General features: G+C 64.0%; 54 protein-coding genes (2 of these 54 cut by a window edge). 38 read left to right on the top strand and 16 right to left on the bottom strand.

What is annotated here, in order from left to right; all coding sequences use genetic code 11:
* The 9 genes from I4X03_RS10950 to I4X03_RS10910 all read left to right on the top strand — a co-directional run.
* Positions 1 to 163: the 3' portion of an ABC transporter ATP-binding protein gene (locus tag I4X03_RS10950; protein ID WP_223468259.1), read on the top strand. Its footprint begins 635 nt before the window's first position; 163 of the gene's 798 nt are visible here — the last part of the coding sequence; the start codon falls outside the window, past its left edge; the stop codon is at positions 161 to 163.
* Positions 164 to 323: 160 nt separating this feature from the next.
* A complete protein-coding gene (locus tag I4X03_RS10945; protein ID WP_223468258.1) occupies positions 324 to 1127 on the top strand; it encodes a cytochrome C assembly family protein in 804 nt (267 codons plus the stop codon).
* Positions 1124 to 1366, top strand: coding sequence for a PP0621 family protein (locus I4X03_RS10940; RefSeq protein ID WP_223468257.1), 243 nt, complete (start codon positions 1124 to 1126; stop codon positions 1364 to 1366). Before I4X03_RS10945 ends, I4X03_RS10940 begins: the two co-directional genes overlap by 4 nt.
* A gap of 6 nt (positions 1367 to 1372) precedes the next feature.
* Positions 1373 to 3055, top strand: coding sequence for a sensor histidine kinase (locus I4X03_RS10935; RefSeq protein WP_223468256.1), 1683 nt, complete (start codon positions 1373 to 1375; stop codon positions 3053 to 3055).
* A gap of 28 nt (positions 3056 to 3083) precedes the next feature.
* On the top strand, positions 3084 to 4511 hold the full coding sequence (locus I4X03_RS10930; RefSeq protein WP_223468255.1) for a sigma-54-dependent transcriptional regulator: 1428 nt from the start codon (positions 3084 to 3086) through the stop codon (positions 4509 to 4511).
* Between the two features lie 533 nt (positions 4512 to 5044).
* Positions 5045 to 7984, top strand: coding sequence for a ribonucleoside-diphosphate reductase subunit alpha (locus I4X03_RS10925; protein WP_223468254.1), 2940 nt, complete (start codon positions 5045 to 5047; stop codon positions 7982 to 7984).
* Between the two features lie 162 nt (positions 7985 to 8146).
* Positions 8147 to 9253 (top strand): ribonucleotide-diphosphate reductase subunit beta, encoded by a 1107-nt coding sequence (locus I4X03_RS10920; RefSeq protein ID WP_370660506.1) that lies wholly within the window; start codon positions 8147 to 8149, stop codon positions 9251 to 9253.
* Positions 9254 to 9437: 184 nt separating this feature from the next.
* Positions 9438 to 10424: a tetratricopeptide repeat protein gene (locus I4X03_RS10915; RefSeq protein WP_223468253.1), complete on the top strand. Its 987-nt coding sequence runs from the start codon at positions 9438 to 9440 to the stop codon at positions 10422 to 10424.
* A 220-nt stretch (positions 10425 to 10644) separates the two neighbouring features.
* Positions 10645 to 10806 carry a hypothetical protein gene (locus I4X03_RS10910; RefSeq protein ID WP_223468252.1) on the top strand — a complete coding sequence of 54 codons (162 nt, stop codon included), beginning with the start codon at positions 10645 to 10647 and terminating at the stop codon, positions 10804 to 10806.
* Positions 10807 to 11727: 921 nt separating this feature from the next.
* Here I4X03_RS10910 and I4X03_RS10905 read toward each other — a convergent pair.
* Both I4X03_RS10905 and I4X03_RS10900 read right to left on the bottom strand, forming a co-directional pair.
* Positions 11728 to 12591: a hypothetical protein gene (locus tag I4X03_RS10905; RefSeq protein WP_223468251.1), complete on the bottom strand. Its 864-nt coding sequence runs from the start codon at positions 12589 to 12591 to the stop codon at positions 11728 to 11730.
* Positions 12552 to 12722, bottom strand: coding sequence for a hypothetical protein (locus tag I4X03_RS10900; protein ID WP_223468250.1), 171 nt, complete (start codon positions 12720 to 12722; stop codon positions 12552 to 12554). The genes I4X03_RS10905 and I4X03_RS10900 overlap by 40 nt, the downstream gene beginning before the upstream one ends.
* Before the next feature lie 160 nt (positions 12723 to 12882).
* Here I4X03_RS10900 and I4X03_RS10895 point away from each other — a divergent pair, with 160 nt between their 5' ends.
* Positions 12883 to 13413, top strand: coding sequence for a YggT family protein (locus I4X03_RS10895; RefSeq protein WP_370660505.1), 531 nt, complete (start codon positions 12883 to 12885; stop codon positions 13411 to 13413).
* Positions 13410 to 13718: a DUF167 domain-containing protein gene (locus tag I4X03_RS10890; RefSeq protein WP_223468249.1), complete on the top strand. Its 309-nt coding sequence runs from the start codon at positions 13410 to 13412 to the stop codon at positions 13716 to 13718. Before I4X03_RS10895 ends, I4X03_RS10890 begins: the two co-directional genes overlap by 4 nt.
* A 44-nt stretch (positions 13719 to 13762) precedes the next feature.
* On the opposite strand, the gene I4X03_RS10885 is transcribed toward I4X03_RS10890, so the two are convergent.
* The 8 genes from I4X03_RS10885 to I4X03_RS10850 form a co-directional block, all read right to left on the bottom strand.
* Complete coding sequence (locus I4X03_RS10885) at positions 13763 to 14704, bottom strand: carbohydrate kinase family protein (protein WP_223468248.1); 942 nt, start codon at positions 14702 to 14704, stop codon at positions 13763 to 13765.
* Positions 14705 to 14713: 9 nt separating this feature from the next.
* Positions 14714 to 16135 (bottom strand): DUF3426 domain-containing protein, encoded by a 1422-nt coding sequence (locus I4X03_RS10880; RefSeq protein ID WP_223468247.1) that lies wholly within the window; start codon positions 16133 to 16135, stop codon positions 14714 to 14716.
* Positions 16136 to 16139: 4 nt separating this feature from the next.
* Positions 16140 to 17090 (bottom strand): 50S ribosomal protein L11 methyltransferase, encoded by a 951-nt coding sequence (prmA, locus tag I4X03_RS10875; RefSeq protein WP_223468246.1) that lies wholly within the window; start codon positions 17088 to 17090, stop codon positions 16140 to 16142.
* The gene (gene accC, locus I4X03_RS10870; RefSeq protein ID WP_223468245.1) at positions 17087 to 18487 is read right to left on the bottom strand and encodes an acetyl-CoA carboxylase biotin carboxylase subunit; all 1401 of its coding nucleotides are present in this window, start codon (positions 18485 to 18487) and stop codon (positions 17087 to 17089) included. Before accC ends, prmA begins: the two co-directional genes overlap by 4 nt.
* Positions 18488 to 18578: 91 nt before the next feature.
* Positions 18579 to 19043, bottom strand: coding sequence for an acetyl-CoA carboxylase biotin carboxyl carrier protein (accB, locus tag I4X03_RS10865; protein WP_223468244.1), 465 nt, complete (start codon positions 19041 to 19043; stop codon positions 18579 to 18581).
* A gap of 88 nt (positions 19044 to 19131) precedes the next feature.
* The gene (gene aroQ / locus I4X03_RS10860) at positions 19132 to 19569 is read right to left on the bottom strand and encodes a type II 3-dehydroquinate dehydratase (RefSeq protein ID WP_223468243.1); all 438 of its coding nucleotides are present in this window, start codon (positions 19567 to 19569) and stop codon (positions 19132 to 19134) included.
* 99 nt (positions 19570 to 19668) lie between these two features.
* The gene (locus I4X03_RS10855) at positions 19669 to 20229 is read right to left on the bottom strand and encodes a redoxin family protein (RefSeq protein ID WP_223468572.1); all 561 of its coding nucleotides are present in this window, start codon (positions 20227 to 20229) and stop codon (positions 19669 to 19671) included.
* 3 nt (positions 20230 to 20232) lie between these two features.
* A complete protein-coding gene (locus I4X03_RS10850; protein WP_223468242.1) occupies positions 20233 to 20862 on the bottom strand; it encodes a hypothetical protein in 630 nt (209 codons plus the stop codon).
* Between the two features lie 82 nt (positions 20863 to 20944).
* Here I4X03_RS10850 and mpl point away from each other — a divergent pair, with 82 nt between their 5' ends.
* The 8 genes from mpl to corA all read left to right on the top strand — a co-directional run bounded on the left by mpl (position 20945) and on the right by corA (position 29193).
* Entirely contained in the window at positions 20945 to 22309 is a 1365-nt protein-coding gene (mpl, locus tag I4X03_RS10845) for a UDP-N-acetylmuramate:L-alanyl-gamma-D-glutamyl-meso-diaminopimelate ligase (RefSeq protein WP_223468241.1), read from the top strand.
* A complete protein-coding gene (locus I4X03_RS10840) occupies positions 22306 to 22899 on the top strand; it encodes a YqiA/YcfP family alpha/beta fold hydrolase (RefSeq protein ID WP_223468240.1) in 594 nt (197 codons plus the stop codon). The genes mpl and I4X03_RS10840 overlap by 4 nt, the downstream gene beginning before the upstream one ends.
* Positions 22896 to 23468 carry a chorismate--pyruvate lyase family protein gene (locus I4X03_RS10835; protein WP_223468239.1) on the top strand — a complete coding sequence of 191 codons (573 nt, stop codon included), beginning with the start codon at positions 22896 to 22898 and terminating at the stop codon, positions 23466 to 23468. Before I4X03_RS10840 ends, I4X03_RS10835 begins: the two co-directional genes overlap by 4 nt.
* Before the next feature lie 8 nt (positions 23469 to 23476).
* Positions 23477 to 25522: a ribonuclease catalytic domain-containing protein gene (locus I4X03_RS10830; RefSeq protein ID WP_223468238.1), complete on the top strand. Its 2046-nt coding sequence runs from the start codon at positions 23477 to 23479 to the stop codon at positions 25520 to 25522.
* Positions 25523 to 25682: 160 nt separating this feature from the next.
* A complete protein-coding gene (locus tag I4X03_RS10825) occupies positions 25683 to 26564 on the top strand; it encodes an energy transducer TonB (protein WP_223468237.1) in 882 nt (293 codons plus the stop codon).
* Positions 26561 to 27370 (top strand): shikimate dehydrogenase, encoded by an 810-nt coding sequence (aroE, locus tag I4X03_RS10820; RefSeq protein WP_223468236.1) that lies wholly within the window; start codon positions 26561 to 26563, stop codon positions 27368 to 27370. Before I4X03_RS10825 ends, aroE begins: the two co-directional genes overlap by 4 nt.
* A 13-nt stretch (positions 27371 to 27383) precedes the next feature.
* A complete protein-coding gene (mtgA, locus tag I4X03_RS10815) occupies positions 27384 to 28109 on the top strand; it encodes a monofunctional biosynthetic peptidoglycan transglycosylase (RefSeq protein ID WP_223468235.1) in 726 nt (241 codons plus the stop codon).
* A gap of 115 nt (positions 28110 to 28224) precedes the next feature.
* Positions 28225 to 29193, top strand: coding sequence for a magnesium/cobalt transporter CorA (gene corA / locus I4X03_RS10810; RefSeq protein WP_223468234.1), 969 nt, complete (start codon positions 28225 to 28227; stop codon positions 29191 to 29193).
* A gap of 44 nt (positions 29194 to 29237) precedes the next feature.
* On the opposite strand, the gene I4X03_RS10805 is transcribed toward corA, so the two are convergent.
* The 4 genes from I4X03_RS10805 to thiD form a co-directional block, all read right to left on the bottom strand.
* Complete coding sequence (locus I4X03_RS10805) at positions 29238 to 30860, bottom strand: hybrid sensor histidine kinase/response regulator (RefSeq protein ID WP_223468233.1); 1623 nt, start codon at positions 30858 to 30860, stop codon at positions 29238 to 29240.
* Positions 30860 to 31666, bottom strand: a complete 807-nt coding sequence (locus I4X03_RS10800; RefSeq protein ID WP_223468232.1) for an alpha/beta fold hydrolase — start codon at positions 31664 to 31666, stop codon at positions 30860 to 30862. Before I4X03_RS10800 ends, I4X03_RS10805 begins: the two co-directional genes overlap by 1 nt.
* 94 nt (positions 31667 to 31760) lie before the next feature.
* The gene (gene hemL / locus I4X03_RS10795) at positions 31761 to 33053 is read right to left on the bottom strand and encodes a glutamate-1-semialdehyde 2,1-aminomutase (protein WP_223468231.1); all 1293 of its coding nucleotides are present in this window, start codon (positions 33051 to 33053) and stop codon (positions 31761 to 31763) included.
* 3 nt (positions 33054 to 33056) lie between these two features.
* Positions 33057 to 33857, bottom strand: coding sequence for a bifunctional hydroxymethylpyrimidine kinase/phosphomethylpyrimidine kinase (gene thiD, locus I4X03_RS10790; RefSeq protein WP_223468230.1), 801 nt, complete (start codon positions 33855 to 33857; stop codon positions 33057 to 33059).
* 86 nt (positions 33858 to 33943) lie between these two features.
* Here thiD and I4X03_RS10785 point away from each other — a divergent pair, with 86 nt between their 5' ends.
* From I4X03_RS10785 to I4X03_RS10760, 6 genes are all read left to right on the top strand, one after another.
* Positions 33944 to 34144, top strand: a complete 201-nt coding sequence (locus I4X03_RS10785) for a rubredoxin (RefSeq protein ID WP_223468229.1) — start codon at positions 33944 to 33946, stop codon at positions 34142 to 34144.
* A gap of 113 nt (positions 34145 to 34257) precedes the next feature.
* The gene (locus I4X03_RS10780) at positions 34258 to 34662 is read left to right on the top strand and encodes a response regulator (protein WP_223468228.1); all 405 of its coding nucleotides are present in this window, start codon (positions 34258 to 34260) and stop codon (positions 34660 to 34662) included.
* Positions 34663 to 34687: 25 nt separating this feature from the next.
* The gene (locus I4X03_RS10775) at positions 34688 to 35056 is read left to right on the top strand and encodes a response regulator (protein WP_229428157.1); all 369 of its coding nucleotides are present in this window, start codon (positions 34688 to 34690) and stop codon (positions 35054 to 35056) included.
* A 4-nt stretch (positions 35057 to 35060) separates the two neighbouring features.
* Entirely contained in the window at positions 35061 to 35651 is a 591-nt protein-coding gene (locus I4X03_RS10770) for a chemotaxis protein CheW (RefSeq protein WP_223468227.1), read from the top strand.
* Positions 35652 to 35718: 67 nt separating this feature from the next.
* Positions 35719 to 38013 (top strand): methyl-accepting chemotaxis protein, encoded by a 2295-nt coding sequence (locus tag I4X03_RS10765; RefSeq protein WP_223468226.1) that lies wholly within the window; start codon positions 35719 to 35721, stop codon positions 38011 to 38013.
* Between the two features lie 27 nt (positions 38014 to 38040).
* On the top strand, positions 38041 to 43485 hold the full coding sequence (locus tag I4X03_RS10760; protein WP_223468225.1) for a hybrid sensor histidine kinase/response regulator: 5445 nt from the start codon (positions 38041 to 38043) through the stop codon (positions 43483 to 43485).
* On the opposite strand, the gene I4X03_RS10755 is transcribed toward I4X03_RS10760, so the two are convergent.
* Positions 43482 to 44939, bottom strand: coding sequence for a cryptochrome/photolyase family protein (locus I4X03_RS10755; protein ID WP_223468224.1), 1458 nt, complete (start codon positions 44937 to 44939; stop codon positions 43482 to 43484). The genes I4X03_RS10760 and I4X03_RS10755 overlap by 4 nt on opposite strands.
* 161 nt (positions 44940 to 45100) lie before the next feature.
* Between I4X03_RS10755 and I4X03_RS10750 the strand changes: the two genes are divergently transcribed.
* The 6 genes from I4X03_RS10750 (at position 45101) to I4X03_RS10725 (ending at position 49769) form a co-directional block, all read left to right on the top strand.
* Entirely contained in the window at positions 45101 to 45757 is a 657-nt protein-coding gene (locus tag I4X03_RS10750) for a YqgE/AlgH family protein (protein WP_223468570.1), read from the top strand.
* Complete coding sequence (gene ruvX, locus I4X03_RS10745) at positions 45757 to 46155, top strand: Holliday junction resolvase RuvX (protein WP_223468223.1); 399 nt, start codon at positions 45757 to 45759, stop codon at positions 46153 to 46155. The genes I4X03_RS10750 and ruvX overlap by 1 nt, the downstream gene beginning before the upstream one ends.
* Positions 46136 to 46657 (top strand): bifunctional pyr operon transcriptional regulator/uracil phosphoribosyltransferase PyrR, encoded by a 522-nt coding sequence (gene pyrR, locus I4X03_RS10740; protein WP_223468222.1) that lies wholly within the window; start codon positions 46136 to 46138, stop codon positions 46655 to 46657. Before ruvX ends, pyrR begins: the two co-directional genes overlap by 20 nt.
* Positions 46650 to 47615: an aspartate carbamoyltransferase catalytic subunit gene (locus I4X03_RS10735; RefSeq protein ID WP_223468221.1), complete on the top strand. Its 966-nt coding sequence runs from the start codon at positions 46650 to 46652 to the stop codon at positions 47613 to 47615. Before pyrR ends, I4X03_RS10735 begins: the two co-directional genes overlap by 8 nt.
* Complete coding sequence (locus I4X03_RS10730; protein ID WP_223468220.1) at positions 47612 to 48925, top strand: dihydroorotase; 1314 nt, start codon at positions 47612 to 47614, stop codon at positions 48923 to 48925. Before I4X03_RS10735 ends, I4X03_RS10730 begins: the two co-directional genes overlap by 4 nt.
* Positions 48926 to 49028: 103 nt before the next feature.
* Positions 49029 to 49769, top strand: a complete 741-nt coding sequence (locus I4X03_RS10725; RefSeq protein ID WP_223468219.1) for a lysophospholipid acyltransferase family protein — start codon at positions 49029 to 49031, stop codon at positions 49767 to 49769.
* On the opposite strand, the gene I4X03_RS10720 is transcribed toward I4X03_RS10725, so the two are convergent.
* Positions 49770 to 50618 (bottom strand): symmetrical bis(5'-nucleosyl)-tetraphosphatase, encoded by an 849-nt coding sequence (locus tag I4X03_RS10720; protein ID WP_223468218.1) that lies wholly within the window; start codon positions 50616 to 50618, stop codon positions 49770 to 49772.
* A gap of 112 nt (positions 50619 to 50730) precedes the next feature.
* Here I4X03_RS10720 and rfbB point away from each other — a divergent pair, with 112 nt between their 5' ends.
* From rfbB to I4X03_RS10685, 7 genes are all read left to right on the top strand, one after another.
* Positions 50731 to 51798 carry a dTDP-glucose 4,6-dehydratase gene (rfbB, locus tag I4X03_RS10715; RefSeq protein WP_223468217.1) on the top strand — a complete coding sequence of 356 codons (1068 nt, stop codon included), beginning with the start codon at positions 50731 to 50733 and terminating at the stop codon, positions 51796 to 51798.
* The gene (rfbA, locus tag I4X03_RS10710) at positions 51795 to 52682 is read left to right on the top strand and encodes a glucose-1-phosphate thymidylyltransferase RfbA (protein ID WP_223468216.1); all 888 of its coding nucleotides are present in this window, start codon (positions 51795 to 51797) and stop codon (positions 52680 to 52682) included. The genes rfbB and rfbA overlap by 4 nt, the downstream gene beginning before the upstream one ends.
* Positions 52679 to 53224 (top strand): dTDP-4-dehydrorhamnose 3,5-epimerase, encoded by a 546-nt coding sequence (gene rfbC, locus I4X03_RS10705; protein ID WP_223468215.1) that lies wholly within the window; start codon positions 52679 to 52681, stop codon positions 53222 to 53224. Before rfbA ends, rfbC begins: the two co-directional genes overlap by 4 nt.
* Entirely contained in the window at positions 53221 to 54075 is an 855-nt protein-coding gene (gene rfbD / locus I4X03_RS10700) for a dTDP-4-dehydrorhamnose reductase (protein ID WP_223468214.1), read from the top strand. Before rfbC ends, rfbD begins: the two co-directional genes overlap by 4 nt.
* Positions 54076 to 54321: 246 nt before the next feature.
* Positions 54322 to 55419, top strand: a complete 1098-nt coding sequence (locus I4X03_RS10695) for a glycosyltransferase family 4 protein (RefSeq protein ID WP_223468213.1) — start codon at positions 54322 to 54324, stop codon at positions 55417 to 55419.
* A 79-nt stretch (positions 55420 to 55498) separates the two neighbouring features.
* Positions 55499 to 55810 carry an H-NS histone family protein gene (locus I4X03_RS10690; protein WP_223468212.1) on the top strand — a complete coding sequence of 104 codons (312 nt, stop codon included), beginning with the start codon at positions 55499 to 55501 and terminating at the stop codon, positions 55808 to 55810.
* Between the two features lie 188 nt (positions 55811 to 55998).
* A protein-coding gene (locus I4X03_RS10685; RefSeq protein WP_223468211.1) for a phosphomannomutase/phosphoglucomutase crosses the window boundary here: on the top strand, positions 55999 to 57019 show its 5' portion. It continues 362 nt past the right edge of the window; 1021 of the gene's 1383 nt are visible here — the first part of the coding sequence; the start codon lies at positions 55999 to 56001; the stop codon falls past the right edge of the window.

The following is a 57019-nucleotide window of genomic DNA, read 5'->3' as shown; positions in this document are numbered from 1 at the left end:
CCGTCCCGGCACGGTCAAGCGCGACCTGACGGTGACGCTGGCGCGCCCGCGCGACCCCGCCGCGCCCGAATTCAACGCCCTCAAGCGCGAGCTCGGCCAGTTGGTGATGGAGGAGCAGCAACGCCACCACAGCGACGAGCTGCGCATGGCCGCCGTCGATTAACGCCTCCCAACGTTCCAAAATCGGGGACAGACCACCATTTTGGAATCTTCCAAAATGGTGGTCTGTCCCCGATTTTGGAATATTGGAGGTAATAAATATTTGCTGGTGATTCCGGGGCGGCGGCCGGCTCTCCGGGCCGCGATAGTGTAAACTTGGCTGAATGCAGACCTACCTCCTTTTTGCCGCCGCGCTGCTTTATGCCGTGTGCGCCGTGCTCCCGACCCGGCTGGGCACGATCATTTCCGGCGTCACCGCCGGCGCATGGCTGTTGCATGGGGCCGCTTTGTGGCAGGGCATGATGGGACCGGGCAGCTTGCGCGTCGGCTTCGCTGCCATGATTTCGGCCGCGATGTGGATCTCGGTGATGGTCTACTGGCTCGAGAACCGCAACTTCGCGCTCGATGGCCTTCGCCGCCTGGTAATGCCGTCCGCCGCGCTTGCGGCCATGCTGCCGGCGGTGTTTCCGGGCAGCGTGTTCCAGCTCGATCACGCCGCGCCGGCGTTCGGCTGGCATATCGCCGTCGCCATCCTGGCCTATAGCACCCTGACCATCGCCGCCTTCCATGCCGTGCTGATGGCGCTGCAAGAGTCGCGCCTGCATGCGCGCCCGGCCGGCAGCGGCTGGTTCGCCAGCGCGCTCGACCAGCTGCCAGCCTTGCTGACCATGGAGAAGCTGCTGTTCCGCCTGATCGGCATCGGCTTCGTGCTGCTGACCCTGACCGTGTTGTCGGGCATCCTGTTCTCCGAGCAGTTGTTCGGCATCGCGCTGAAGTGGGATCACAAGAGCGTGTTCGCGCTGCTGTCGTGGGTGCTGTTCGCGGCCCTGCTGGCGGGGCGCCGCTGGCGCGGCTGGCGTGGCAAGACCGCGCTGCGGTTCACGCTGGCCGGTTTCGCGACCCTGGTGCTGGCATACGTCGGCAGCCGGTTTGTTCTTGAAGTTGTCTTGCACCGAGGGATGGCATGACCCGTATCTTGTTTTGGATCGCATTGATCGTCCTGGTCGTGGTGGCCGTTCGCGCCAAGATTCGCGCGCTGACCCCGAAAGACACCGGCGCCGCCAATCGCCCCGCGCGCGAACCGGCGCAGGTCGAGTCGATGGCGCGCTGCGCGCATTGCGGCGTGTATTTCCCGGCTTCTGAAGCAGTGCATGCGGACGGGCTCGATTACTGCAGCCCCGCCCACGTCCGCTTGCCAAAGCAGTAGCCGCCGATGGGACGCTGGTATGCGCTGTCGGCCGAGTCGCGCTCGACCTTTTGGCGCTCCCTCCAGACGCTGAACATCACGCGCGTCGTCATCGCGCTGGTCCTCCTCGTCTACCTGACCTTCAATGGCCGCGCCGTCAACGGCAGCGGCCAGTTCCTGTACGCCGAAACCTGTTCGGCCTACCTGGTGCTGGCGATGGGCTTTGTCGCGCTGACCCATTACTGGCGCCACCGCTTCCTGCTGCAGCTGTCCAGCCAGATCGCGATCGACATCGCTGTCATCTCGCTGCTGTACCTGACCGGCGGCGGCGCCCGCAGCGGCCTGGTGATCCTGTACCTGTTCCCGCTGGCCGGCGCGGCCATCCTCGCGCCGCTGGTGCTGGCGCTGTTCTCGGCCGCGCTGGTCACCCTGTTCCTGCTGGGCGAGACGACCTGGCAGCTGATGGTCCAGCAGAGCGGGGCCAGCGTGATGCAGGCCGGCTTGTACGGCGCGGCTTTCTTTGCGATTGTCCTGTCGGTCAACAGCCTTGCTGCGAAGCTGATCCGCCAGGAGGAGCTGGCGGCCGAACGCGGCATCGACCTGAAGACGCAGCAGGCGATCAACCAGATTGTCATCGCCGACGTCGCCGACGGCGTGCTGGTGGTGGCGCGCGATGGCCATGTCCTTGCCAGCAATCCGGCGGCGCGCAATATGCTCGGGCTGGCCGAGGGCGAGGTTGATTTCGCACTGGGCGATATTCCCGCGCTGGCGCCTGTGGCCTTTGCCTTCGTTGGCTGGCAGGAGCTGGCCGCAGACCAGCAAGGCGCGGGCCAGGAGGCCGCCTTCGTCACGATCAAGCCGTATCACGAGGCGCCGGCATCGGGCAGCACGCTGACCTTGTCCGGCCGGCGCGAGCTGTCGGCCCATCTCAAACTGCGCTTCGCGCGCGTCGACACGCCCGACGGCGCGGCCGAGCGCTGCGTGATCTTCCTGCATGACGTGACCGCCATCGAAAACCAGGCGCAGCAACTCAAGCTGGCGTCGATGGGACGCCTGACCGCGAGCATCGCCCATGAGGTGCGCAATCCGCTGTCGGCGATCGGCCACGCTACCGCGCTGCTGGCCGAAGACCTGCAGGCGCCGGTCCATGCGCGCCTGCTGAAGATCGTCGGCGACAACGTGGCCCGCGTCGACCGCATGGTCGAGGACATCCTGAAGCTGTCGCGCAAGGTGCAGCCCAACGGCGAGCCGTTGTACCTGGCCGCTTTCCTGGCCGAGCTGAAGGCCGAGTTCCAGGAAACCCATGGGTTGGCCGATGATATAGTCTGGGTCGGCCACAGCGGCAGCGGGCCGGTACGCTTCGACGCGCTTCACCTGCGCGAGGTGGTGATCAATCTGCTGACCAACGCAATCCGCTACGCCAGCAGCCTGCCGGCCAGTATCCGTCTGTGGGTGGTGGAGGCGGGCGGCCAGATGGAGCTGCATGTGCAGGACGACGGCCCGGCCATTACGCCGGAAGTACGGTCGCACCTGTTCGAGCCGTTTTACACGACGTCGAGCAAAGGCACCGGCCTCGGCCTGTACCTGGCGCGCGAGCTGTGCCTGAATAACGAGGCGAAGCTCGATTACGAGTACCGCTTCGACGCCAATGCCGCCGGCCTCCAGAAGGCCAGCGGCAGGTTTGTCATTACGTTCGCGCCGCGCGCCTGATGCGGCCACGTACCAGAAAGGCAGTGCAATGAGTTCACCCCGTATCCTGGTCATCGACGACGAAGCCGACCTGCGCGAGCTGCTGGAGATAACGCTGCTCAAGATGGGACTGGACGTGGACAGCGCCGAGACGCTCGGCCAGGCACGCGCCTTCCTCGCTAAAAGCGACTACGCGCTGGTGCTGACCGACATGCGCCTGCCCGACGGCCTGGGCATCGACCTGGTGCGCGAAGTGACCACACTATATAAAGGCACGCCGATCGCCGTCATCACCGCCTACGGCAGCGCCGAAAACGCGGTGGTCGCGCTGAAGGCGGGCGCGTTCGATTACGTCACCAAGCCGGTGGCGCTCGACCAGCTGCGCATCATGGTGCAGTCGGCGCTGCGCCTGTCGACGGCGCCGGCCGGCGAGCCGCAGCTTGACGCGGCCACGCCTTCGCGCCTGATCGGCAATTCGTCGGCGATGCAGGGCCTGCGCGCCCAGATCGGACGGCTGGCCCGCTCGATGGCGCCGATTTCGATCACCGGCGAGTCGGGCAGCGGCAAGGAGCTGGCCGCGCGCGAGATCCACGCGCAAAGCTCGCGCGCTGCCAAGCCTTTCATCGCCGTCAACTGCGGGGCGATTCCCGAGGCGCTGATGGAGGCGGAGTTCTTCGGCTATCGCAAGGGTTCCTTTACCGGCGCCGGCGAAGACCGCGACGGCTTTTTCCAGGCGGCCAACGGCGGCACCCTGATGCTCGACGAAGTGGCCGACCTGCCGCTGGCGATGCAGGTCAAGCTGCTGCGCGCGATCCAGGAGCGGCGGGTGCGCAAGATCGGCGCGACCGCCGAGGAGCCGGTCGACGTGCGCCTGATCAGCGCCACCCACCAGGACCTGGCCAAGTGCGTCGAAACCGGCAAATTCAGGCAGGATCTGTTCTACCGCCTGAATGTGATCGAGCTGTCGCTGCCGCCGCTGCGCGAACGGCTCGACGACCTTGGCTTGCTGGCCAACACGGTGCTCGACCGGCTGGCCGGGCCGGGACAGGCGAAACTGGGGCCGCAGGTGCTCGACACGCTGGCCGCCTATTCCTTCCCCGGCAACGTGCGCGAGCTGGAAAACGTGCTCGAGCGCGCGCTGGCGTTCGCCAACGACGGCGTGATCGAGGTGGGCGACCTGTCGCTCAAGAGCGCGCGGCTGGCCGAGCCGGCATCCATCCCTGCTTCCGCGCCGGTGGCCGATGCCCCGGCGCCGGCTGCCCCCGTGGCGAGCCCGGCAAGCGCCCCGGTCCAGGCGCCGGATGCACTGCCGAGCAATTTGCCCGAGTACCTTGAGCAGGTGGAGCGCGACATCATCCTGCGCGCGCTGGCGCAGACCCAGTTCAATCGCACCCAGGCTGCCCAATTGCTGGGCATCAGCTTCCGCCAGCTGCGCTATCAGATGCAGAAGCTGGATATTCACGCGCCGGAAGACTAGTCAGCGCCCCGTCGTTCCCGCGCAGGCGGGAACCCATACCAAGTCCAAAGCTTGCGCGCAAGTTCCCGCCTGCGCGCGAACGACGCCATCGGGAGCACAGAAAACCGTCCGATCCGGCGGTTTTTTTTCGTCCGGAATCTATAAATGTTAGTGCTCACTCACCGCGTGCCTCAATGCGGACGGGGCCTGTGAAATGTCAAGCGCGTGGACCGAAAAAAATGCCAAATAAATTAGTTTTTCAATGTCCTAAAGCTATTGCAACGAGAGGGGTACGGCACTACAATTAGTGTCAATCGAAGGCAATGCACTAGATGTAGTGGTACTCCAGACACTTCACCCGTTTATTTCAAAGTGCTCATAAGGCCTTGATCTTGCGTCATAAAAACCGTTTTTGACTGTGTTTCCCCTCCTCGGCGGCACTGCTCGGAAGGGTATTTTTTTGCTTTTTTGATTTGTTCGTGAACCGGCGTCGCCCGGTTTGACTCATAACAATCGGCGGCAGCATTACTGCACGTCGTTCCTGGAGAGACTCAATGCAAACTTCCCTAGATATTTCGATCACCAACCACGTCACACCAGGGGCGACCGGTAACGCAGCGCAGTCCGGCGCACAAGCCATCGTCGCCAACGGCGATTACCGCATCATCCGCCGTAACGGTTCCGTGGTCGCGTTCGAACCATCTAAAATCCAGGTCGCCATGACCAAAGCCTTCCTCGCCGTGAACGGCGGGCAGGGCGCAGCTTCGGCGCGTGTGCGCGAGCTGGTCGAGCAGCTGACCGACAACGTCGTCGCGGCCCTGGTGCGCCGCCAGCCATCCGGCGGCACCTTCCACATCGAAGACGTGCAAGACCAGGTCGAATTGTCGCTGATGCGCTCGGGCGAGCACGATGTCGCGCGCGCCTATGTCCTGTACCGCGCCAAGCAGATGGAAGAGCGCAAGGCGCTCAAGCAGTCGCAAGGCGGCGCCAGCGATATCGCGGCACCGCAGATCCACGTGACCGAGAACGGCGAACGCCGCCTGCTCGACATGAACCAGGTCGTCAGCCTGATCAACGCGGCCTGCATCGGCCTGGAAAAGCACGTTGACGCCGACGCCATCCTGGCCGAGACGGTCAAGAACCTGTACGACGGCGTGCCGGTCGAAGAGCTGCACAAGTCGGCCATCCTGGCGGCGCGCGCGCTGATGGAAAAAGACCCGGCCTACTCGCAGGTCACCGCCCGCATCCTGCTGCACACGATCCGCAAGGAAGTCTTCGGCAAGGAAGTCGCGCAGGCCAACGCCGCCGCCGCCTATGTCGAGTACTTCCCGCAGTACATCGCCAAGGGCATCACCAACGAGCTGCTCGACCCGGAACTGGCAAACTACGACCTGGCCAAGCTGGCCAAGGCGCTGGTCGCCGACCGCGACCTGCAGTTCGGCTACATCGGCCTGCAAACCCTGTACGACCGCTACTTCCTGCACGTACGCGACACCCGCATCGAGATGCCGCAGGCGTTCTACATGCGCGTCGCGATGGGCCTGTCGCTGCGCGAAGAAAACCGCGAAGCGCGCGCCATCGAGTTCTACAACCTGCTGTCGTCGTTCGACTTCATGAGCTCGACCCCGACCCTGTTCAACTCGGGCACCCTGCGTTCGCAGCTGTCGTCGTGCTACCTGACCACCGTCTCGGACGACCTGGAAGGCATCTACGACGCCATCAAGGAAAACGCGCTGCTGGCGAAATTCGCCGGCGGCCTCGGTAACGACTGGACCCCGGTGCGTGCGCTCGGCGCCCACATCAAGGGCACCAACGGCAAATCGCAAGGCGTGGTGCCGTTCCTGAAAGTGGTCAACGACACCGCCGTCGCGGTCAACCAGGGCGGCAAGCGCAAGGGCGCGGTCTGCGCCTACCTGGAAACCTGGCACATGGACATCGAGGAATTCCTCGACCTGCGCAAGAACACCGGCGATGATCGCCGCCGCACCCACGACATGAACACCGCGAACTGGATTCCGGACATGTTCATGAAGCGCGTGATGGAGAAGGGCACCTGGACGCTGTTCTCGCCATCCGAGACGCCCGACTTGCATGACAAGGTCGGCAAGGCCTTCGAAGAAGCCTACGTCGGCTACGAAAACAAGGCAGCCGCCGGCGAAATGCGCGTCTTCAAGAAGATCGAAGCGCTCGACCTGTGGCGCAAGATGCTGTCGATGCTGTTCGAAACCGGCCACCCATGGATCACGTTCAAGGACCCATGCAACATCCGTTCGCCGCAGCAGCACGTCGGCGTGGTCCACAGCTCGAACCTGTGCACCGAGATCACCCTGAACACCGGCCCGGACGAAATCGCCGTCTGCAACCTCGGTTCGGTCAACCTGCCGGCCCACATGAAGGATGGCAAGCTCGACAAGATCAAGCTGCAGAAGACGGTGCGCACCGCGATGCGCATGCTCGACAACGTCATCGATATTAACTACTACGCCGTCGAAAAAGCGCGTAACGCCAACATGCGCCACCGTCCGGTCGGCATGGGTATCATGGGCTTCCAGGACTGCCTGCACATGATGCGCGTACCGTATTCGTCGATGGCCGCGGTGGAATTCGCCGACAACTCGATGGAAGCCGTTTGCTACTACGCCTACCTGGCGTCGACCGAGCTGGCTGAAGAACGCGGCCGCTACGCGTCGTACGAAGGTTCGCTGTGGGACCGCGGCATCCTCCCGCAAGACTCGGTCAAGCTGCTGGCGCAAGAGCGCGGCGGCTACCTCGAAGTCGACGCGTCCGAGTCGATGGACTGGACCGTGGTGCGCGAGCGCATCAAGCAGTTCGGCATGCGTAACTCGAACTGCGTGGCGATTGCGCCGACCGCGACGATCTCGAACATCATCGGCGTGTCGGCCTGTATCGAGCCGACCTTCCAGAACCTGTACGTGAAGTCGAACCTGTCGGGCGAGTTCACCGAGATCAACGCCTACCTGGTACGCGACCTGAAGGCGCGCAACCTGTGGGACGAAGTGATGATTTCGGACCTGAAGTACTTCGACGGCTCGCTGGCCAAGATCGACCGCATCCCGCAAGACCTGCGCGACATCTACGCCACCGCGTTCGAAGTATCGCCAAGCTGGCTGGTGGAAGCCGCATCGCGCCGCCAGAAGTGGATCGACCAGGCCCAGTCGCTGAACATCTACATGGCTGGCGCATCGGGCAAGAAGCTCGACGAGACCTACAAGCTGGCATGGCTGCGCGGCTTGAAGACCACCTACTACCTGCGCACCATCGCGGCGACGCACATGGAGAAGTCGACCTCGCGTACCGGCGCGCTGAACGCAGTCAACGTCGACGGCGGCATGTCGGCCAGCGCGATGGCGGCGGCTGCTCCGGCTCCGGCAGCGGCGGCGGCAGCCACCCAGGCGGCAGCGGAAGAAGACGGCGCGGCATGCTACCTGCGTCCAGGCGACGACGGTTTCGAGGAATGCGAAGCCTGCCAGTAACATGAGTTAAAGCAACCCGTCGTTCCCGCGCAAGCGGGAACCCGCACAGCGCCAGAAATAGCGCCATGCATGGATTCCCGCCTTCGCGGGAATGACGGTTCTTAGGATACCAATATGTTGAAGCGGTCGCACTGCGGCAGCTCCTAGCAAAGGAAATACACTATGTTGTCATGGGATGAAGAAACAACGCCAGCAGCCCGTCCGGTACCAATGGGCGCCGCCGAGCCGGAAGCAGATGCTGCGCTGGTAGCCAAGCGCGTCAGCGCGGACGACAAGCGCATCATCAACGGCAAGACCGACGTCAACCAGCTGGTGCCGTTCAAGTACAAGTGGGCGTGGGACAAGTACCTGGCCGGCTGCGCCAACCACTGGATGCCGCAGGAAGTGAACATGCAGCGCGACATCGAGCTGTGGAAGAACCCGAACGGCCTGACCGACGACGAGCGTCGCCTGGTCAAGCGCAACCTCGGCTTCTTCGTCACCGCCGACTCGCTGGCCGCTAACAACATCGTGCTGGGCACCTACCGCCACATCACGGCGCCGGAATGCCGCCAGTACCTGCTGCGCCAGGCGTTCGAAGAGGCGATCCACACCCACGCCTACCAGTACATCGTGGAGTCGCTGGGCCTGGACGAAGCCGAGATCTTCAACGCCTACAACGAAGTCAAGTCGATCCGCGACAAGGATGAATTCCTGATTCCATTCATCAACACGCTGACCGACCCGGCGTTCACCACCGGCACCACCGAAAACGACCAGAAGCTGCTCAAGTCGCTGATCGTGTTCGCTTGCCTGATGGAAGGCCTGTTCTTCTACGTCGGCTTCACCCAGATCCTGGCGCTTGGCCGCCAGAACAAGATGATGGGCGCGGCGGAGCAGTACCAGTACATCCTGCGCGACGAGTCGATGCATTGCAATTTCGGTATCGACTTGATCAACACGATCAAGATGGAAAACCCGCAGCTGTGGACGGCTGAGTTCCGTGAAGAAATCAAGCAGCTGTTCCTGCAGGCGGTCGACCTGGAATACGCGTACGCCGAAGACACCATGCCACGCGGCGTGCTGGGCTTGAACGCGACGATGTTCAAGGGTTACCTGCGCTTCATCGCAAACCGCCGCGCGACCCAGATCGGTCTCGAGACGCTGTTCGCCCAGGAAGAAAATCCATTCCCATGGATGAGCGAAATGATCGACCTGAAGAAAGAGCGCAACTTCTTCGAGACTCGCGTCACCGAATACCAGACCGGCGGCGCGCTGAACTGGGAATAAGTTGTTCTATATATAGAGGGGGCGTTTCAGCCTCAATCGACAGCCCGCGCAAGCGGGCTTTTTTTCGTCCCGAGAAAATAGTGCCATGTGCATATGTTGCATCTTTTGCAAAGATATCGGACACTTCCTTCGGCGCTGCAAATACACGCCGCCGACTTTGACCACTACAGGACTCTGACAAAAAATGAAAAACACATCGACCTTGGGCCTGGGCGCACTCGCGCTCGGCATGCTGATGGCTGGCCAGGCTGTCGCGGCGGACGAATACCATGCGCTGCTGAAGGACCGGAAGTTCGCGGAAGTCGAAAAGGCCACCACGGCGAAGCTGGCAAAAGATCCTGCCGACGCCAGCGCGATGATCGCGCGCACCAAGGCGATTCTTGGCGCCCGCGACGGCCGCTTCGACGAAGCGGCGGCGCAGGCAGAAAAGTGCGTTGCCAGGCATCCCGAGAATGGCGCCTGCCATACCGCGCTCGGAAAAGCGCTGGGCACGAAAGCGGTGGCTGGAGGTATCACGTCGGCCATCGGCTATGCCGGATCGATTCGCGACGCGTTTAAAAAAGCGGTCGAACTCAACCCGCGCGATTACGAAGCCCGCTTCGCTTTGCTCGACTATTACATGATGGCGCCGTTTATCGTCGGCGGGGGCGATGCCAAAGCCAAGGCGCTGGCGCGTGAGACCGTCAGCCTGAATGCCGAAGCGGCAAAGCTGATGAACGTCAGCCTCGACTTAAAGGAAGAAAACATCGCCAAGGCGGAGGCCGGCGCGCTGGCCCTCAAGCCGGGTGACGACGATGCAATCGCGCAGCGTCATGAAGAGCAGTTGATGGCAGTGGGCGTCACCCACTTGAGCGAGAAGAAGTACAGCGACGCGACCCGGGTCCTCGGCGAAGCACAGAAGCGCTACCCGGATAGCCCGACGATCGCATACTCGATCGCGCGCGTTCATCAGGAGCAGGGCAAACATCGCGAAGCGCTCGCCATCCTGGACCAGGTCGTGATCAAGACGCCGCTGCCGCATGTCCACTATCGGATGGCGAAGTCGCTGCAAGCGCTGGGCGACAAGCCGAAGGCTGCTGCGGCTTTCGAGAAAGCGCTGTCGTTCAAAACCGGGCTCGCGAAAACCATGCGTGCGGATGCCGAAGAACAGCTCAAGGCATTGAAAACCTGACGACCTTCTTGACGTCGAATGCGCGCGACTAAGTTTGCGCGCGCATCTCGCACGTTCAAGTTGTGGAAAAATCCCAACGCTTTGCGATGCGGTGCGCACGCGCGCGCGACACGCGCGCATCGGTCTGTTCCCGTCGCGCAAAAAGCCAGGCGCGTTCGTCGAGCGCAATCGAATTTTCGGGTCGGCGTGAGGCGATAACAAGCCGCGGTTCGCGCGTCGAATGACGGCGATGGCGGTCCGCGCGACGGCGCTTCGGCGGACGCTCGCCGGTTCAAAAAAAGGCGCGCAGTGGCCGTCCGCGACGCGCCTGTTTTCTCTTCTTTCGTCACCCGCAGACATCGAGCCCATGCGCTTCACGGCGCGCTTCGTCGCGCCCCATTAATCGCATGACGGATACGCTCGTCAAAATATTTTTTCGTGACTAATCAATGCATTGCGATTTTCATCAGCGCGAAATGCAGTGAGGGAGCGGGCGCGGTGACGCGTCCCAAACCAGAGATGCGATGCGGCGATGTACTCGCCCAGGTGGTCCTTGATGCTCTGCTTTTCGCTGGTGTGACACAGCGATAAATTTGGCGCCAGGCGTCAGAGTCGATGCCCATCTGTTCGCGTTCCGATGCGCTTGAATCGAATATCGCATGGCGTTTCGGAGGCGCGATCACGCGGATCGTGCGGCGCGAAAAGCGCGCGGCCAACATGCGCGAACGATCGTCCCGATGCGCGTCCGCGGCGTGCGAATCACGCGCGAAGAAACCGATTCTTCAATCCATTCGCGCCGATGTCGCACATCGCATTTTCAAAACGCGCACGAAACTTCGGTGCGCCAGTTGCGCACTGACAAGGTTTTCGTGTACTTTACGTGATTGAATTTGTCAAAACGTGAATGTGTGTTTTTGAATCACGCGCGATGGCAAACAAACGAATAAAAATGGGAAGTTGAATCCAACAGATATGCACTTAAGCACACGTCGAAAACACTGAGCCGCACTGCCCGATTTGTTCGGGCATGGCGGCTTTTTTATTTCGCGCATCTGCAGGCGCTTGTCGGACGCAGCATCCCGGAACACCGAATTTGTCGTATCTGAAGTTTAGATTTTTTTACCGTCCCGGCAAGAGTGGGCGGAAACGACTATGGCTGAAGTGCTGCAATCGTGAGGAGTTGCAGCAGTTCAGCTGGTGCCGAATTCATTAGCGCAAACGCGAGAACCAGTTTGTGCCGATGAATAATTCGCCTGGCCTGACTATCGGTCGGACGGGTTTAAATCTTGTAAGTTGAATCTATCCCATCGAAGATGAAGGAGAATCACATGGCAACAGCCGCTAAGAAATCCGCAGTAAAGAAGCCGGCCGCGAAAGCCGCCGCCGCCAAGCCAGCAGCGAAAGCTGCTGCAAAACCAGCTGTTAAGAAAGCAGTCGCCAAGCCAGCAGCTAAGCCAGCCGCAAAGAAAGCAGCAGCGAAGCCAGCAGCAAAGCCTGCAGTCAAGAAGGCAGCAGCAAAGCCAGTAGCGAAGAAGGCAGCAGCAAAGCCAGTAGCGAAGAAGGCAGCAGCGAAGCCAGCAGCAAAGCCAGCAGCGAAGAAGGCAGCGGCTAAGCCAGCAGCGAAGAAGACCGTGTCGAAGGCAGCAGCTAAGCCAGCAGCAAAAAAAGCGGCAGCTAAGCCAGTCGCCAAGAAAGCAGCAGCTAAGCCGGTAGCAAAAAAGGCAGCAGCCAAGCCAGCAGCGAAGAAGACCGTGTCGAAAGCAGCAGCTAAGCCAGCAGCAAAAAAAGCAGCAGCCAAGCCAGCAGCTAAAAAAGCAGCAGCGAAGCCAGTAGCTAAGAAAGCAGCAGCGAAGCCAGCAGCCAAGAAGACCGCATCGAAAGCAGCAGCTAAGCCAGCAGCAAAGAAGGTAGCAGCTAAGCCAGCAGCCAAGAAGCCAGTCGCTAAAAAAGCCGCAGCGAAGCCAGCAGCCAAGAAAGCAGCCGCGAAGCCAGCAGCAAAAAAAGCGGCCGCTAAGCCAGCGGCTAAAAAGGCAACGGCAAAGCCAGCAGCTAAGCCGGCAGTAAAAAAAGCGGCAGCGAAGCCAGCAGCAAAAGCAGCAGCGAAGCCAGCGGCCAAGCCAGCAGCCAAGCCAGCAGCCAAGCCAGCAGCTAAGCCAGCAGCCAAGCCAGCAGCGAAAGTAGCCGCCAAGCCGGCAGCGCCAGCAGCCAAACCAGCAGCAGCTCCAGCGGCGAAGCCAGCAGCAGCTCCTGAAAAGGCAGCAGCACCTGCGCCAGCTCCAGCACCAGCAGCGAAAACCGTTCTGGCGCCAGCAGCAGCATGGCCTTTCCCGACCAGCAGCCGTCCGTAATAGCCAGCTGTGCCTGGATCAGGCAAAATACCGCTGTGTGACACGTTTCACACAGCGGTTTTTTTTTGTGCGCCAGCAAAGGTTCACATGACGGCGCGCTTGCGCGGCCTGCCCATTATCAAGGAGTCCTCGTGCTCGTAATTCTCAAGTTGATCGTCGATGCGGTTGCCACCATCCTGGGCGGCATCCTGTTGCTGCGTTTCTGGATGCAGGCGATCCGCGTGCGCCCGCCCAACTCGGTGGCGCAATTTACCTTTACCCTGACCGACTGGCTGGTGCGCCCGTTGCGCCGGATCGTGCCGGGCGTCGGCGGCTATGACTGGGCCAGCCTGATTGGCGCCTTCCTGATCGTGCTGCTGGCCACTTCCGTGGTGCTGCTTACCGGTGCGTCCGGCGAGGCGATGTTCCTGCTGGCGCTATACCGGTTCCTCACCTGGATCATCTACGGCTTCATCGCGCTCCTGATCATCGAGGCGATCTTCAGCTGGGTGAACCCGCAAGCGCCGCTCGCACCGTTCGTACGCGCCCTGAACGACCCGCTGCTGCGTCCATTGCGCAAAGTGGTGCCGTTGGTAGGCGGGCTTGACCTGTCGCTGCTGGTGGCCCTGATACTGCTGCAGATCGCCCAGGTCGTGCTGGGCATGGTGTTCGGCTTCCGGTGAGCCGCGCCTGGTGCTCCGCGCTCCCTGGCGGAGTGCGGCTGGCCGTCCAGGTCACCCCGAACGCAAAGAAGACAGAAGTGATTGGGGTGCTGGACGATGCCCTCAAGCTGAAGCTGCAGGCGCAGCCGATCGAGGGCAAGGCCAATGAGGCGCTGGTGCGCTACCTGGCCGAGACGCTCTCGGTGCCGCGCAGCGCGGTCACCGTCACCCATGGACAGGCCAGCAAACGTAAGCTGGTCGAGGTGCGGTCGGCGGGGCTCACGGTCGACGCGGTCGAAAGTCGCTTGCTGCCATCGAATTTGTAGGTCGGATAGGCAAAGCGCATCCGCCCTACGGTATAACTCAGGCTTTAAGGGAGCTTGTACCCGAAAGCCGCTTCAAACTTTTCCGCGATTTCCTGCTTCGTGAACGAGTGATTCTGTCCGCCCTGGTGGGCGATCTTGAGCGCGCCCAGCAGGCTGGCCAGGCGGCCGGTCGTCGGCCAGTCCCAGCCATTGGTGATGCCGTGCAGGAGGCCGGCGCGGAAGGCGTCGCCGCAGCCGGTCGGGTCGACCACCGCAGTGGCCTTCACGCATGGAATCTCGAACCGCTCGCCATTGGCGTAAATTTCCGAACCCTTCTCTCCGCGCGTGACGATCAGCGCGTCCAGACGGCCGGCGATCTGCGGCAGCGTCAGGCCGGTACGGTCCATCAGCATCTCGAATTCGTAGTCATTGGCCGCGACGTAGCTGGCTTCATTGATGAACTGGATCAGCTCCTCGCCGCTGAACATCGGCAGCTGCTGGCCCGGGTCGAACATGAACGGCACTTTCAGGCTTGCGCAGTCGTGCGCGTGCTTGAGCATGCCGTCGCGGCCGTCCGGCGCGATGATGGCCACGCGGACCGCGCCCACGTCAGCGACATTATTCTCGTGCGAGAACTGCATTGCGCCGGGGTGGAAGGCGTTGATCTGGTTGTTGTCGAGGTCCGCGGTGACGAAGCATTGCGCGGTGTAGGCATGGCCGATGGTGCGGATGGCGCGCGTTTCGATGCCCAGCTTGGCGAGGCGGTCGAGATACTCGCCGCCGTCCTGGCCGATGGTGGCCATGATCAAAGGATCGCCGCCCAGCATCTGCAGGTTATACGCGACGTTGGCCGAGCATCCGCCGTATTCGGTGCGCAGGGTCGGGACCAGGAACGAGACGTTGACCTTGTGGAGCTGGTCGGCCAGCAGCGTTTCGCCGAAACGGCCTTGGTATTGCATGATTTTGTCGAACGCGAGCGAGCCGCAGATCAGCGAGGTCTTGGTCATGGTGAAGCCTTATGGGTAGAAAACGGCGATGCGATAGCCAGATGCTTTGACCTGGCTGAGTTCAAAATAGAGCCGGACCGGCTGTTCGCTGCGGGCGGCAAAGCCTTTCGCTGGAGCGACGTCCTTCGGCAGGTATTCGGCCGGCGTGAAGACGCGCCGCAGCACAGTCTTGTTGTCGGCATCGGTGAGCGCCAGTTCGATGTTCGGCCAGGCCTGGATCAGGCGGCCCTGGTTGCGCAGTGAGGTCGTCAGCAGGAAGGTGTCGCCGGAGATGGTCTCCAATTCACCTGTCTCAATCGCCAGCTCGTCGATCTGGGCCGGCAGCGCGATGCGGCAGCCAAAGACCGCACAGGTTCCGGACAGTACCGGCGTCAGCGCCGGGAACTGGGCCGCGAGCGAATTGCGGAAGGTCGTCATCGCCTGGATCAGCAGCGCGAGCACCAGGATGGCCGAGCCGATGATCATGGCGAGGCGGCGGGTGCGGCTGGCTTTTTCAAGCAGGCGTCCGCGCCGCATGAATTCAGGTTCGTCGTGATCGGGTGCGACCGGTTCTGGCGGCGGTGCGGGGCGCGGCGCCGGAGGGCGTGGCTTGCGGCCGGCCTTGCGCGCGGCAGGAGCAGGGCGCGGCAGCGCAGGCACCTCGAGCGCGTCGTGTGGTTCGGCCGGCGACGATTCGCGCATCAGCAGGACGGCAGGATCGGGCCCGGTGATGTCTTCAGGGATGGCGCTGGCGACCAGTTCTTCGTCCGGAACCAGCTCGGTATGCAGGTCTTCCGCGGGCAAAGGCGATGGGCGAAGGCGAATTTCGGCTTCAGGCGGAGGCTCGGGGATCTGTTCTGGTTCCGGGAGCGGCTCAACTGGCAGCTCAGGTTCTGGATCCGGTTCGGGCGCACGCTCTGGCTCCGGCTCCGGCTCTGGTTCTGGTTCGGGCTCCGGTTCCGGTTCCGGTTCCGGCTCGGGTTCTGGTTCCGGTTCCAATGCCGGCTCCGGCTCAGGCTCAGGCGCAGGCTCCGGCTCAGGCTCCGGCTCCGGCTCCGGCTCCGGCTCAGGCTCAGGCTCAGACTGGGGTTCCTGCTCCGGTTCCGGCGCGTCGACAGCGTCGGTCCCTCCCTGCGGCGCCAGCGAAGCCGGATCGATCGCGGTATCGAAATCGAGGGTGTAGAACTGCTCTACGCTGTCAGCTTGTGACGGCTCGGGTGCGGCAGCTTCTTGGTCGACCGGGGAGTCTTCGGGGGGAGGTGATTCAGGTTCGACGGCGGCCGGTACCGGTTCTGGTTCAGGCGCGGGCGCCTCCAGGTTGACCAGCATGGCGCTTCCGTCGAAGACCTCGTTGCAGGAGCCGCACCGCACGATCCCCCCACGCAGCTTGAGCTGGTCCGCAGCGACCCGGAAGGTCGTGTGGCAGTGGGGGCAGCGTGTGGCGAGCGCCATGCCTTTACCCGGCAGGTGAACGTGCCGGCGGTACGGTGTCGCTTCCCATCCGGCCGTGCAGGGCAACCCAGCCGTCCTGCTCCGCCCAGACGCCCAGCTTGATGAATGGCGCGTAAGCCTGGGCGACTTCGTCGGCCTGGCGCGCGAGCACGCCCGACAGGATCAGTGCGCCGCCAGGAGCGACGCGGCCAGCCAGCATCGGCGCCATCAGCTTCAATGGGCTCGACAGGATGTTCGCGACGACAGTGTCGAAGCGCCCGCTGGCGTGGTCCGGCTTGGCGGTGGCCAGCTGGTCCGGCAGGTAGTAGGTGATCTCGCAGTTGTTACGCTCTGCGTTGTCCTTGGCCGACTCGATCGCCTGAGGATCGATATCGACGCCGGCGACGTCGCCAGCGCCCATCTTTTTGGCGACCATCGCCAAGATTCCCGAGCCGCAGCCGTAATCGAGCACCGACTTGCCGGGAGCTGGGTGCGCCTCCAGCCATTCCATGCACAGGCGGGTGGTCGGGTGGCTGCCGGTACCGAAGGCCAGGCCCGGATCGAGTTCGAGGATCAGGCCATCCGGATCCGGCGCTTCGTGCCAGCTCGGGACCACCCAGATGTTCTTGCCGATGTGGATAGGTGCGAACTGCGACTGCGTCAGGCGTACCCAGTCCTCGTCCGCCACCGCGCGGGTGGTGAACGACGGCACGCTGGCCAGCTTGATGGCAGCCGCGGCTTCCGCGACGATTTCGGCCTGGTCGGCGTCGACGTCGGTCAGCGCGACCACGCGGCTATGCTCCCACGCCGCTTCGGCCGGCTCCATGCCAGGTTCGCCAAACAGCGGCTTTTCCTGGTCGGTGCCTTCATCGGCGTCTTCCACCGAGACCGACAGCGCACCCGCTTCCATCAGGGCGTCGGACAGTGCCTCTGCGTGTTCGCGTGCGATCTCGATGACGACTTCGGTCCAGCTCATACTGCTGCCTTAACTTCCGATTTGGTGGCGATGCTGCCGGCCTTCGGCAGGTCCGGCTTGTTGGCCAGCTTCTGCTCGAGGTAGTGAATGTTCGTGCCGCCCTCGATGAAGCGGGCGTCGACCATCAGTTCGCGGTGCAGCGGGATATTCGTGAGAATACCCTCGACGACCATTTCCGACAGCGCGATCTGCATGCGGCGGATCGCCTGGTCGCGGGTAGCGCCGTAGGCGATGACCTTGCCGATCATCGAGTCGTAGTGCGGCGGCACGTAGTAGCCGGCGTACGAATGCGAGTCAACGCGGATGCCAGGGCCGCCCGGTGGGTGCCATGCATTGATGCGGCCAGGCGACGGGGTGAACTTGAACGGGTCTTCCGCGTTGATGCGGCACTCGATCGCGTGGCCCGACAACATGATGTCGCGCTGCTTGAAGCGCAGCTTTTCGCCGGCGGCGATGCGGATCTGTTCTTGAACGATGTCGATCCCGGTGATCATCTCGGTGACCGGATGCTCAACCTGGACGCGGGTGTTCATTTCGATGAAGTAGAACTCGCCGTTCTCGTACAGGAACTCGAACGTGCCGGCGCCGCGGTAGCCGATCTTGCGGCAGGCTTCGGCGCAGCGGTCGCCGATCTTTTCGATCAGCTTGCGCGGGATGCCCGGCGCTGGCGCTTCTTCGATCACCTTCTGGTGGCGGCGCTGCATCGAGCAGTCGCGTTCGCCGAGCCAGACAGCTTGCTTGTGTTCGTCGGCGAGGACCTGGATCTCGATGTGGCGAGGATTCTCCAGGTATTTCTCCATATAGACTTCAGGATTGCCGAAAGCGGTACCAGCTTCGGTCTTGGTCATCGCGACCGCGTTCAGCAGCGCAGCTTCGGTATGCACCACGCGCATGCCGCGTCCGCCGCCGCCGCCGGCCGCCTTGATGATGACCGGATAGCCGACCTTGCGGGCGATCTGAATGATTTCTTTCGGGTCGTCCGGCAGCGCGCCTTCCGAACCGGGCACGCATGGCACGCCGGTACGGATCATCGCCTGCTTGGCCGAGACCTTGTCGCCCATCAGGCGGATCGATTCGGAACGCGGGCCAATGAAGACGAAGCCGGATTTTTCAACGCGTTCGGCGAAGTCGGCGTTCTCGGACAGGAAGCCATAACCCGGGTGGATCGCTTCGGCGTCGGTGACTTCGGCGGCACTGATAATGGCCGGCATGTTCAGATAGCTCAGCGCCGATTGCGCAGGGCCGATGCAGACCGATTCGTCGGCCAGCTTGACGTACTTTGCGTCTTTGTCAGCTTCCGAGTGGACGACGACCGTCTTGATGCCCATCTCGCGGCAGGCGCGCTGGATGCGTAGCGCGATTTCACCACGGTTGGCGATAAGGATTTTTTCAAACATAGGTTCGGTGTTTCTGTGAGTGCCGGCCAAAGCCGGGAACAACATGGGAACGCCAGGATGGCTGCGGCACCGGGTGCCGCACGCGCTGTCCTTAGCCGATCACAAACAATGGCTGGCCGAATTCGACTGGCTGGCCATTCTCGACCAGGATCTTGGTCACGGTGCCGGAAACGTCGGCATCGATTTCATTCAGGAGCTTCATCGCTTCGATGATGCAGAGGGTTTCGCCTTCCTTGATGGTGGAACCGACTTCAACGAACGCTGCCGCGCCTGGGGCGGACGAACGGTAGAAGGTGCCAACCATTGGCGACTTGACGATGTGGCCAGTTTCAACGGCGGCAACCGGCGCTGCGGCGGCTTCGACCGGCGCGCTGGCGTGCATTGGCGCCGAGTATTGCTGCTGCATTTGCTGCGGCTGCATCATTACCATTTGGCCTTGCGGGTTTGCGGACGACTTGACGATGCGTACTTTGCTCTCGCCCTCAGTCACTTCGAGTTCGGCGATGTCCGACTCGGCAACGAGGTCGATCAATGTCTTGAGTTTTCGTAAATCCATGTGAAACCCCTTGGAATTATTGTGTAATTAAGAGTATGCGATGCTGCCGGATCGGGCCGCTCGCGCAAATGCGTGAAGATGACGAAGATTAACGCTTTTTAAGGGCAAAGTCGATGGCAAGGCGATATCCATCCGTGCCCAGGCCGCAGATCGTTCCCTGCGCGATTGCTGACAAGAATGAGTGGTGACGAAACTCTTCGCGTTGGTAGATATTTGAGATATGCACCTCGACAAAGGGAATCGCCACGCCCGCCAGGGCGTCGCGCAAGGCGACACTGGTGTGGGTCAGTCCGCCCGGATTGATGACGATCATCTCCACGCCGTCCGTTTTAGCGGCGTGAATACGGTCGATCAGCGCACCTTCGTGATTACTTTGAAAGCAAGTAAGCGTCGCTCCCGCTGCGCCAGCCTGGGCTGTTGCAGCGCTTTCGATGTCGGCCAGGGTCGCTGCGCCATACACCTCAGGCTCCCGGGTTCCCAGCAAATTCAGGTTGGGTCCGTTGAGCAGAAGTAGCTTTTTTGCCATAGTTAAAGGTCGTTTTCCGCGAAAGTCTGGCATTTTGCCGCCAACGATGGGCATTGGCAAGGGAAAATAATGCCCTTCTGAAATGGTACGGTCGTGCGTTTAAAGGCCCAGTGCCGCCAGGTCTGCCTTGAGCTCGGCAAATTTCAGGCGGCCCAGATAAGTCTTGCGGACCTGACCATCCGGACCGATCAGTACAGTGTACGGCAAGCCACCGCTGGCGTTGCCGAATTCACGCGCCAGTTCGGTTCCGCGCAAGCCGGAGACATATAGCGGGTAGGAGATCTTGAATTTCTCGGCAAATTGGGCAATGTTGGCAGGCGAATCGATGCCGATGCCGATGATGTTGATGTTCTTCTTGACGCTTTCCTTGGCCAGCTCATCGAGCTCCGGCATTTCTTCGACGCAGGGTGCGCACCACGGCGCCCAGAAGTTCACCACCAGCGCCTTGCCTTTCCATTGGGCCAGCGCCTGGCTGGCGCCTTGCGAATCGTTCATGGTTTCGGCGAACAAGGCCGACACCGGCGTATGCGGGCGGCCATCGGTCGGCGCAATCTTGGTGGTGATCGGGTCAGCTTGCTTTTTATGCACGCCGACATAAGCGCCCATGGCGGCAAAGGTGGCGGCGATGATAATGTAGAAGAGCAGGTTTTTCTTGTTGATCATTTAGGGTTCATTCAAGTCGGGTGAAGCTTCAATCAGCGCGCGCACCGTGTCGATGTCGGCGCGCTGCGGGCGACCGTCGGCGCGCGGCTTGAGCGCGCCGCGCAGGTCGTTCAGGTCATACACTTCCACATGCACGCCTTCGCGGCGCCACATGAAACTGATGGTCTCGACCGGGTCATGGCGGGCGCCCTTGAAGTGCGGGGTCTCGGAAAGCTCGATATCGACGTCGCGATTCAACAAGAAGATCTCGACATCCTTCGGACTCTCAACAAACAATTGTAAATGAATATCGTCATGCTCTCCGGCTGTACCGTTGAGTACCGCGCCGGTCAGGTAGGGCGAGAACGGCGATAACGCCTGCATTACCTGCAGCGCAGTCTCGCGCAACTCGCGCAGGCGGGCCGGCTGGGTGGCGGACTGGAACAGGGCAATGTACTGGCGGACTTCTTCCTCGACCTGGAAGTTGTCGGGCATCAGGTTGGCAGCGGGCCGCTCGTCGCCCAGGACCTGGGTGGCGGCCTTGCGCTTGGCAGTGGCGTAGTCGGCGCCGTCTTGCGCAATCATGCGCGCGGCGACGGCAGCAATTTGCGAGCGCAACTGCTGGAGATCGTCGTTCTGGTTAGGCATCATGACAAGATCATACTCTTGAACGGAAAATGCCACCGTGTCGGGTAAAATCGCGTATTCCGACTTTTGCCAACACAACACAACCATGCATATTCACATCCTCGGTATTTGCGGCACCTTCATGGGCGGCCTTGCTGTTTTGGCAAAAGAGGCGGGCCACAAGGTGACCGGCTGCGATGCCAACGTCTATCCGCCGATGAGCACCCAGCTCGAAGCGCAAGGCATCGAGCTGATCACCGGTTTCGGCCCGGAGCAAACCCAGCTGAACCCCGACCTGTACGTGATCGGCAACGTCGTCTCGCGCGGCAACCCGCTGATCGAAGAGATACTGAACAAGAGCCTGCCGTATGTATCCGGTCCGCAGTGGATCGGCGAACATATCCTGCGCGACAAATGGGTCCTGGCCGTGGCCGGTACGCATGGCAAGACCACCACCTCGGCGATGCTGGCCTGGATCCTTGAAGATGCCGGCTATTCGCCGGGCTTCCTGATCGGCGGCGTCCCGATGAACTTCGGCATTTCGGCGCGCCTGCAAGGCGCCACGCCATCGGACTTCTTCGTCATCGAGGCCGACGAGTACGACACCGCCTTCTTCGACAAGCGCAGCAAGTTCGTCCACTACCACGCCAAGACCGCGGTACTGAATAATCTCGAGTACGACCATGCCGACATCTTCCCGGACATCGGCGCCATCGAAACCCAGTTCCATCACCTGGTGCGTACCGTGCCGGGTGTCGGCCGCCTGGTCGTCAACGGCGATGAGGCATCGATTGCCCGCGTGATGAAGCGCGGCTGCTGGAGCGACCAGGAATCGTTCGGCGGTTCCGACGGCGTCAACTGGACCATGGCCGAACACCCGTCGGACGGCTTCGACGTCTTGTTCAATGGTGAAGTCGTCGGCACCGTCAACTGGGGGCTGACCGGTAAGCACAACCGCTCGAACGCGCTGGCTGCGATTGCCGCGGCCCGCAATGTCGGCGTGCCGCCAGCCCAGGCTGCCGAATCGCTGGCCCGCTTTGAAAGCGTCAAGCGCCGCATGGAAGTGCGCGGCGTCGTCAACGGCATTACTGTATACGACGACTTTGCCCACCACCCGACTGCGATCGCCACCACCGTCGGCGGACTGCGCCAGAAGCTTGGCACCAGCGGGCGTATCCTGGCGGTGCTCGAGCCGCGCTCGAACACCATGAAGCTGGGCGCGATGAAGGACGCGCTGCCGGGCAGCCTGAAAGACGCCGACCTGGTGTTCGGCTTCGGCAGCCAGCAGGCGCTGGGCTGGAGCCTGGCCGACTCGTTGAAACCGCTCGGCGCGATCGCGCACAGCTTCGACCAGCTCGACTTCCTGCTCAAGGCGATTGTCGACGCTGCCCAGCCGGGCGACCACATTCTCGTGATGAGCAACGGCGGCTTCGGCGGCATCCACCAGAAGCTGCTGGAAGCGCTGGCATGACCGCCAAAGCGCACGTTTTGTATTTGCACGGATTCCGCTCTTCGCCGCGCTCGTTCAAGGCGCGCGTGGTCGGCGAGCGGATGAAAGAGCGCGGCCGTGCCAATGAGCTGATCTGCCCGCAGCTGCCGGCGTCGCCCAAGGAGGCGATGGCGCTGGTACTGACGCTGGTCGAACGCTACCCGGCCAGCCAGTTGTCCGTGATCGGTTCGTCGCTGGGCGGCTTTTACGCGACCTGGCTGGCCGAGCGGCTTGGCTGCCGCGCCGCGCTGCTGAACCCCGCAGTCGATCCGCTCGTGAATCTGGAACAGCATGTCGGCGTCACCACGGAGTACCATTCGGACAAGCCGTTCGAATTCAAGCGCGAGTACATCGACGAGCTGCGTGAGCTGAAGGTCGACCGGATTACGCGGCCGGAACGCTATTTCCTGCTCGCGGCGACCGGCGACGAGGTGCTGGATTACCGCGGTATGGTGGCGCACTATGAAGGCGCGCAGCAGCATGTCATCGACGGCAGCGACCACGCGATTCCCGAGTTTGCCCAGTATGTGGACGAAGTGCTCGATTTCTGCCTGGCGGAAGCGGCCAGGTGAGGAGCGGTTCGCTGCGCCGGGCCACCTGGCACCGGCACATCAATGGCGTCGCCGCGCCTGCGGACGTGCGCGGATGGCTCGCCACGCAAGGCTCGCTGACGGCGCGCCTGATCGCGCATAGCGAAGCGTTCCGCGTGCAGCGCCTGCACCAGAGCTCCGGCCTGTGCCTGGCCGACGAAGCGCGCGCGATCGGCATGCAGCGGCCGGGCCGGGTGTGGGAACGCGAAGTGCTGCTGCGTTGCGACGGCGTGCCGGTGGTGTTCGCGCACACGGTGGTGCCGGCATCGAGCACCGCGGCCGACTGGCCGCTGTTCTCGGCGCTGGGCGAGCGCTCGCTTGGCAGCACCCTGTTTTATGACCCGCTGGTGACGCGCGGCGAACTTGAATTTGCGCGGATACGCGCCGGCCATCCGCTGCTCGAACGCGCGCGCGCGGTGCTGGGAGCGATGGACGACCCTGTTTACTATGCGCGCCGCTGCTTGTACCGGCGCCGCAATGGAACGCTGCTGGTGACCGAGGTGTTCCTGCCCCCGGTGACCAGTCTGGCGCCCAATACACACTATAAATAAAAGGCATCATGAACGTATTCTTCGAAGAGTCGGGCGATTTCAAGGCCGGCAGCGTGCTGTCCCAGGCGGGCGAGGCCTACCAGGTTGAACTGGCCAGCGGCAAGCGCAGCAAGGTCAAGGCCAAGGACGTGCTGCTGCAGTTCGAAAAGCCAACCCCGTCAGAACTGATCGACCAGGCCAAGGTCGTGGCGCAGGACGCCGATCTCGAATTCTTATGGGAGGTCGCGGGCCAGGAAGAATTCGGCTTTGCCGAGCTGGGCGCCGAATACTTCGGCCATCCGCCGCTGCCGGTCGAAGCGGCCGGGCTGATCTTGGCGCTGCATGGCGCGCCGATCTACTTCTACAAAAAGGGCCGCGGGCGCTACAAGGCCGCGCCCGAGCAGGCGCTGCGCGCGGCGCAGGCCGGCATCGAGAAAAAGAAGCAGCAGCTGGTGATCCAGGCTGCCTACGTCGATGAACTCAAGGCCGGCACGCTGCCGCAGCAGATGCAGCCGATGGTCAACCAGCTGCTGTTCAAGCCGGACAAGAACACCATCGAATTCAAGGCGCTGGAAGCGGCCGCCGACGAACTGCACACCACGCCGCAGCGGCTGATGCTGCAGGTTGGCGGCATCGCTTCGCCAAAAGACCTGCACATGGCGCGTTTCCTGTTCGAGAACTTCCCGCGCGGCGCCGGCTTCCCGGCGGTGCCGGCGCCGTCCGCGCCTGGCAACCTGCCGCTGGCCGACGTGGCCGCGTTCTCGATCGACGACGTCACCACGACCGAGATCGACGACGCGTTCTCGGTACGTACACTCGACGATGGCTCGGTGGTGGTGGGTATCCACATCGCCGCGCCAGGCCTGGGCGTCAAGCCGGACGACGCGATCGACAAGATGGCGCGCGCGCGCATGTCGACCGTCTATATGCCGGGCGATAAAATCACCATGCTGCCGGACGATATCGTCAACGCCTTCACGCTCGCCGAGGGCAAGAACTGCCCGGCGGTGTCGCTGTACGCCACCCTGAACCCGTCCGACTGGTCGGTGATATCGACCGTCACGCGCGCCGAGCTGGTGCCGATCAAGAGCAACCTGCGCCACAACGACCTCGATGACCTGGTCAACGAGGAAACGCTGGCCAGCGGCGAGGGCGAGTACCCGCACAAGCCGGAACTGGCGCTGCTGTGGAAATGGGCGCTGCAGCTTGAAGAAGGGCGCATGAAGAAGCGCGAAGGCTTTGGCCTGAAGCCCGAGCAGAACAACCGGGTCGACTTCAACTTTTATGTCGACGACGACGTGGTGTCGGTGGTGCGCCGCAAGCGCGGTGCGCCGCTCGACAAGATCGTCGCCGAGCTGATGATCTTCGCCAACAGCACCTGGGGCAAGCTGCTGCACGACAGCGGCGTGCCTGGCATCTACCGCTCGCAAGGCGGCGGCACCGGCGCTGGCTGGGCGGCCAAGATGCAGGTCAGGATGGTCACCCACGCGGCGCCGCACCAGGGCCTCGGCGTCGACCAGTACGCGTGGAGCACCTCGCCGCTGCGCCGCTATACCGACCTGGTCAACCAGTGGCAGATCATCGCCTGCGCCGAGCATGGCGTCACGGCGCCGCTGGTGGCCCCGTTCAAGCCGCGCGATGCCAACCTGTTTGCGATCGTGTCGGCGTTTGACGCCGCCTATGCCGCCTACAACGACCATCAGCAAAACATGGAACGCTACTGGTGCCTGCGCTGGCTGGGCCAGGAAGAGGCGCGCCAGGTTGATGCCGTGGTGCTGAAGGACGAAGTACTGCGGCTGGTCGATATTCCGCTGATTATCCGTTTGCCGGGCATGCCGCAGGTGGCGCGCGGCGCGCAGGTCAAGATCGATATCCTGCGCTGGGATGAAGTCGATTTGTCGATCGAGGCGCGCCTGCTGGAGGTGGCGGCGGTGGCGCCGGCCGAAGTGGACATGGACTTCGAAGAGGATGAAGGACCGGATGCCGGTGAGGCGGCGGTTGAGGAAGTGGTGGAGGCGGAGGGCGTTGTCGCCGTTGTGACGACCGATCCAGAACCGGAGCCCAAGGCCTCATAACGTCGTTCCCGTGCAAACGGGAACCCCTACGTCGCCGACCATCACGCGCAGCATGCGTTCCCGTTTTCACGGGAACGACGCGGTGGTGGAATTCAGTTGCGTCCCGCCATCACACACGGGTTAGAATTGCCCATTCTCAGTTTCAACAGCGAAGCACCGCGTGAAGTATTTTCGACAACTTAATACACTGACAATCGCGCTGGCGATTTCGGTTGCGGTCCATGCAGCACTGCTCGCAGTACGCTTCGTTGCGCCGGACGCGTTCCGCCTGGAGCCGACCGATCCCGGGCTCGAGGTCATCCTCGTCAACGCCAAGCACAACAAGGCGCCGACCAAGGCGCAGGCGCTGGCGCAGTCCAACCTCGATGGCGGCGGCAACGCCTCCGAAGGCCGCGCCAAGTCGCCGCTGCCGGACCTGCGCCGCATGGAAACCGGCGAAAGCGTCAAAGCCACCCAGCGCCGCATCGCCGAACTCGAACAAGCGCAGCAGAACCTGCTGACGCGCGCGCGCAGTTCGAACTTCAATGTGGTCCCGGTCACCGAGCGCGACAAGCCTGATCCGAACCGCACCGGCGCCGACCTGGTCGAAAGCAGCAAGGCGATCGCCCGCACCGCCGCCGAAATCACCCAGCGCATCGAAGACGAAAACAAGCGTCCCCGCAAAACCTTCATCACGCCGTCGACGCGCGAAGTGGGCTACGCGATGTACTACAAGACGATGCAGCGCCGGGTCGAGGAAATCGGCACGCTCAACTTCCCGCAGGCGAAGGGGCGCAAGCTGTACGGCGAGCTGGTGGTGTACATCCCGATCTTTCAGGATGGGACCATCTACCAGAAGGACGGCGGCGCGCGCATCGAGAAAAGCTCGGGCAACCCGGACCTCGACAAGGCGGCGCTGGCCATCGTGCGGCGCGCCGCGCCGTTTGGCCGCTTCCCTCCCAACATGCTCTCGTCCGACAAGGATGACCTGTGGGTGATCATCACGCGCTTCAAGTTCACCCGCGACGAAACGATGGAAGCCGACCTGCGGGGCGGACAGTGACGGACCGCTACTGCGTCATCGGCAACCCCATCGCGCACAGCAAGTCGCCCGATATCCACGCCGCGTACGCCGCGCAGACCGGCCAAAGCCTGGTCTATGAACGCTGCCTGGCGCCGCTGGATGGCTTCGCCGACCGCGTGCATGCGCTGGTCGCGCAGGGCTACAAGGGCGCCAACGTGACGGTGCCGTTCAAGCTCGACGCCGCGGCGATCGCCACCCGCCTGACCGAACGCGCGCGCGCCGCCGGCGCCGTGAATACCCTCAGCTTCGCCGATGGCGCCATCGTCGGCGACAACACCGATGGCGCGGGACTGGTCAACGACCTCACCCGCAATGCCGGTGTGCCGGTCGCGGGCAAGCGCGTGCTGCTGCTTGGCGCAGGCGGCGCCGCGCGCGGCGTCATCCTGCCGCTGCTGGAACAGGGGCCCCTTGAGCTGGTCATCGCCAACCGCACCCGCGCCACGGCCGATGCGCTGGTGGCGCAGTTCGGCTCGCCGCTGCTGCGCGCCTGCGGCTTTGGCGACATCACCGAGCCGTTCGACATTGTCATCAACGCCACATCGGCCAGCCTGGCGGGCGACTTGCCGCCGATACCGGCAGAAACTTTTTGCCAAGAAACACTTGCTTTGGATATGATGTACGGAAAGCAGCCCACTGTGTTCATGCAGTTTGCCGGCAGCCACGGCGCCCGGGTGCGCGATGGCCTCGGCATGCTGGTGGAGCAGGCTGCGGAAGCGTTCACGGTGTGGCGCGGGGTGCGCCCCGAGACGCCGGCCGTTCTTGAGCAATTGCGTGCATCACTCTAATTAAAAGCAACGTATGGCCAAAGCAAGAGGGGGCAAGGCGCGCGCCAAGGCGAAGCGTCCCTGGATCAAATGGCTGTTTCTCGGCCCGCTGCTCATCGTCCTGCTCATCCAGCTGTACTTCTTCCTGATGATTTGCTGGTGGACGGTGTTCAATCCCTCGTCGACCAGCATGATGCGCTTGCAGATGTCGGCGCTGCAGGAGGCCAATCCAAAGGCCAAGCTGCGCCACCAGTGGGTGCCGTACGAGCGCATCTCGAATAACCTCAAGCGCGCGGTGATTGCCTCGGAAGACGCCAACTTCATCGAGCACGACGGCGTCGACTGGACCGCGCTGCAAAAAGCCTATGAAAAGAACACCCGCCGCCACAAGGTGGTCGGCGGCGGATCGACCATCACGCAGCAGCTGGCCAAGAACCTGTTCCTGTCCGGCTCGCGCAGCTACGTGCGCAAGGCGCAGGAAATGGTGATCGCCTTCATGCTGGAAACGGTGATGAGCAAGCAGCGCATCCTTGAAATCTACCTCAACGTGGTTGAATTCGGACGCGGCGTGTTCGGCGCCGAAGCGGCCGCGCGCCACTACTTCAAGACCAGCGCGGCGGGCCTGGGAACGGCGCAAGCGGCCAAACTGGCGGTCATGCTGCCCAACCCGCGCTACTACGATCGCCACCGGGACACCCGCTACCTGGGGCGGCGCACCAGCACGATTCTGATCAGGATGAACTCGGCTGACTTGCCTTAAGCAATTATTGGCATAAAAGCAGCTTCCCTCAGTCAAAATTTTCGTTTCGGGGTGTTCGGGGCAGGGGCTAACGGGTACACTTGCGCTGTTTCCGAATCGCGGCCGAGAAAAGCGCATGATCAACGTATTTGTCCTACAGAATGGCCGCCTCAACCAGGTACCGATCGAGACCCGCGAGGATCTCGAAAACGTCGCGCCCGTCTGGGTCGACCTGACCGACCCGACCGACGACGAGCGCGCCTGGGTCAAGGCCATTTACGGGGTGATCCTGCCTGGCGAGGACGAAGTCAAGGACATCGAAGCGTCGGCCCGCTACTACGAAGCGGAAAACGGCGACCTGCACCTGCGCACCGACTTTTTGCTGGAAGAAGACGACGGCCCGTCGCGCGTGGTCACGGTGGCGTTCATCCTGGCGCGCAAGATGCTGTTCTCGGTGCACACCGACGACCTGCCGGTATTCCGGCTGGTGCGGATGCGCGCCCGCTCGCGCCCGGGATCGATCGCCGACTACATGGACGTGCTGCTCGACCTGTACGCCACCGACGCCGAATACTCGGCCGATGCGCTCGAGGGCATCTACCAAGACCTCGAAGAGGTCAGCCGGCGCGTACTGCAAAAGGAATTTACCGACCAGGACGCGGCCGACGCGCTGAACGCCATCGCGCGCGAGGAAGACTTGAACGGCCGGATCCGCCGCAACATGATGGACACGCGGCGCGCGGTCAGCTTCCTGATGCGCGGGCGGCTGCTCAATGCCGACCAGTTCGAAGAAGCGCGCCAGATCCTGCGCGACATCGAATCGCTGGACGGCCACACCTCATTCCTGTTCGACAAGATCAACTTCCTGATGGACGCCACGGTCGGCTTCATCAACATCAACCAGAACAAGATCATCAAGATCTTCTCGGTCGCCTCGGTGGCATTCCTGCCGCCGACGCTCATTGCGAGCATCTATGGCATGAACTTCAAGCGCTGGTTCCCCGAGCTCGACTGGGCCTGGGGCTACCCGTGGGCGCTCGGCCTGATGCTGACCTCGGCGATCGCCCCCTTCCTGTACTTCCGCCACCGCGGCTGGCTCAAGTAAATTCCCTGACTGAAAAGTTCCAAAATCGGGGACAGACCACCATTTTAGAAGATTCTAAAATGGTGGTCTGTCCCCGATTTTGGAACTACCGGACTTTGGAACTGCTTGACAAGCGTTAAGATCGTTTGGAGCTGGTCGAAGTCGATCGGCTTGGTCAGGTGGTGGTCGAAGCCGGCTTCGCGCGCGCGCTCTTTGTCGCTGGACTGGCCCCAGCCAGTGGCGGCGATCAGCGTGATTGCGGCGCCGCTGTCGGCAGCGCGGACCCGGCGCGCCATCTCGTAGCCATTCATGTCCGGCAGGCCGATGTCGAGCAGCGCTGCCTGCGGTCTGAATTCGGCCAGTTGCGCCAGTCCATCGAGCGCGTTGTACACCGCTTTCGCTTCGCAGCCGAGCAGCTCGAGCGCCATCACCAGCGTGTCGGCCGCGTCGGCATTGTCGTCCACGACCAGCACGCGCAGCGCCTCGACGCTGACCGGCGCGCTGGCGCTGGCGTCGGCGCCGATGCCGGCAGCGCTGAGGGGCAGGCGCAGCCGGAATTCCGATCCGCGTCCGACTCCCTCGCTGACGGCGCAGATGTCGCCGCCGTGCAGCATGACGATGCCCTTGACCAGCGCCAGCCCGATCCCCAGCCCGCCTTGCGAGCGGTCGAGCGCGGGTTCGAGCTGCGAGAACATGTCGAAGATCGATGCCAGCGATTGCTGCGGAATGCCGATGCCGTCGTCGCGCACCGTGATCTGCGCCTGGCCTTCGTGGCGCGCCGCTTCGAGCCAGATGCGGCCTGCGCGCGGGGTGTACTTGGCGGCGTTGGTCAGCAGGTTGACGACCACCTGCGTGAGCCGGGTGGCGTCGCCGTCGACGACCAGCGCCTGCGGCGGGAGCGAGATGCTGAGCGTGTGGCCCGAGGCGTCGATCAGCGCCGCGACATCGGCGGCGGCCGCGCGTACCACCGTGCCCAGGTCGAGCGGCGCGCAGCGCAGCGCCATGCGCCCTTCAGTGATGCGCGAGATCTCCATCAGGTCGTCGACCAGGTGGGTGATGTGCTTGAGCTGGCGTTCGAATACCGGCAGCACCGGCTCCAGCGCGGCATTCCCGCTTGAGCGCAGCTTCATCACTTCGAGCGCGCTGTGCATCGGCGCCAGCGGATTGCGCAGCTCGTGCGATAGGGTGGCGATGAATTCGTCCTTGCGGCGATCGGCCAGCGACAACTGCTCGTTCATTTCGTGCAGCTTGGCCTCGGCGCCGTGGCGCGCTTCCAGTGCCGCTTCCGCCGTCTGGCGCGCCTTGAGCAGTTCGCGCTCGTAGGCGCGCCGGTCTTCGCCCACCAGCAGCGCCAGTTCGTCGAGGTGCGAATCGCCGTGGCGGCGCCGCACGATGTTGATCAGCAGCGATATCCGGGTCTGGTCGCGGTGGCGCATTTCGACCTGGACTTCGGCCACAGAACCCTGCAGCTGCAGGATCGGGTTGATGTGGGTCTGGTGGAACAGGCGCCCGCCCACGGTCAGCAGGTCCTGTACCCGGACCTTTCCAATCAGCTCGTCGGCCTCGTAGCCGAGCCAGCGGCAGATGGTGGCGTTCGCGCGCCGGATCAGTCCATCGGTCTCCGCTACCAGCAGCCCGCACGCGGCGTGCTCGTAGAACGCGTCATCGGGCGGACACGCATCGGCCATTAGTGCTCCACAACCTGCGCGAGGAAGGCGTTGATCGCGCGGTTGCTGGCGTCCGGCGCGCTCAGGTGCGGGCAGTGGCCGACGTTGTCGATGATTTCCAGCTTGCTGTTCGGGAGGCGCGCGTGCATGTAGTCGCCGACCGCGCGCGGGGCGATCATGTCGTCGCTGCACTGCAGGATCAGCGCCGGCGTCGGCGAGCGCGCCAGGTCGTCGCGATGGTCGGACAGGAAGGTCGCGCGCGCGAAATGCTTGGCGATCTCCGGGTCGTTGCGGCAGAAGGTGGTGGTGAGCTCAGTGCCCAGTTCGGGGCGGTCGGGCACACCCATGATGGCCGGCGCGATGTTGCTGGACCAGCCCAGGTAGTTCGCGTCCATGGTCTCGAGCAGTTCGTCGATGTCTTCGCGGCTGAAGCCGCCGATGTAGTCGCCGTCATTGATGTAGCACGGCGATGGCCCGACCATGATCTGCGCGGCGAAGCGCTGCGGCGCGGCCGCCGTGGCCAGGATGCCGATCGTCGCGCTGACCGAATGGCCGACCAGGATGACCGGGCCTTGCGCGAATTCGTCGACGATCTCGAGGATGTCGTCGGCATAGCCTTGCAGCGAACTGTATTTTTTGCGGTCGTAGGCGCCGCGGTCGGATGCGCCGCTACCCACCAGGTCGAAGGTAACCACCTTGAAACGCTCGGCAAATTCCGGGGCGACCAGGCGCCACATGCTCTGGTCGCAGCCAAAACCGTGCGCAAACAGCATCGTCATCGGGCCGCTGCCGGAGCATTGGACGTTATTCCTTGACTTGACGGACATGGACTTCCTTATCGGTTCACCCGGGTGGGCCACGCGATTATACGTCTACCGCGCGGGAAGCCCGGTTCTTGTTGCGCCAGCCCGGCCCGGCCCGTCAGGCGAGTTTGGCGAACACGCGGCGCGCCGCGGCGATGGTTTCCTCGATCACGCTGTCGTCGTGCATCGCGGAGACGAAGCCCGCCTCGAACGCGGCCGGCGCGAAATACACGCCTTCGTCGAGCATGGCGTGGAAGAAGGCGTTGAACCGGGTTTTATCGCCGGCCATCATCTCGGCATAGCTGGCCGGGACTTCTTCGCTGAAGTAAATGCCGAACATGCCGCCGACCGAGTCGGCGCAGAAGGTGACGCCGGCGTCTTTCGCCGCCTGCGCCAGGCCTTCGGCCAGCTTGGCCGTCTGCGCGGCCAGGCGGGTGTAGAACCCCGGCTGCTGGATCAGCTTGAGGGTGGTCATGCCGGCGGCGACCGCCACCGGATTGCCCGACAGGGTGCCGGCCTGGTACACCGCGCCGATCGGCGCCATGTTCTGCATCAGGTCGGCCCGGCCGCCGAACGCCGCCACCGGCAGGCCGCCGCCGATCACCTTGCCCAGCGCGGTCAGGTCGGGCTGGATGTCGTACAGTTCCTGGGCGCCGCCCAGGCCCACGCGGAAGCCGCACATGACTTCATCGAAGATCAGCACCGCGCCGTGGCGCGTGCACAGGGTGCGCAGCGCCTGCAGGAATTCCGGCGTCGCCTTGACCAGGTTCATGTTGCCGGCCACCGGCTCGACGATCACGCAGGCGATGGTGTCGCCCATCGAGTCGAACGCGTCTTCGATCTGCGCCACGTTGTTGTAATCGAGGACCAGGGTGTGCTTGACGAAGTCTTCCGGCACGCCGGCCGATGTCGGGTTGCCGAAGGTGAGCAGGCCGCTGCCCGCCTTGACCAGCAGCGAGTCGGCGTGGCCGTGGTAGCAGCCTTCGAACTTGACGATCTTGTCGCGGCCGGTGGCGCCGCGCGCCAGGCGCAGCGCGCTCATGGTCGCTTCGGTGCCCGACGAGACCAGGCGCACCTGTTCGATCGATGGCATCAGGCGGCAGATTTCCTCGGCCATTTCGACTTCGCCCTCGGTGGGCGCGCCGAACGACAGGCCGCGCGCAGCGGCGTCCTGTACCGCCTTGACGACGTCAGGATGGGCGTGGCCGACGATGGCCGGGCCCCACGAGCCGATGTAGTCGATGTAGCGCTTGCCGTCGGCGTCCCAGAAGTAGGGGCCTTCGGCGCGCGTGATGAAGCGCGGCGTGCCGCCGACCGAGCGGAAGGCGCGCACCGGCGAGTTGACCCCGCCGGGCGTGGTTTTCTGTGCGCGTGCAAACAGCGTGTCGTTTTTTGAGGTGTGCTCAGTCATGGCTTACTCGATCGGTGATGAGGATGGGGGCAGAGCCGCGGCCTGCGCGGCGTTGAAGAATTTGTTGGGTACCAGCTTGCCCATGCCGAAGCGCTGGGCATGCGCCAGCGCGCCGGCGGTGAACGCCAGCGCGTTCTGCGCGGCCTGCACCGGCTCGGCGCCGCATGCAAGCAGCGCGGCCAGGGTGCCCGAAATGGTGCAGCCGGCGCCGATGAAGGAGCCGGGCAGGCGCGCGCTGCTGTAGGTGGCGATCTCGCCGTCTTCGCCAAACAGGGTGTCCGACACGGTGGCGCCGGCCGAGCCGGTGCCGGTGACGAGCACGAAGCCGCAGCCGGTGCCGGTCAGTTCGGCCACGTCGTCGGCCAGCGTGGCCGGGCCGTCGCGCCAGGTTTCAGCCATGCGCGCCAGTTCCACCTGCGACACCAGCAGCATCGCCGCCTGCGGCACCAGGATCTGGCGCACCGCGGTGAGCATGTCGTCGTCCAGCAGCCCTGAATCGGGGAGGCTGGAGAGGAACGGGTCGAGCACCATCGGGATGTGCGGATAGTCGGAGACGATTTCGGCGACCGCGGCCACCTGTTCGACGCTGGCCAGCGCGCCGACCTTGAAGGCGGCGATCGGCATGTCTTCCAGCAGGACCCGGCCCTGGTCGATCACCCAGTCGGCGTCGATTTCGTGCATGTCGTCGACCCGCGCGGTGTCAGCGATCAGCAGCGCGGTGGTGACGGAAAGGCCATGGCAGCCATGCGCAGAGAAGCACGCGAGGTCGGACTGAATGCCGGTGGCGCCGGAAGGATCGGACACGCCGAAGCAAAGTATGAGTGGAGACGATTGGTTTTGCACGGCCAGTAGATTAAGATACCTGATTCGGCATTTTACTAGATAGAAGGATGAACAACGTGAGTAACGAAGAATCAAGCGGTGCGTTTAAAACCTGGATGTGCCTGATCTGTGGCTGGGTCTACGACGAAGCGGCGGGATGGCCCGACGACGGCATCGCGGCCGGCACCCGTTGGGCCGACGTGCCGATGAACTGGACCTGTCCTGAATGCGGCGCCCGCAAGGACGACTTTGAAATGACCGAAATCTGATCGATCTACCAATGGCGCGGCGGCGCCGTTCGATAAGTTGATTTTGCGCAACAGATATCCGCACAAGGGTCACACCCTATGCTATCGTGCTGAATCTGCCGAGTGAACTATATATGACGACACCGCCGCAACCGACAGTTTTGAAAATCATGGTGATCGACGATAGCAGCACGATTCGCCGATCCGCCGAAATTTTCCTGAGCCAGGCCGGGTACCAGGTGGTGCTGGCCGAAGACGGCTTCGACGCCCTCGCCAAAATCAACGACCATCACCCGGCGCTGGTCTTTTGCGACATCCTGATGCCGCGCCTCGACGGCTACCAGACCTGCGCGCTGATTAAAAAGAGCGCGCGCTTCCACGCCACGCCTGTCGTCATGCTGTCCTCGAAAGACGGCCTGTTCGACCGCGCCCGTGGCGCGATGGTCGGATCGAGCGCCTACCTTACCAAACCATTTAGCAAAGACAGCCTGCTGTCCGCGGTGCGCGAGCACACGGCTGGCGCCCTGTCGCAGCCTTGATCTAACACGAAAGCCGGAGCACCCCTTGGCCATCCAAAAAATCCTCATCGTCGATGACTCCCCGACCGAACGCTACTACCTGACCGATATCCTGGTCCGTAACGGCTTTACCGTCACCACCGCCGACAATGGCGAGGAGGCGCTGGCCCGGATCAAGGCCGACAAGCCGGAGCTGATCCTGATGGACGTGGTCATGCCAGGCGCGAACGGCTTCCAGGTGACGCGCGCGATCGCACGCGATCCCGAGCTGGCCGATGTGCCGATCATCATCTGCAGCAGCAAGAACCAGGAGACCGACCGAATCTGGGGCATGCGCCAGGGCGCCAAGGACTACCTGGTCAAGCCGGTCGATCCCGAACAACTGCTGGCGCGTATTGCCAGCCTTGGCGCGTAACGCGATGAGCGACGAAGCACTGCCGGTTGGGGGCGCGCTGGAAGCCTTGCCCGGCCCGGCCTTGCGCGGCCCGGCCGTGCGCGGCCCGACCCGTCCCGACGCCGCCGGCCGCCGCGCGCGGCTGCGCCAGTACCAGCAGCAGCTGCTTGAGCGCATGCAGGCCGCCCGCACCAGCGGCGGCACCCGCCTGCACCAGCTGGGCGTGATGATCGGGACCGAACGGTTCCTGATCGACCTGACCCAGACCGGCGAAATCGTGCCGCTGGCGCCGATCTGCGCGGTGCCGCTGACCCAGCCCTGGTACCTCGGGCTGTCCAACATTCGCGGCAGCCTGATTGGCATCATCGATTACGCGCGCTATCTCGACGCTGGCGCAACCGCCATCGCGCCCGAGAGCCGCATGCTCACGTTCGCGCAGGGCCTCGGTTTCAATTGCGCGATCCTGGTCAGCCGCGTGTACGGCCTGCGCCAGGCATCGAGCATGCAGGTGGCGGGCGAGGGCCTGGTCGACGCCGACAACAATGCGTGGCTGGTGCTGGACCTCGCCGAACTGGTGCAGAACCCGCGCTTCCTGCACGTAGCCGCAAGCGCCTGAACAACGGCATTAACAAAAACTGACAAGGCCGCAATGAAAGCGGCCGCAGACTATGGATGGGGGCAGTATGGGATTTGCGTGGAAGGGCCTTGGCCCGGAAGTGAAGCAGGATGGCGCCGAGGTTGCGGGGCCTGACACCGAATTCGGCGCGCAGGTCGCGGCGCCTTTCCCCGATCCGCCAGCAGGCGCGCCGGACGACGCCACCCCGCTCAGTATCGGCGGCGCGATCCGCCGCAAGCGCGCCGCCGCGCCTGGCGACGACGCGATCGACAGCCAGCTGCCATTCATCGGCCACCTTTCCCTGACGCGCCAGCTGCGCATTTTGCTGATGGTGTTCGGCGCCGGCATCCTGGTGACCATTCTCGCGCTGTGGCGCAACGCCGCCAGCAACGAAGTGGCGTCGGCCCAGACCCAGATCGCGTCCGACGCGCTGATGCACTCGCAGCGGATCGGCAAGGCCGCGCCCAACGCGGTGCAGGGTAACGTCGACGCCTTCAAGCAGCTCGAGGAAAGCCGGACCCTGCTCACGCGCGACCTGAACCTGCTCTCGCGCGGCGGCAGCTTCGCCGGCAGCACCATTCCAGCGGCGCCAGGCAGCAAGAACAAGGCGCTGGCGGCGGTGCGCACCAAGTGGGTCAGCTCCGACAACGCGGCCGGCACCATCCTCAAGATGAAGCCGGAGCTGACCAGCTTTGAAGTCACATTCAAGCAGCTCGATGTGCTGTCGCCGGAACTGCTGGCGATGTCCGAAGAGCTGCTGAACCAGAAGCTCCGGGGCGGCAGCAGCGCGCGCGAACTGGCCGCGCTCGGCCGCATGACCATGCTGACCCAGCGCATGGCGCGCAGCTCGGGCGAGTTCCTTTCGTCCGGCGGCATCCGCGCCGAAACGGCATTCCAGCTCGGGCGCGATACCACCACCTTCCGCCAGATCGTCGACGGCTTCCTGAACGGCAGCGCGCCGCTGCAGCTGGCGGCGATCCGCGATCCGGACCAGCGCGCGCTGGTCGAACAGATCAAGGCGAAATTCGATACCTACCAGGGCCTGGTGGCCTCGGTGCTCGAAGACCTGCCGAAGTTCTCGGCGGCGAAGGCGGCCGAACAGTCGATCTACTTCGAAAACGAAGAGGTCCGCAGGCTGCTGACCGACCTGCAATCGAGCTTCCGTAGCGACCAGGACTCGGCCAACGCCTGGCTGGTGCTGCTGGTGCTGTCGGCGGTCTTCACGCTAGCCACCGCCGGCGCGATCAGCCGCGTGATGCTGCAGGACTCGCGCAACCGCACCCGCGGCGCCGACCGCCGCCGCGAAGAAGCCGAAGCGATGCGCCTGATGGCGCAGGCCAAGGAAGAAGAAGCCAAGGCGACCAATGAACAGAACCAGGCCGCGATTTTGCGCCTGATGAACGAGCTGCAGGAAGTGGCGGACGGCGACTTGACGGTGCACGCGACGGTGTCGGAAGACATCACCGGCGCGATCGCCGACTCGGTCAACTACACGGTGGAAGAATTGCGCGGGCTGGTCGAGCGCGTCACCGCCACCGCCGAGCAGGTGACGGCCGCGTCGGGCAATGCGCAGCAAATTTCGACTGAACTGCTGAGCGCGACCGAGCAGCAGTCGCGCGAGATCCAGGAAGCCTCGAACACCGTCCTGAAAATGGCCGGCGAGATCAACGACGTGTCGCGCTCGGCGAATGAATCGGCCGACGTGGCGCGCCAGTCGGTGGCGGCAGCGCAGCAGGGTTCGACGGCGGTGGAAAACGCCATCAAGGGCATGATCGACATTCGCGAGCAGATCCAGGAAACCTCCAAGCGCATCAAGCGCCTGGGCGAATCGTCGCAGGAGATCGGCGAGATCACCGAGCTGATTTCCGACATTACCGAACAGACCAACGTGCTGGCGCTGAACGCGGCGATCCAGGCCGCATCGGCCGGCGAAGCGGGCCGGGGCTTCTCGGTGGTGGCGGAAGAGGTGCAGCGGCTGGCCGAACGCTCGGGCGACGCGGCCAAGCAGATCGGCGCGCTGGTGCGCACCATTCAGACCGACACCCACGACGCGGTAGCGGCGATGGAGAAATCGACCCAGGGTGTGGTCGAAGGAGCCCGGCTGTCGGATGCTGCGGGCGCCGCGCTGTCGGACATCTCGCGCGTGTCGAACCGCCTCGCGGAGCTGATCCAGGGGATCTCGTTCGCGACCGAATTGCAGGCGACGTCGGCGAACGGCGTGGCGCACAATATGCAGCACATCCTGTCGGTCAACGAACATACCCAGGACGGCACCCAGCAAACGGCGCAGTCGATTCGCCAGCTTAGCGCGCTGGCGCAGGAGCTCAAGAACTCGGTAACGCGCTTCCGCATCGCCGCCTGACCCGTACACTGAAAGTCCAAGGCAAGCATGACCATGACTGATTTTTCGCACGCGCCGCATTTCGACACCGGACCGCTGTCCTGGGTCATGAGCGAGATCCGCGAGGCGCTGATTCGCTCGCGCGAAGCGCTGCTGGACGCGTCCGCACGCGCACCCGATGCGCAGGGCACGCCGCTGCAGCACGCGCGCGCCCATCTGCACCAGGTGCACGGCGCCTTGCAGATGGTGGACGTCGACGCCGTTGGCAACCTGACCGCTTGCGCCGAAGAGGCGCTGCAGCGCTTCCGCGACGGCGCCCTGGCGCTGGACCCGGCCAGCGCCAAAGTGGTCGCCGACCTGTACCAGGCAGTCATCGAATATCTTGAAGAATTGCTGTCGGGCGCGGCGCCGCAGCCGGCCCGCCTGTTCCCTTACTACCGCGACATCCAGCAGCTGCTCGGCGCGGCGCGCATCCATCCGGCGGACCTGTTCTTTGCCGACCTGTCGGCGCAGGTCGAGCTGGCGCCAGCAGCGGCCGGCGCCGCCGCGCCGGATTACTCCGCCTGCCGCACGCGTTTTGAGAAGGCGCTGCTGCCATTCCTGAAAAGTAGCGACGACGACACCCGCCGGACCCACGCGGCGCAGATGCGCGACGCGATCGGCGAGGTCGCCGGCGGCCAGCAGGAAATGCATGCGCGCGCCTTCTGGCTGGCGATGCACAGCGTCGCGGCGCTGGTCGCCAGCGGCCAGCTGGCCGGCGACTTGTACGTCAAGCAGCTGTTCGGCCTGATCAACCTGCAGATCCGTCGCCTGTCGCAAGGACAAGCAAGCCTGCCCGAGGCGATGCTGCGCGACGCGCTGTTCTTCATCGCCGCGGCGCCCGAGCCGTTCGCCGATGCGAAGCCGTTGCGGCGCGCCTACCGGCTTGATGGCATGGTGCCGCCCGATTACGAGGCGCGCCGTTACGGCCGCATCGACGCGCTGGCACTGAAGGAGGCGCGCGAAGCGCTGGCCCAGGCCAAATTGGCATGGGACCGCGTCGCGGCCGGGATCGACGACGCCGCCGAAGCCGCCTTCGCCAATGCCCTGCTGGTGCTGGAAGACGCCAGCCTGCGCCTTGGCGCCGCTCCGCTGGCACAGCTGCTGCGCGAACTTGACCGGGTAGCGAAGGACTCGATCGCCGCCGGACGCAGCGACCAGTTCAGCCTCGAGATGGCGGCGGCGCTGCTGTTCGTCGAGCATGGCCTCGACCAGATTCGCCAGCTGCCTGATGATTTCGCGGCGCAGGCCGAAGTGGTGGGCGCGCGCTTGCTGGCGCTGGCCGCCGGCGAAACGCCGCCAGCGGCGCCTGAATGGCAGGGCAACCTGTCGCGCCAGATCCAGCAAGGGCAGACGGTGGCGGTGCTGGCAGGCGAAATGAAGGCTGGCCTGCGCCAGGTCGAGAAAGTGCTCGACGATTATTACGCGGACGCCGCAAAGCGGCCGGCGCTGTCCCAGATCGACCCGGTGCTGCACCAGCTGCACGGCGCGCTGGCGATTCTCGACCAGGACCATGCGATGCGCGCTGCATCGCATGTGCGCAGTGCGGTTCGCGCGCTGGCGTCGGGCGAGGGCGACGCCGCCATCGACGCGGCTTCGCTGCAGAACATCGCCCGGAATATCGGCGCGCTGGGCTTCTTCACCGACATGCTGGGCCAGAACGTCGACGCGGCGAAAGACCGATTCGAGTTCGACGAGCAGGCAGGCATGTTCCGCGAGGTGCCGTTCGAAAAGGCGGCTGCCGCCGCGACCCCGTTCGACCAGGAAGAGAGCGAAGCGCTGCCCGAAGCTGCCGCGCCGGTGCTCGACGAGCCCGAGCCGGCTGCCGCGCCGGGCGTGGAAGTGCAGGCCGAAGGCGCGATCGAAGCCGAGCTGCTCGAGATCTTTATCGCCGAAGCGCAGGAAGTGCTGGCGTTCGTCTCGGCCACCTTGCCGGCGGTGCGCACTGCGCCAGGGGACCAGGAAACCCTGACCCAGCTGCGCCGTTCGTTCCACACCCTCAAGGGCAGCGGCCGGATGGTCGGCCTCGACAGCTTTGCCGATGCCGCCGCCGGTGTTGAACGCGCGATGAACGTGTGGCTTGCCGACGCGCGCGAAGCTAGCGGCGAGCTGCTGGCGCTGCTGGAGCATGCAACGGTTGACATGGCGGCCTGGGTGGAAGAACTGGTGCAGACCGGGACATCGCGCCGCAAGGGCGATGAGCTGGCTGAAGCCGCCGCCCGCGTTCAGGACGGCGGACCATTCGCGGCGCCACCTGCGGCGCCGGAACACGCTGACGAACCGGAACCGGAACCGGAACCGGAACAGGAACCGGAACCGGAACCGGAACCCGAACCGGCCGCGGAGCCGGTGCGGGAGCCGCGCGCGCCGGCCAGCGGCAACGTGATCGATTTCCCCGGCAGGCCGTCGGCCGCCGCGCCCGAAGACAACGCAAGGCGCATCGGCGACCTGGCGATACCGCTGCCGCTCTACACCATCTACGTGGCCGAGACTGACGAGTTGATGCGCGTGCTGACGCAGGACTTCAGCGAATGGCGCCACGAGCCCGAGCGCGCCGTCACCGCCGATGCGCTGAAAGCCTCGCATACGCTGGCCGGCACCTCGGCCACGGTGGGGTTTGCCGCGCTGTGCGAACTGGCGCATGCGCTCGAAATGGTGCTGCAGGCGCTGGCGCCGCCGGCGCCAGCGCTGGACGACGGGCAGCGCGCGCTGCTGGACGACACGCTCGACTGCGCACGCCACATGCTGCAACGCTTCGCGCAAGGTGCGCTGTCGCAGCCGCAGCCGGACCTGGTCGCACGCCTCGATGCGATGCGCGAAGCGCTGGACGCACCGGCCGCCCAGGCGGCCGACGGCGAACTGGCCGGCCGCCTAGACGCGCTGTTTGCCGCGACGTTCGATGAGTTGCTGGACGCGCCGCCTGCGCGCGCCGACGATACCCCGCGCGACGCCGACACCACGATGCCTGACCCGGTCGTTGAGGTGGAGGACGCTTACGACACCACGTTCGACGATGTCTTCGACCCGCCGGAACTGGTCCAGGCCGAAGCGCCGCCAGCGCTGCCGGTCATGGGCGAGGACGACATCGAGGACGACGAGCTTGCGCTCGAACTGATTGCCGAATCCGAGCCGCTTGCCGGCGCTGCGGAAGCGCCGGCGGTGCTGGCTGAACCCGAGTCCGAGTCCGAGTCCGAGTCCGAATTTGAAGCGGAGCTGGAGACGGTGGCGGCCGACCCTGCGTTTACCGACGAAATCGACGCCGACCTGCTGCCGGTCTTCCTCGAGGAAGCCAGCGACCTGCTGCCGGAAATCGGCAAGGGACTGCGCCAGTGGCAGCAGGACCCGCAGGACCAGGCCACCGTGCAAAGCGTGCTGCGCGCCCTGCACACGGTCAAGGGCAGTGCGCGCATGGCCGGTGCGATGCGCCTTGGCCAGCACACCCACGATATCGAAACGCAGATCGAGAACATGGTGCACGCGGCGACCAGCACCCCGGCCGCATTTGATGAACTGATGGTCAACTACGACCAGGCGATGGTGCTGTTCGACCAGCTGCAGCAGCCGCAGGTTCCAAGCGCCGCGCCGGCCGGTGCGCCGCTGATCCAGGCGCCGGACGAGTCGATGGCCGCACAGGCGCGCACGCCGCTGGTGCGGGTCAGGGCCGACATCCTCGACCGCCTGGTGAACCAGGCCGGCGAAGTGTCGATCACGCGTTCCAAGCTGGAGAACCAGGTCGACGTGCTCAAGACCTCGCTGTCCGACTTTGCCGACAACCTGGCGCGCCTGCGCCAGCAGCTGCGCGAAGTGGAGATGCAGGCCGAATCGCAGATCGCTTCGCGCATGTCGATTGCCGGCGAGCGCGAATTCGACCCGCTCGAGTTCGACCGCTTTACCCGCCTGCAGGAACTGACCCGGATGATGGCCGAAAGCGTCAGCGACGTGGCCTCGTTCCACGACAGCCTGACGCGCAGCGTCGACGCGGCCAGCGCCGACCTGTCGGTGCAGTCGCGCCTGACGCGCGACCTGCAGCGCGACCTGATGCGGGTTCGCATGGTGCCGTTTGCCAGCCTGTCGGAACGCCTGTTCCGGGTGGCGCGCCAGGCCGCCAAGGAAGTCGACAAGCGGGTCAACCTGGACATTCGCGGCGGCGCGGTGGAAATCGACCGCAGCGTGCTGGAACAGATGGCCGCGCCTTTCGAACATTTGCTGCGCAATGCGATCGTCCACGGCATCGAGTCGCGCGAGCGGCGCGCCGCCGGCGGCAAGGCTGAAACCGGCGAGCTGCTGGTGCAGGCCAGCCAGCAGGGCAACGAGGTCGTCATTCAATTCAGCGACGACGGCGCCGGGCTGGACCTGGGCCGGATTCGTGCCAAGGCCCGTGAAAGCGGCCTGCTGGGCGCCGGTGTCGAAGTGAGCGACGACGAAGCGGCCGACCTGATCTTCGAACCCGGCTTTTCGACCGCCGAATCGCTGACCGAACTGGCCGGGCGCGGCGTCGGCATGGATGTGGTGCGCGCCGAGAGCCAGGCGTTGGGCGGACGCATCGCGATCGTGTCCGAACCGGGCAAGGGCGCGCGCTTCACCATTCACTTGCCGCTGACGCTGGCGGTAACGCAGGTGGTGCTGACGTCGAGCGCGGGCAAAAGCTACGCGCTGCCGTCGGTGCTGGTCGAGCAGGTGCTGCAGATGAAAGAGGCGGCGCTGGCCGAAGCCCACGCGGCCGGCAGCGTCCAGTACCAGGGACAGCGGGTGCCGCTGCATTACCTGCCGGCCTTGCTCGGCGATCCGTCGGCCCAGCCGGCGTCGCAGCGTTCATGCCCGGTGCTGGTCCTGAAAAGCGGCGCGGAGCGGATCGCCGTGCATGTCGACGAGGTGCAGGGCAACCGCGAGGCGGTCATCAAGAACATCGGGCCGCAGCTGGCGCGCATGGCCGGCATCGCCGGCGCCACCGTGCTGGGTTCGGGCGAGATCGTGCTGATCCTGAACCCGGTCGCCCTGGCCCACCACGGCGCCCACCATGCAACGCTGACGGGACGGCCGGCGGCAAGCGCGCAGCCGGAGGCCTTGTCGCGCAAGGCAGTCATCATGGTGGTCGATGATTCGCTCACGGTGCGCAAGGTAACGCAGCGACTGCTCGAACGCGAAGGCTTCCAGGTAGTCCTGGCCAAGGATGGCGTCGACGCGCTCGAGCACATGCAGGAGATCCGCCCCGACCTGATGCTGGTCGATATCGAGATGCCGCGCATGGACGGCTTCGACCTGACCCGCAACGTGCGCGGCGTCGAGGCGACCCATTCGGTGCCGATCATCATGATCACCTCGCGCACTGCCGACAAGCACCGCAACTACGCGCTCGACCTGGGCGTGAATGCCTACTTCGGCAAGCCGTACCAGGAAGACGCGCTGCTGGCAGCCATCAGGGGCCTGCTGCAGCGCGAACTCAAGACCGGCTAAAAAGGAAGAAAGGCCTGATCGCCGCCCTTGACCGGCGCCTTCAGCACGTCAAACCGCAGCAAGGTCTTCTTGCGCGCCTCGTCATGGGCGACGATCGGCGCCGGATAGTCGCGCGCCGCGCCTTTGCGCTCATGCAGCCACGGCGCGTGGATCTGCTTGCGGCCCATCGACGCCAGTTGCGGAATGTACTGGCGTATGAATTCGCCTTCCGGGTCGAAGCGCTCGGACTGGGTAACGGGATTGAAGATGCGGAAGTAGGGCTGGGCGTCGCAGCCGGTGGAGGCCGCCCATTGCCAGCCGCCGGTGTTGGAGGCCATGTCGTAGTCGATCAGCTTGAGCGCGAAATAGCGCTCGCCCCAGCGCCAGTCGATGCCGAGATCCTTGACCAGGAAGCTGGCGGTGACCATGCGCAGCCGGTTGTGCATGAAGCCGGTCTGGTTGATCTGCGCCATCGCCGCATCGACCAAAGGATAGCCGGTGCGGCCTTCGCACCAGGCGGCGAACAGTTCGTCCGCCTCCGGTCCCGATTCCCATTCGATGGCGTCGTAGGCCGGCTTGAACGAGCGTTCGCCCACGTGCGGATGGCGGTACAGGATCATCGCGTAGAACTCGCGCCAGATCAGTTCCGACAGCCACACCGGGGCGCCGGAACCGCCGCCGCCGTAGCCCAGCATCGCCTGGACGGTGCGCACCAGGTGGCGGATCGAGATGGTGCCGAAGCGCAGGTGCACCGACAGGCCCGATGTGCCGTGCACGGCCGGGAAATCGCGCGCCGTCGCGTACTGCTCGATGCGCTCCAGGAAGCCGTCGAACATGGCGGCGGCGCCCGCCATGCCGGTGGCGACCTGCGGGTCGGCCTCGTCGAAACCGAGTTCCGCCAGGGTCGGCAGCGGGGCATGCGCGAGCGGCGCGGCGAGCCGGCTGGCCCACGGCGCGATCTCGTACGGGGCGAGGCTGGCCGGGTGGGCGGCCAGGCGCTTGAGCCAGGCGTTTTTATACGGCGTAAATACCGAGAACGGCTGGGCCGACAGGGTCAGCACCTCGTCTTTTTCAAAGATGACCTGGTCCTTGAAGTCGTGGAAGGCGCGGCCGGCGGCCTGCAGGCGCGCGGCCACGTCGGCGTCGCGCGCGATCGCGCCCGGCTCGTAGTCGCGGTTGGCGAACACCGCGTCGACGCCCAGCTCGGCAGCGAGCGCCGGGATCGCATCGACGGCATCGGCATGGCGCACCAGCAGCGCGCCCCCCATCTCGCGCAGTTCGGCATCCAGGGCGGCAATGCTTGCATGGATGAAATTGACACGGCGGTCGGCGCGCGGCAGCGGCGCCAGGATCGCCGAATCATAGACAAACACGCAATACACCTGTGCGGACGAGCTCAGTGCATGATGCAGAGCGGCATGATCGTAGGCGCGCAAGTCGCGCCGGAACCAGACTAGGGATGATTTCAGGGTCATTTAATAGTGTGCAGGGTCAAGGTTTTGCTGTTTTCGGCGCGCGAGGCTGGGCGCTTCCGGTGGTGAGCGGCGCAATTCAGTGTAAACTATCGAAAAGAGCATGGTTGTAGCCCGTTTGTTGCAATAAACACCAGAGATTGAGCCTGGAGAGAGTGATGCGTATGAAGAAGAGCAAAGTCGGCAAATCTCTGCCCATCCATGGGCTTGCGCAACATGCATCCGTCGACGAGGAGCATACAGCGATGGCGCCATCGACGCTCAACCTTGCTAATCATTTTCTCATTGCCATGCCATCGATGCAGGATCCGGTCTTCGGCGGCGCTGTCGTGTACGTCTGCGAGCACAACGAAAAGGGCGTGCTCGGCGTGGTCATCAACAAGCCGACCGACATGACAATGGATGTGCTGTTCGAGCGGATCGACCTGAAGGTCGACGACAGCGTGCAGGATCGGGTAGCCAGCGAACCGATCATGTTCGGCGGTCCTGTGCAGGACGACCGCGGCTTCGTGCTGCATACGCCTGGCGGGCGCTTCTCGTCGTCGCTGTCGGTCACCGACGAGGTGGCGTTCACCACCTCGATCGACGTGCTCGAGGCGGTTGCGTCCGGCGACGGCCCGCAGCGCCTGCTGGTATCGATCGGCTACGCCGGCTGGAGCCCGGGCCAGCTCGAGGACGAGATCAGCCGCAACGGCTGGCTGACCGTGGGCGCCAGCGCCGACGTCATGTTCGACCTGCCGATCGAGCAGCGCTACACCGCCGCCATCAAACTGCTGGGCATCGACCCACTGATGCTCGCCTCCGAGGCCGGCCATGCGTAATGGTTGAGCTTGTTTTCGGATTTGACTTCGGCATCAAGCGCATTGGCATGGCGATGGGCAACACCCTGACGGGACAGGCGCAGCCGCTGGCCGTCATCAAGGCGATCGACAATGCCGCCCGCTTCCAGCAGATCGGCGACCTGATCGCCGAATGGCGCCCGGCCCGCCTGATCGTCGGCGAGCCGCGCCACCCCGACGGCGCCGAGCACGAGATGACCCTGCGCTGCCGCCGCTTCGCCAACCAGCTGCATGGCCGCTTCAACCTGCCGGTCGAACTGGTCGACGAACGCTATTCGTCGGCCGTGATCGCGTCCAGACGCGGCGAGATCATCGACGCGAAAGCTGCCTCCATCATTTTGCAACAATACTTTGACGATCATGCCAACCACAACCACTGAACAGTTCGACGCGGAAGCACTGTACCGCGAGCTGCTGCAACAGGTGCGCGCCGCCATGCCCGGCCTGCCCAACCTGGCCATCGTCGGCATCCATTCCGGCGGCGCCTGGCTGGCCGAACGGCTGGCCGAGGACCTCGGCATCAAGGACCGGCTGGGCTTCATCGACGTCTCGTTCTACCGCGACGACTATGCCAAAAAAGGCCTGCACCCGGACGTCAAGCCGACCCAGATCGGTTTTTCGGTCGACAGCGCGACCATCCTGCTGGTGGACGACGTGCTCTACACCGGCCGCACCACGCGCGCGGCGATCAATGTGCTGTTCGACTATGGCCGCCCGGCGCGCATCGCGCTGGCGGCGCTGGCCGACCGCGGCGGGCGCGAACTGCCGGTGGCGGCGGATTTTATCGCTACCACCGTCAAGCTGGGCGATAATCGCTCGCTGTCGCTGGCGCGCGGCGCAGACGGCAAACTTACCCTGACCATCGAAGACGACAATGCTTAACCCGCAACTGAACAAGAACGGCGAACTGCAACACCTGCTGACGATCGAGGGCCTGCCGAAGTCCATCGTCAACCATATCCTCGACACCGCGTCGAGCTTCGTCGGCATCTCCGACCGCGAAGTGAAGAAGGTGCCGCTCATGCGCGGCAAGAGCGTGTTCAACCTGTTCTTCGAAAACTCCACCCGCACCCGCACCACCTTCGAAATTGCCTCGAAGCGGCTGTCGGCCGACGTGATCAACCTGAACATCCAGGCCTCGTCGGCCAGCAAGGGCGAGTCGCTGCTCGACACGATCGACAACCTGGCGGCGATGAGCGCCGACATGTTCGTGGTGCGCCACGCGCAGTCGGGCGCGCCTTACCTGATCGCCAAGCACCTGAACGACACCAAGCAGGGCCACTGCCACGTGGTCAACGCCGGCGACGGGCGCCATGCGCACCCGACCCAGGGCCTGCTCGACATGTACACGATCCGCCACTACAAGAAGGACTTCACCAACCTGCGCGTGGCGATCGTCGGCGACATTTTGCACAGCCGCGTGGCGCGCTCCGACATCCACGCCTTGACCACGCTGGGCGTGCCGGAAGTGCGCGCGATCGGCCCGCACACGCTGCTGCCGGGCGGTCTTGAGCAGATGGGCGTGCGCGTCTTCACCAGCATGGAAGAAGGCCTGAAGGACGTCGACGTGATCATCATGCTGCGCCTGCAGAGCGAACGCATGACGGGCGCGCTGCTGCCGTCGGCGCAGGAGTACTTCAAGAGCTACGGCCTGACGCCGGAGCGGCTGGCGCTGGCCAGGCCGGATGCGATCGTGATGCATCCGGGGCCGATGAACCGCGGCGTCGAGATCGATTCGGCGGTGGCGGATGGCGCGCAGGCGGTGATTTTGCCGCAGGTGACTTTCGGGATCGCGGTACGGATGGCGGTAATGAGTATTTTGGCAGGCACACACGCATGAAATTACATATCAAGAATGGCCGATTGATCGACCCGGCAAACGGTATCGATGGCGTAAGCGATTTGTTCATCGACGGCGGCGTGGTCGCCGCCACCGGCGCCGCGCCGGCCGGCTTCACGGCCGACCGCGTCATCGACGCCAGCGGCCTGGTGGTCGCGCCCGGCCTGGTCGACCTGTCGGCCCGCCTGCGCGAGCCGGGCTACGAATACAAGGCGACGCTGGAATCGGAAATGCAGGCCGCGGTGCAGGGCGGCGTGACCAGCCTGATCTGCCCACCCGACACCGATCCGGTGCTGGACGAGCCGGGCCTGGTCGAAATGCTCAAGTACCGCGCGCGCAACCTGAACCAGGCGCACGTGCATCCGCTGGGCGCGCTGACGATGGGCCTGAAGGGCGTGGCGCTGACCGAGATGGCCGAGCTGACCGAAGCGGGCTGCATCGGCTTCGCCCAGGCCGAGGAAGCGATCGCGGACACCAACGTGCTGCTGCGCGCCATGCAGTATGCAAAGACGTTCGAGTACACGGTCTGGCTGCGTCCCCAGGACGCGCACATCGGCCGCGGCGGCATCGCCCACAGCGGCCCCCTGGCTTCGCGCCTCGGCCTCTCCGGCGTGCCGGTGATGTCCGAGACGATCGCGCTGCACACGATTTTCGAGCTGGTGCGTTCCACCGGCGCGCGCGTCCACCTGTGCCGGATTTCGTCGGCGGCAGGGCTGGAGCTGATCCGCGCGGCGAAAAAGGAAGGCTTGCCTGTCACCTGCGACGTTGGCGCCCACCACGTGCACATGACCGATGCCGACATCGGCTTCTTCGATTCGAAAGCGCGGGTGTCGCCGCCGTTCCGCAGCCAGCGCGACCGCGAAGCGATCCGCGCCGGGCTGTTCGACGGCACCGTCGACGCGATGTGCTCGGACCACACACCGGTCGACGACGATGAAAAGCTGCTGCCGTTCGCCGAGGCCTCGCCTGGCGCCACCGGGCTGGAGCTGCTGCTGTCGCTGGCGCTGAAGTGGGCCGACGATTACGCCGCCGGCCAGCATGCCCAGGCCGGCGCGCCCTCGCCGCTGTCGCGCGCGATTGCGCGGATCACGGTCGATGCGGCGCGCGTGGCGGGACTGAAGGCCGGCACCTTGTCGGCCGGCGCGGTCGCCGACGTGGTGCTGTTCGATGCCGGCGCGCGCTGGAAGGTCGAAGCTGCCGCGCTGGCCAGCCAGGGCAAGCACACGCCGTTTGTCGGCTACGAGCTGACCGGGCAGGTGCGCGCGACCATCGTCGCCGGCCATATCGCTTACGAACGCAAGTTGTCCTAACCACGTCGCCCCCGCGAATGCGGGAACCTGTGCCCGCGTACCGTCACGCTCAGCATGGGTTCCCGCATTCGCGGGAACGACGGAAATCTGATAGTGGTCCTCCTTGAATCTTCGACTGACGCTACGCCTGGCCCGTATCCTGCTGCATCTGGCGGAAGGGCTGGCGACTTGCGCGATCATCTTCCCCTGGGTCGGTAGCGGTCGCCGCAACGCGCGCATCCAGAACTGGTCGCGCCGCTTGCTGGCGATCTGCGGCGTCACCGTCGCCGCGCCTTCCGGCGCGCCGGCCCTGCATCACGCGCTGGTGGTCGCCAACCACGTGTCGTGGCTCGACATCTTCGTGATCAACGCGGTGCATCCTTGCCGCTTCGTCGCCAAGGCCGAAATTCGCGAGTGGAAGGTGCTTGGCTGGCTGACCGAGCAGGCCGGCACCGTGTTCATCGCGCGCGGCAGCCGGCGCGACTTGCGCCATGTCTTCAAGGGTATCGTGGCGGCGCTCCAGATGGGCGCGCGGGTTGCGTTCTTCCCCGAGGGGACGACGGCCCGCCAAGGCACGGTGCTGCCGTTCCATGCCAACCTGTTCGAGGCGGCGGTGGATGCCAAGGTGCAGGTGCAGCCTTACGCGCTCAGGTACCTGGACGCCGCCGGCGCGTTGCATCCGGCGGTCGACTTCATCGGCGACATGAGCTTTGCGCAGAGCGTGATGACGGTCCTGGCGTCGGGCGCGATCCGCGCCGAGCTGGTTCGCCTGCCGCCGATCGACGCCGCCGGCGCGCACCGGCGCCAACTCGCCGAGCAGGCGCATGACGCGATCCAGGGCGCGCTGGGCGCCGGCGCCGCCTGATTACTTCTGCTTGCCGCCAATGGCGCGATACTCGGGGCAGTCGACTTGCAGCAGGCGGCGGTCGTCGAGGCACACCGCGGTCAGCTTGCCGCCCCAGACGCAGCCGCTGTCGAGGCCAATCACGTCATCGCGCATCAGCAATCCCAGCGCCGACCAGTGGCCGAACACCACGGTGACATCCTTGGTCATGCGTTGTTCCAGGTCGAACCACGGCATCAAGCCCGACCCTGGCGGCGCGCCGGCACTTTCTTTCTGCTGGAAGTCCATCACGCCGTCCGGCGTGCACAGGCGCATGCGGGTCAGCGCGTTGACGATGCAGCGCAGGCGTGCGATGCCGGTCAGCGATTCATCCCAGCGATCGGGCTCGTTGCCATACATCTGGGCGAGAAATTCGCGCCAGCCGTCGCCGCGCAGCGCGGCCTGGACTTCCGCGGCCAGCGCCATCACCTGGTCGGCGCTCCATTGCGGCAGCACGCCGGCATGCACCAGCAGGCAGCGGCCGGAGCGCAGGGCCAGTGGCCGCTGGCGCAGCCAGCCGATCAGCTCCTCGCGGTCGGGAGCGGCCAGGATGGCGTCGAGCGTGTCGGAGCGCGCCAGCGACTGCGCGCCGGCGGCCACGGCCAGCAGGTGCAGGTCGTGATTGCCGAGCAGGGCTTCGACCCGTCCGCCGCCGGCCAGCTGCAGCGCGCGCACCTGGCGCAGCGCGCCGAGCGAGTCGGGGCCGCGGTTGATCAGGTCGCCGACGAAGAGAATGCCGGCGTCGCCCTGCGCGTCGGCGTGTATCTGGTCCAGCAGCAGCTGCGCCTCATGGGCGCAACCCTGCAAATCGCCGATGGCGTAAGTCTTCATTCCTGTTTGCCCAATGCCGGTCCGCGTTTGCGGAGATGATGAAATTACCAAGAAGTGCGCAAGTTTCGCATAGAATTATGCCTTCGGATCAATAACCCAGGCAGGACACTTCATGATTTTCGTTACCGGCGGCGCGGGTTTCATCGGCTCGAACTTCGTCCTCGACTGGCTTGGGCAATCCGATGAAGGCGTCGTCAACCTCGATAAACTGACCTATGCCGGCAACCTGGACAACCTGGCGTCGCTGCAAGATGACCCGCGCCATCTGTTCGTGCGCGGCGATATCTGCGACGGTGCGCTGGTGCTGGCGCTGCTCAACCAGCACCGGCCGCGCGCGATCGTGCATTTTGCCGCCGAAAGCCATGTCGACCGCTCGATCCACGGACCCGCCGAGTTTATCGCCACCAATGTGAACGGCACGTTTGCCTTGCTGGAAGCGGCGCGCGCTTATTGGAGCGCGCTGGCGGGCGCTGAAAAAGATGATTTCCGCTTCGTGCATATCTCCACCGACGAGGTCTATGGCTCGCTCGGCGAGCATGGCGCGCCATTCGTGGAGACGACCGCATATGCGCCGAACAGCCCGTATTCGGCATCCAAAGCGGCATCCGACCATCTGGTAAGGGCATATTTCCATACCTACGGGCTGCCGACGGTGACGACCAATTGTTCAAACAATTACGGTCCCTACCAATTCCCTGAAAAGCTGATTCCGCTGGTGATGGCCAATGCGCTGGCCGGCAAGCCGCTGCCGATTTACGGCGACGGCGGCCAGATCCGCGACTGGCTGTATGTCAGCGACCATTGCGCCGCGGTCCGGCGCGCGCTGGAGGCGGGCCGTCCGGGCGAGGTGTATAACGTCGGCGGCTGGAATGAAATGCGCAATATCGATGTGGTTCATACCTTGTGCGATATTCTTGACCAGGCCGCGCCCAAGGCGGCCGGCAGTTATGCCGGGCAGATCGCCTTGGTTCCCGATCGTCCCGGACATGACCGCCGCTATGCGGTCGATGCCGGCAAAATCCAGCGCGAGCTGGGGTGGAAGCCGGTTGAGACATTCGATACCGGCATCCGCAAAACTGTGCAATGGTATCTCGATCACCAGGCATGGGTGGCGCATGTGCAGTCGGGCGCCTACCTGTCGTGGGTCGAACAAAATTACGCCAACCGGGAGGTCGTTTGATATCACGCAAGGGCATTATCCTCGCAGGCGGCTCGGGCACCCGTTTGTATCCGGTGACCTTGAGCGTGTCGAAGCAATTGCTGCCGGTTTATGACAAGCCGATGATTTATTATCCGCTGACCACGCTGATGCTGGCCGGGATACGCGACATCCTGATTATTTCGACGCCGCAGGATACGCCGCGCTTCCAGGAATTGCTGGGCGACGGCGCGCAATGGGGCATCAGCCTGCGTTATGCGGTGCAGCCGGAGCCGAAAGGCATCGCCCAGGCGTTTATCATCGGCCGCGACTTCATCGGCGGCAGCGAGTCGGCGCTGATCCTCGGCGACAATATCTACTATGGCCACGGTCTCGACCAGAAACTGTACATGGCCAACAAAAGCCGCGATGGCGCCACCGTGTTCGCCTATCACGTGACCGATCCGGAACGATACGGCGTGGTTGAATTCGACGCGGCCAAGCGCGCCGTGTCGATCGAAGAAAAGCCCCAACGCCCGAAGTCGAATTATGCGGTGACCGGCCTGTATTTTTACGACAGCCAGGTGTGCGAGATCGCCAATGGCATCCGGCCCTCGGCACGTGGCGAACTTGAAATCACCGATATCAACCAGGCTTACCTGGATGCCGGAAAACTGGAGGTCGAAGTCATGGGCCGCGGCATGGCCTGGCTCGACACCGGCACCCATGAATCGCTGCTGGAGGCGTCGCAATTTATCGCGACGCTTGAAAAGCGCCAGGGCCTGAAGGTCGCGGTTCCGGAAGAGATTGCCTTCCGCAAAGGCTATATCGACGAGGCGGCGCTTGAAAAGCTGGCCGATCCACTGAAAAAAAACGGCTACGGCCAGTATTTGCTGCGCGTGCTTAACGATAAGGTATTGCGATGAAAGTGACACCCACCTCCATGCCCGAAGTCCTGGTATTCGAGCCGACCGTCTTCGGCGATGACCGCGGCTTTTTCTATGAGAGCTTCAATGCCCGGGCGTTCTCGCAGGTCACGGGCCTGCAGGTCAATTTTGTGCAGGATAACCATTCGCGTTCGGCCAAAAATGTGCTGCGCGGCCTGCATTACCAGATCCGCCAGCCGCAGGGCAAACTGGTGCGGGTGATTTCGGGATCGATATTCGACGTCGTCGTCGATATCCGCGCCAGCTCGCCGTTTTTCGGGCGCTGGGTCGGCGTCGAGCTGTCGGCCGAGAATCGCCGACAGCTGTGGGTGCCGCCCGGTTTCGCGCACGGCTTCGTGGTCACCAGCGACAGCGCCGAATGCCTGTACAAGACGACCGATTACTGGTCGCCGGAGTATGAACGCTCGATCCTGTGGAACGATCCGGCGCTGGCGATCGAGTGGCCGCTGAGCAGCGAACCCATGCTGTCCGGTAAGGACAGCCAGGGCAAGTTGCTGGCCGACGCAGACATCTTCCCATGAGAATTTTACTGACCGGAGCAGCCGGCCAAGTCGGCTACGAGCTCGAACGCAGCCTGCAGGGGCTCGGGCAGGTGACGGCGCTGGGCCGCGCGCGCATGGACCTGGCCAAGCTGGACCAGGTGCGCGACGTGATCCGCGCGCTCAAGCCCGACCTGATCGTCAACGCCGCCGCGTACACGGCGGTGGACCTGGCCGAATCCGAACCCGCGCTGGCGCGCCGCATCAATGCCGAGGCGCCCGACGTGATGGCGCAGGAGGCACGCAAGCTGGGTGCGGCGATGGTGCATTATTCGACCGATTACGTATTCGATGGCAGCAAGGCCGGCGCCTATACCGAAACCGACCGGCCCAACCCGCTCAATGTCTACGGGCAAACCAAGCTCGAAGGCGAGCAAGCGGTCGCCGCGGCCGGGATCGACCACCTGATCCTGCGCACCAGCTGGGTATATGGCATGCGTGGAAAGAATTTCTTGCTCACCATGATGCGCCTGGCCAGGGAGCGCGACGAGCTGCGCGTGGTGTCCGACCAGCACGGCGCGCCGACCTGGAGCCGCACCGTCGCCGACACCACCGCCGTGTTGCTGGCGCGCGCGCAGCAGGGTGGTGGAAGCTGGTGGCAGCAACACGGCGGCCTGTACCACCTGGGCAGCAGCGGCCAGACGACCTGGGCCGGTTTCACCGAAGAAATCATGGCCCAGCAGCAGATGGGTTGCAACGTCGTGCCGATCACGTCCGCGGAGTACCCGACGGCGGCACGCCGGCCGCAAAACTCGGTGCTCGACTGCGCGCGTCTGGCCACGCTGTGCGCGCTGCCGGATTGGCGCGACGCGCTTGCCTTATGCCTGAAATGACGCGCGCGGGGAAATTCAGTATGTCGAAATGTAACTCTGCTCGGATATATTCAACGCAGCACGCACAATCTCGGTGCTTTATTGAATGGCACTTGCCGATTGGTCAATAAAAGAGTTTGTTGAACTGTCAAGACAGCGCTTCCACATCCGGTACAATCACGGGATTTTCGGTGGCGGCGCGATTAACTGAGCGGGCCGCTTGCGCGCTTTCCGGGTGCCCGTTCTTATAGAATAATAAAATCAATAATGTTTTCTTTCCTCGTGAGTTTCGTTGCTTCGGCGCTCCTGACCCTGCTGGTGATTAAGCAGGTGAAGCTGCACGGGCGCGCGCTCGATACCGATTTCCTGGGTGTTCAAAAAGTCCATTCGCACGAAGTCGCGCGGATTGGCGGTTTGCCGATTTTTCTGGCGGTAATTACCAGCGCGGCGATTTCGATCTGGCGCGTGCCGGAAATGTCGGCATGGCTGCTCAGCCTGTTGTTATGCGGGTCGGTGGCCTTTGTTGCCGGTATCGTCGAAGACTATACCGGCAATGTCAGCGCATCGCGCCGCCTGGTATTGACGATGGTCGCGGCGCTGCTCGGTTATTTTCTGCTCGACGCCAGGCTGGCGCACATTGATTTGCCGTTCGGCGGCTACCTGGCGTTCGACTATGTCTGGCTGGCGCTGCCATTCACCTTGCTGGCGGTCGCCGGGATCGCGAATGCCGTCAATATCATCGACGGCTTCAATGGCCTGGCCAGCGTGGTCACGATCTGCATGCTGATTTCGCTCGCCTATGTGGCATTCCAGGTGGGCGACGTGTTTGTGCTGGTGGCCGCGCTGATGGTGGCCGGGGCCACGGCCGGTTTCCTGATCTGGAATTATCCGGTGGGGTTGATTTTCCTCGGCGATGGCGGCGCGTATTTCATCGGATTCATGCTGGGCGAGCTCGCTTTGCTGCTGGTGATGCGCAACCCGCAGGTATCGACCTGGTATGCGGCGCTGCTGCTGATTTATCCCGCGTTTGAAACCTTATTCTCGGCTTATCGCCGGATGTTTTTGCGCGGCAAATCTCCCGCTATGCCCGATGGAATACATCTGCACAGCCTGATTTTCCGGCGCATTGTGCAATGGGCGGTGGGCAGAAAAGAAGCGCGCGCCCTGATGCGCCGCAATTCGCTAACATCGCCTTACCTGTGGACTTTCTCGCTGATGGCGGTTATTCCGGCGACTGTTTTCTGGCGCCACACGGCGATTCTTATTTGTTTCTGTTTATTGTTCATAATCAGCTACATTTGGTTGTATGCGCGTATTGTTCGATTCAAGTCACCGCGCTGGCTGATAATGTCCAAGAAGGACTAGCTTTCATCCCAAATTGTAGTATATTGCGACAATTGGTGATATTTCACTTATTCGTTCAAACCACAACTAAGGAACCATGATGGATCTGTCAAATATGTCCGTTGGTGATTTGCGCAACCTGCAGGATCAAATCAAACAGGAAATGAAGAAACGCGAGCACCAGGAAGTTGCGAAGGCCCGCGAACAAATCATGGCGATCGCGCAAAGCGTCGGCGTACCTTTGAAAGACCTGATCGGTACCGGCACCCGCGGTGGTAAAACCGGCAGTGTCGCGGTGCGTTATCGCCACCCTGACAATTCGGCCCAGCAGTGGACCGGCCGCGGCCGCCAGCCGAAGTGGGTCAAGGAATGGGTTGAAGGCGGCAAATCGCTGGACAAGCTGCGCGTTTAAGCATTCCCCGGTAGCGGCACGATCCGCGGGCGCATTTCCCAAGCGCCCCGCTTGCCGCTACAATATGATGTGTTCTGATCAATCTAATTCCCATAGCTTCCGACGGTTTCCCTTGCAGTAGCGCCCGCGATTGAGCCGGCCCGCGCAGGGTCCGCGCGCCGCGCTTATTTCAAAGGTAAAAACAAACCATGGTTTCTCTTTCCAAGACTATCTTCAAAGCCTATGACATCCGCGGTGTCATCGGCAGCACGCTCGACGCCGGCATCGCGCGCCGCATCGGCATCGCCTTCGGCAAGGCGGCGCTGGCCAAGGGCGAGCGCAAGGTGGTCATCGGGCGCGACGGCCGCCTGTCGGGGCCGGAACTGTCGGCGGCACTGGCCCAGGGCCTGCAGCATGCCGGCGTCGATGTCATCGACCTGGGCATGGTCGCCACCCCGATGGTCTACTTCGGCACCAATGTGCTCGGCGCGGCCTCGGGCATCATGGTCACGGGCAGCCACAACCCGCCGGACTACAACGGCTTCAAGATGGTGCTGGCCGGCGAAGCGATCCATGGCGACACCATTGGCGCCCTGTACACCAGCATCGACAGCGGCGACGCTTCGGCGGCCGACGCCCCGGGCAGCTACAGCACGCATGACATCAGCGCCGCCTACATCGAGCGCATCCTGTCCGACGTCAAGCTGGCGCGCCCGATGAAAATCGCGGTCGACTGCGGCAACGGCGTCGCTGGCGCCTTCGCCGGCGACCTGTATCGCGGTATGGGTTGCGAGGTGATCGAGATGTTCTGCGAGGTCGATGGCACCTTCCCGAACCACCATCCCGATCCGGCCCATCCGGAAAACCTGCAGGACCTGGTCAAGAAGCTGCAGGAGAGCGACGCCGAAATCGGGCTGGCCTTCGATGGCGATGGCGACCGCCTCGGCGTGGTCACCAAGGACGGCCAGATTATTTATCCGGACCGCCAGATGATGCTGTTCGCGGCCGATGTCCTGGAGCGCAATCCTGGCGCCGAGATCCTGTACGACGTCAAATGCACGCGCCACCTGGCCCCGTGGATCGAGCAGCACGGCGGCCGTCCGCTGATGTGGAAGACCGGCCATTCGCTGGTCAAGGCCAAGCTGCGTGAAACCGGCGCACCGCTGGGCGGCGAAATGAGCGGCCATATCTTCTTCAAGGACCGCTGGTACGGCTTCGATGACGGCCTGT

Source organism: Massilia soli (genome assembly GCF_016809835.1).
Lineage (GTDB): Bacteria > Pseudomonadota > Gammaproteobacteria > Burkholderiales > Burkholderiaceae_D > Telluria_A > Telluria_A soli.
The sequence above is the reverse complement of the archived record's forward strand: the minus strand, read 5'-3'. Positions and strand labels throughout refer to the sequence as shown.

Bases quoted from the DNA above. Each gene is read 5' to 3' on its own strand.
- I4X03_RS10945 (WP_223468258.1), top strand. From the start codon at position 324: ATGCAGACCTACCTCCTTTTTGCCGCCGCGCTGCTTTATGCCGTGTGC.
- I4X03_RS10940 (WP_223468257.1), top strand. From the start codon at position 1,124: ATGACCCGTATCTTGTTTTGGATCGCATTGATCGTCCTGGTCGTGGTG.
- I4X03_RS10935 (WP_223468256.1), top strand. From the start codon at position 1,373: ATGGGACGCTGGTATGCGCTGTCGGCCGAGTCGCGCTCGACCTTTTGG.
- I4X03_RS10930 (WP_223468255.1), top strand. From the start codon at position 3,084: ATGAGTTCACCCCGTATCCTGGTCATCGACGACGAAGCCGACCTGCGC.
- I4X03_RS10925 (WP_223468254.1), top strand. From the start codon at position 5,045: ATGCAAACTTCCCTAGATATTTCGATCACCAACCACGTCACACCAGGG.
- I4X03_RS10920 (WP_370660506.1), top strand. From the start codon at position 8,147: ATGTTGTCATGGGATGAAGAAACAACGCCAGCAGCCCGTCCGGTACCA.
- I4X03_RS10915 (WP_223468253.1), top strand. From the start codon at position 9,438: ATGAAAAACACATCGACCTTGGGCCTGGGCGCACTCGCGCTCGGCATG.
- I4X03_RS10910 (WP_223468252.1), top strand. From the start codon at position 10,645: ATGACGGCGATGGCGGTCCGCGCGACGGCGCTTCGGCGGACGCTCGCC.
- I4X03_RS10900 (WP_223468250.1), bottom strand. From the start codon at position 12,722: ATGCTGCTGCTGGCGCCAGAACGGTTTTCGCTGCTGGTGCTGGAGCTG.
- I4X03_RS10885 (WP_223468248.1), bottom strand. From the start codon at position 14,704: ATGACCAAGACCTCGCTGATCTGCGGCTCGCTCGCGTTCGACAAAATC.
- I4X03_RS10880 (WP_223468247.1), bottom strand. From the start codon at position 16,135: ATGGCGCTCGCCACACGCTGCCCCCACTGCCACACGACCTTCCGGGTC.
- prmA (WP_223468246.1), bottom strand. From the start codon at position 17,090: ATGAGCTGGACCGAAGTCGTCATCGAGATCGCACGCGAACACGCAGAG.
- accC (WP_223468245.1), bottom strand. From the start codon at position 18,487: ATGTTTGAAAAAATCCTTATCGCCAACCGTGGTGAAATCGCGCTACGC.
- accB (WP_223468244.1), bottom strand. From the start codon at position 19,043: ATGGATTTACGAAAACTCAAGACATTGATCGACCTCGTTGCCGAGTCG.
- aroQ (WP_223468243.1), bottom strand. From the start codon at position 19,569: ATGGCAAAAAAGCTACTTCTGCTCAACGGACCCAACCTGAATTTGCTG.
- I4X03_RS10850 (WP_223468242.1), bottom strand. From the start codon at position 20,862: ATGATGCCTAACCAGAACGACGATCTCCAGCAGTTGCGCTCGCAAATT.
- mpl (WP_223468241.1), top strand. From the start codon at position 20,945: ATGCATATTCACATCCTCGGTATTTGCGGCACCTTCATGGGCGGCCTT.
- I4X03_RS10840 (WP_223468240.1), top strand. From the start codon at position 22,306: ATGACCGCCAAAGCGCACGTTTTGTATTTGCACGGATTCCGCTCTTCG.
- I4X03_RS10830 (WP_223468238.1), top strand. From the start codon at position 23,477: ATGAACGTATTCTTCGAAGAGTCGGGCGATTTCAAGGCCGGCAGCGTG.
- mtgA (WP_223468235.1), top strand. From the start codon at position 27,384: ATGGCCAAAGCAAGAGGGGGCAAGGCGCGCGCCAAGGCGAAGCGTCCC.
- corA (WP_223468234.1), top strand. From the start codon at position 28,225: ATGATCAACGTATTTGTCCTACAGAATGGCCGCCTCAACCAGGTACCG.
- I4X03_RS10805 (WP_223468233.1), bottom strand. From the start codon at position 30,860: ATGGCCGATGCGTGTCCGCCCGATGACGCGTTCTACGAGCACGCCGCG.
- I4X03_RS10800 (WP_223468232.1), bottom strand. From the start codon at position 31,666: ATGTCCGTCAAGTCAAGGAATAACGTCCAATGCTCCGGCAGCGGCCCG.
- hemL (WP_223468231.1), bottom strand. From the start codon at position 33,053: ATGACTGAGCACACCTCAAAAAACGACACGCTGTTTGCACGCGCACAG.
- I4X03_RS10785 (WP_223468229.1), top strand. From the start codon at position 33,944: ATGAACAACGTGAGTAACGAAGAATCAAGCGGTGCGTTTAAAACCTGG.
- I4X03_RS10780 (WP_223468228.1), top strand. From the start codon at position 34,258: ATGACGACACCGCCGCAACCGACAGTTTTGAAAATCATGGTGATCGAC.
- I4X03_RS10770 (WP_223468227.1), top strand. From the start codon at position 35,061: ATGAGCGACGAAGCACTGCCGGTTGGGGGCGCGCTGGAAGCCTTGCCC.
- I4X03_RS10765 (WP_223468226.1), top strand. From the start codon at position 35,719: ATGGGATTTGCGTGGAAGGGCCTTGGCCCGGAAGTGAAGCAGGATGGC.
- I4X03_RS10760 (WP_223468225.1), top strand. From the start codon at position 38,041: ATGACCATGACTGATTTTTCGCACGCGCCGCATTTCGACACCGGACCG.
- I4X03_RS10755 (WP_223468224.1), bottom strand. From the start codon at position 44,939: ATGACCCTGAAATCATCCCTAGTCTGGTTCCGGCGCGACTTGCGCGCC.
- I4X03_RS10750 (WP_223468570.1), top strand. From the start codon at position 45,101: ATGAAGAAGAGCAAAGTCGGCAAATCTCTGCCCATCCATGGGCTTGCG.
- ruvX (WP_223468223.1), top strand. From the start codon at position 45,757: ATGGTTGAGCTTGTTTTCGGATTTGACTTCGGCATCAAGCGCATTGGC.
- pyrR (WP_223468222.1), top strand. From the start codon at position 46,136: ATGCCAACCACAACCACTGAACAGTTCGACGCGGAAGCACTGTACCGC.
- I4X03_RS10735 (WP_223468221.1), top strand. From the start codon at position 46,650: ATGCTTAACCCGCAACTGAACAAGAACGGCGAACTGCAACACCTGCTG.
- I4X03_RS10730 (WP_223468220.1), top strand. From the start codon at position 47,612: ATGAAATTACATATCAAGAATGGCCGATTGATCGACCCGGCAAACGGT.
- I4X03_RS10720 (WP_223468218.1), bottom strand. From the start codon at position 50,618: ATGAAGACTTACGCCATCGGCGATTTGCAGGGTTGCGCCCATGAGGCG.
- rfbB (WP_223468217.1), top strand. From the start codon at position 50,731: ATGATTTTCGTTACCGGCGGCGCGGGTTTCATCGGCTCGAACTTCGTC.
- rfbC (WP_223468215.1), top strand. From the start codon at position 52,679: ATGAAAGTGACACCCACCTCCATGCCCGAAGTCCTGGTATTCGAGCCG.
- rfbD (WP_223468214.1), top strand. From the start codon at position 53,221: ATGAGAATTTTACTGACCGGAGCAGCCGGCCAAGTCGGCTACGAGCTC.
- I4X03_RS10695 (WP_223468213.1), top strand. From the start codon at position 54,322: ATGTTTTCTTTCCTCGTGAGTTTCGTTGCTTCGGCGCTCCTGACCCTG.
- I4X03_RS10690 (WP_223468212.1), top strand. From the start codon at position 55,499: ATGGATCTGTCAAATATGTCCGTTGGTGATTTGCGCAACCTGCAGGAT.